Origin of the sequence: Kribbella albertanoniae (genome assembly GCF_004348455.1) — a bacterium.
GTDB lineage: Bacteria > Actinomycetota > Actinomycetes > Propionibacteriales > Kribbellaceae > Kribbella > Kribbella albertanoniae.
Window position 1 is genome coordinate 1 of sequence record NZ_SMKA01000028.1, and the last position, 49,690, is coordinate 49,690.

Genomic DNA, 49,690 nt, shown 5'->3' on the forward strand with positions numbered 1-49,690 from the left:
GGGGGAGGATGGCGGCATGTCTGTTGAGGGGCCGCAGTTGCCGGTGGGGACGCAGGTGGTGATCCGGGCGGCCGCGCCCGATGACCGGGGCGGTACGGCGCAGCGCGGGGCGACTGGGCGGGTTGCCGGAGTTACCGCGGATGGGCGGTATGTGGTTCGGCTGGTGGACGGGCGCGAGACGGTGGCCCGGCGGGACCAGTTGAGCCTGCGGACGGCGTACCAGGATGAGGCGCTCGACCTGACTCAGCCTGATGGGGACCGGCTGGTGCGGGAGCACACGATCTATGCGGTCGTGGTCGGGTCGCGGGCGTTCGGGCTCGACACCGACACGTCGGACACGGACACCCGCGGGGTGTACGTCGCGCCGACCGAGTCGTTCTGGTCGCTGGCGAAGCCGCCGACGCACGTGGACGGGCCGGAGCCGGAGTGGTTCTCGTGGGAGGTCGAGCGGTTCTGTGAGCTCGCCCTGAAGGCGAACCCGAACCTCCTCGAGGTCCTGCACTCGCCGCTCGTCGTCCAGCAGACGGCACTCGGTGAGCAGCTGGTTGAGCTGCGCGAGGCGTTCCTGTCCCAGCTCGCCTACCAGACCTACTCCGGCTATGTGTTGAGCCAGTTCAAGAAGCTGGAGGCGGACTTCCGCCGCGACGGCGCGCCGAAGTGGAAGCACGTCATGCACCTGATCCGCCTGCTGCTCTCAGCTCGTTCTCTCCTGCTCGAAGCCGAACTGGTTGTCGATGTCGGCGCCAACCGCGAGCGCCTGCTCGCCGTGAAGCGCGGCGAGCTTCCGTGGGACGAGGTGGAGAAGTGGCGCCTCGGACTCCACGCCGACCTAGACGATGCCCTGCGCCACACCGTCCTCCCCGCAATCCCGGATGTGGCAAGGGTGGACGATTGGCTGCGATCGGTCCGGAGGAGGAGCCTCGATGACGCGTGACATGCGGATGCTCGACTATGCCGAGCTGCGGAACATCATGGGTGAGCAGCCGTACCCGTTGCTCTTCGCAACAGTTTCCGGCGCCCACCTGTACGGCTTCCCGTCGCGCGACTCGGATGTCGACCTGCGCGGCGTGCACGTCCTTCCGGCTGCTGAGGTGGTCGGGTTGCGCACTGGACCGGAGACGCTGGACCGGACCTGGTTCGAGAACGAAGCCGAGGTCGATCTCGTCACCCACGACCTGGCGAAGTTCGCTCGTCTGATGTTGCGGCGGAACGGCTATGTGCTGGAGCAGGTCCTGTCGCCACTGGTTGTCCTCAGTACGCCGGAGCACGAGGAACTGGTCGCGTTGGCGGCCGGCTGCATCACCAAATGGCATGCGCACCACTACCGCGGGTTCGCGAAGACCCAATGGGAGTTCTTCGGGAAGACCGGTGAGCTGAAGCCGCTGCTGTACACCTTCCGGGTGCTGCTGACCGGGATCCACCTGATGCGGACCGGCGTCGTGCAGGCGGATCTGCGGGAGCTGCTCGACGAGGCGCCGGCCTACCTGCCGGATCTGATGGCGGCGAAGGCTGAGGCTGAGCACGGCGCCCTGGAGGGGCCGTCGGTCGAGACGCTGACCGCTGACATCGAGGCGCTGCAGGCTGCGCTCGATGAGGCAGAGGCTGTCAGCCAACTGCCGGACAGTGCCGCGGCGGAGTCCGGGCTGCACGACTTCCTGGTGCGCGTGCGGCTCTCGCGCTGATTGCAGCGTTGTAGAGACCCTGGCGGAGGCTTAGGGTACTTACTTAACTTCGTGAAGCATTGACATCGAGGCTGGCGGGGTAAATAGTTTCGTCTTGAAATCAATCAGAAAGCAGAGTGAATCAACAGTGTCGAACATTGAGGTGCTGCAGCTACGGGCTGCCGGGGTCAGTTTGGTGCTGGACTGCTCGGGGCCGGCCTTACCGTCTGTGCTGCACTGGGGCGCGGATCTGGGTGAGCTGAGCGAGCGGGCACTGTTGGAGCTGCGCCGGGGTGCGGGTGCGGTTCAGGACGGGAACGGGCTGGACGAGAATCGGCCGATCGCGATCGTGCCGGAGTATTCGGCCGGCTGGTTCGGGCTGCCGGGGCTGAGCGGGCACCGGGACGGGCAGGACTTCTCGGCGAGCTTCCGGATCACCAGCGTCGCGCAGACGGACAACACCGTGGTCGTCGATGCCGCCGACACCGAGGCCGGGCTGACGATCCGCCTGACCGTCGAGCTGACCGACTCCGGGCTGGTCCGCGCCAAGGCGGATCTCACGAACACGGGCGCGACGCCGTACACGGTTGATGGTCTCGTCCTGGCCCTGCCGGTGCCGACCGAGGCGACCGAACTGCTCGACCTGACGGGCCGGCACATCGGTGAGCGGCACCCGCAGCGGCACGCGTTCACGCAGGGCGCGCACGTCCGCGACAACCGCCGCGGGCGCACCGGCGCCGACGCGACGCTGTTGCTGCTGGCCGGGACCGAGGGCTTCGGCTTCCAGGACGGCGAGATCTGGGCCGTGCACACCGCATGGAGCGGCAACCACCGCTCGTACGCCGAGCGCGGCATGAGCGGGTACGCCGTCATCGGTGGTGGCGAACTGCTGCTGCCGGGTGAGGGTCGTCTCCAGCCGCAGGGCACCTACAGCACCCCCTGGCTCTACGGCACGTACGGCGTTGGCCTCGACCGGATCTCGACCCGCTTCCACGAGTACCTGCGGTCCCGCGAGAACCACCCGCAGACCGACCGGCCCGTCGTCCTGAACACCTGGGAGGCCGTCTACTTCGACCTCGACCTGGACAAGCTGAAGGGTCTGGCGAACGCGGCCGCCGAGGTCGGCGCCGAGCGGTTCGTGCTTGATGACGGCTGGTTCCGTGGCCGTCGTGACGACCACGCCGGACTTGGTGACTGGTACGTCGACGAGGGCATCTGGCCGAAGGGTCTGCACCCGTTGGTCGACCACGTGCGCGGACTCGGACTGCAGTTCGGCCTCTGGGTCGAACCGGAGATGGTGAACCCGGACTCCGATCTGGCCCGGGAGCACCCGGACTGGATCCTTGCCACCGGCAACCGGTTCCCGCCGACCGCGCGTCACCAGCAGGGGCTGAACCTCGGCGTACCGGCTGCGTACGACTACATCCTCGAACGGCTCGACAGCCTGCTGACCGAGTACGACATCGCGTACCTGAAGTGGGACCACAACCGCGACTTCGTTGACGGCGGCAACCAACAGACCGGTACGGCGGGGATCCACGAGCAGACGTTGGCCGTCTACCGGTTGATCGACGAACTGAAGCGCCGGCACCCCGGCCTGGAGATCGAGTCCTGCTCGTCCGGTGGCGCCCGGGTCGACCTCGGGATCCTCGAGCGTACGGACCGCGTTTGGGGCAGTGACAGCAACGACGCGCTCGAGCGGCAGACGATCCAGCGGTACACGCAGTTGCTGCTGCCGCCGGAGCTGATCGGCTGCCACGTCGGCCCGCCGAAGGCGCACACCACCGGCCGCACCCAGGCGCTGTCGTTCCGCGCGATCACCGCGCTCTTCGGGCACTTCGGTATCGAGTGGGACATCACGCTCGCCTCCGAGGAGGAGCGGACCGAACTCGCCGGATGGGTCGCACTGCACAAGGAACTCCGGCCGCTGCTGCACACTGGCCGGGTGGTTCGCGCCGACCGTGGTCCGAACGATTTCCTGCTGCATGGTGTGGTCGCCCAGGACGCCTCCCGCGCCGTGTACGCCGCCGTCCAGCTGACGCAATCCGTCACCTCGGCCGTCGGCCGGGTCCGGCTGCCGGGCCTCGACCCGCAGCGCACCTACCGCGTGAGCCGGATCGTGACACCGGGTCCGGAACCCCGCTCGCTGCCTGCCTGGACCGAGCCTGTCGAGCTGAACGGTACGGCGCTCGCCGCGGCCGGCGTGCAGCTCCCGGTGCAGTGGCCCGAGCACGCGCTCTTACTGGACGTGACCGCGATCGACTGATCCCGCAGCCGATCTACAGAAGGAGATCCCCCTGTGACTGCAGTAACGAACGCACCACCTAACGAGCGAAGTCACGGGGGACAGGCGCCGCCGCCACCGAAGCGACGGCGCCTGGGAGATCTCAAGGTCGCCATGATCTTCCTCCTGCCGGCGACCATCGGGTTCGTGGTCTTCTACATCTGGCCGACCCTGCGCGGCGCCTACCTGAGCTTCACCGAGTACTCGTTGCTTGAGGCACCGAAGTTCAACGGCCTCGACAACTACGACCGGATGATCCACGACAGCTTCTTCTGGAACGCGCTCGTCGTCACCCTCGAGTACGTCGTGATCAACATCGGCGTCCAGACCGTTCTGGCCGTGGCCATCGCGATGGTGATGTACCGGCTGACCCGGTCCATCACCGTCCGGGCCGCGATCCTGCTGCCCTACCTGGTGGCGAACGTGGTCGTCGCGCTGGTCTGGTACTGGATGCTCGACTTCCAGGTCGGCATCGTGAACCAGGGCCTGACCTGGCTCGGCATCGACCCGATCGCGTTCTTCGGCGAGTCGAACTGGGCCATCCCGACGATCGCCGGGATCAACGTCTGGCGGCACATGGGCTACACCGCGCTCCTGGTGTTCGCGGGCTTGCAGACGATCCCGGCGTACGTCTACGAGGCCGCCGAGGTGGACGGCGCGGGGGAGATGAAGACGTTCTGGCGGATCACGCTGCCGCTGTTGCGTCCCGTTCTGGTGATGGTCCTGGTGGTCACCATGATCGGCTCGTTCCAGATCTTCGACACGGTCGCCGTGACCACCCGGGGCGGCCCGATCAACTCGACCCGGGTCATCTACTACTACATCTTCGAGCGCGCGTTCACCCGCTTCGACTTCGGCTACGCGTCCGCGATGGCGATGGTGCTGTTCGTGATCCTGGCGATCGTCTCGCTGCTGCAGATCCGGCTGCTCCGCGCCAAGGAGAGTGATCTCGCGTGAGAAAGCAACTCTCTGTGGGCAGGATCCTCGCCTGGGCGTTCCTGATCATCCTGCTGCTCCTGACGCTGTTCCCCTTCTACTGGATGCTCCGTACGGCGCTCTCAAACAACACCGCGCTGGCCGGGAACCCGAGCTCGCTGCTCCCCGTGGAGACCACGCTCGGCGCCTTCAAGCGGGTGCTCGGGTTGTCGACGATCGAGGAGGCCCAGGCCCAAGGTGGATCCGGTGCCTCGGTCAACTTCTGGCTGTACCTGCGCAACTCGGTGGTGGTGGCAACGATCACCACGGTCTGCCAGGTCTTCTTCAGCGCGATGGCGGCGTACGCGTTCGCCCGGTTGCGCTGGCCCGGCCGGGACAAGGTGTTCGCCGTCTTCCTGGCCGCGCTGATGGTGCCGCCGATCTTCACCACGCTGCCGAACTTCGTGCTGATCAAGAACCTCGGCCTGCTGAACAGCTTCGCCGGCATCATCCTGCCGGGGGCGTTCATGACGCCGTTCGCGATCTTCTTCCTGCGCCAGTTCTTCCTCAGCATCAGCCGTGAACTCGAAGAGGCCGCGATGATCGACGGGGCCGGGCATCCGCGGATCTTCTTCGGGATGATCATCCCGCTGAGCGCCGCGCCGATCGCGACGCTGGCGATCCTGACCTACATCAACTCCTGGAACGACTACTTCTGGCCACTGCTGGTCGGTCAGCAGGAGAACGTCCGCGTGCTCACCGTCGCCCTCGGAGTCTTCCGCTCGCAGACGCCCCAAGGCGGCCCGGACTGGGCCGGTCTGATGGCAGCCACCCTGATCGCGGCGTTGCCGATGATCATCCTGTTCCTGGCCTTCGCCAAGCGCATCACCAACTCCATCGGCTTCTCGGGGATCAAATGATGAACGTGTCCCGCAGGACCTTGCTGAAGGCCGGGCTCGCCGCGCTCGCCGTACCGTCACTTGCTGCTTGTAACAACGGGGCCGCGGCGCGTGGTCCGGGCGAAGTCATCTACTGGCTCTGGGACGCGGCACAGCTGCCGATGTACACCGAGTGTGCAAGGGTCTTCCGCGAACAGAATCCCCAGTACAGCGTGAAGATCGAGCAGTACGGCTGGGACGACTACTGGTCGAAACTGGTCACCGGGTTCATCTCCGAGACCGCACCGGACGTGTTCACCTCGCACTCCGCGAAGTACCCGCTGTTCGCGGACAAGGGGCAGGTGCTGGCGCTCGACGAGTTCGTCACCAAGGATGCCGTTGACCTGGGCATCTATCAGAAGGGTCTGGCCGATCGCTGGATCGGTGCCGACGGCAAGCGATATGGACTGCCGAAGGACTTCGACTCGGAGGTGTACTTCTACAACAGCGCGTTCACCGAGGCGGCCGGGATCACGCCCGAGCAGCTCAACTCGATGACGTGGAACCCTTCCGACGGCGGCACGTTCGAGCAGATCGTCCGGCGCCTCACCGTCGACTCGAAGGGCCGTCGCGGCGACCAGCCGGGGTTCGACAAGAACAACATCAAGGTCTACGGACTCGGGTACGGCGATGCCGGCGGAGCGGACGGCCAGACCAGCTGGAGCTGGTACGCCGCGTCGAACGGGTGGAAGTACTCCGAGGGCGAACCGTGGGGGACGAAGTTCTTCTACGGCGACCCGAAGTTCACCGAGACCATCGGGTGGTGGCGTGGGCTCATCACCAAGGGGTACATGCCGACGTACGCGCAGGCCAAGTCCGGGGTCGACGTGACGACCTCGTTCGGTGCGGGGAAGTACGGGATGACCCCGAACGGTTCCTGGATGCTGGGCACCTACCAGACGCTGAAGGGCGTCAAGACCAAGCTGGCCCGGCTGCCGATCGGCCCGATCGGCAAGCGGCTGTCGATGATGAACGGGCTCGCGGACACGATCTGGGCCGGGACCACCCGGCGGGACGCGTCCTGGGCCTGGGTGAAGTTCCTGGGGTCGCAGACCGCGCAGGACATCGTCGCCAAGGCCGGCGTGGTGTTCCCGGCGGTGTCGGCGAGCCTGCCGGCGGCCAAGGCGAAGTTCGCGGAGAACGGCTGGGACGTGACACCGTTCCTGGAGACCGTCGAGGCGGGTGACGTCTTCCCGTTCCCGGCCAATCCGAACGCGGCCGATGTCACCGCCGTCATGACCCCGGCGATGGACGCGGTGATGTCGTTCGAGGCGGAGCCGGCGTCGCTGGCCAAGGCGAACGACGACGTGAACCAGATCCTCTCGGCCAACGCCTGAGGGCCGGCAACTAGGGGATGGCCCCGGTACGCCGTACTCCGTGGGGAGTACGGCGTACTGCGTCTTGTGGGGTGTGGTGCGCCTGCGGGGGTAGCTGAGGTGCCGCCGCCTGGGCGACGCGGGAGGGGGTGCTGTCGCGACACGATCGGTGCAGTTGAACAACTGCGAGCATCGAGGAGTGTCATGAACGACGAGGGACCGATCCGTATTGGGGACGCCGAGCGGGAAGAGGCAGTTCGGCGGTTGGGTGAGCACTACGAGGCTGGGCGGCTGAGTGCGGAGGAGCACGGCGAGCGCGTCGAGGCTGCCTTGCGTGCCAAGACCGCGGCTGAACTGGGCGACGTGTTCGTGGACCTGCCGAGTCAGCGGCAGGAGAGTGCGCAGCAGCAGAGCGCTGGGCCGGCGGGACCGCCGCGTGGGCGGGGTCGGCGGCCGGAGTGGGCTGCCAAGGGACCGTTCGGGAAGATCCCGCTGCCGGTCCTGATGGCGCTCGGCGCGATTGTGCTGCTGGCGGCCGTGGCCTGCACGGTGGCCGGCGGGCATCCGCCGGTGTTGCTGATCGCGGCGATCGTGGCCGGCGTGATCGTGTACCGGAAGCGGCGGATGGCATGAGGAACGTCTATCGAGTGGTCGCGATGCTGATCGCGCTCGCGGTCGGGTTGCAGGTGGCGTCGATCGCGCTGGCCGGGTTCACCGTGGCGAAGGATGCGACCGACGGCGCCGCGATCGGGGCCGACTACAGCAACTTCGGGCAGAGCTACCACTCCATCGCCGGGACGGCGATCGGGCTGCTGGCGCTGATCCTGCTGGTGGTTTCGTTCCTGACCGACGTGCCGCGGGGCCGGGTGCTGGCCGGGGCCATCCTCGGCCTGGTGGTGGTGCAGTTCGTGCTGGCGATAGTTTCGTTCGGCTTGCCGGCGTTGGGTGTACTGCACGGGCTCAACGGGCTGGCGATCGGTGCCATGGCCGGGACCGCAATCGGGCGAGCCGCCACGCCGCGGCAGCCTGCGACCAGTGGCTGAGGGGCCGGTGTCGGGCGCCGGGGCTGACTACAAGCCACGGCGTCGAAGGGGTCGGCTGGTCGCCCTGGGGATCGTCATGGCGGTACTCGTACCGCTGGGCTATCTCTGGGCGACCAGTCTGGTCCCCGGCACCTACAACGCAGCCGACATGGGGTACGCCGACTACGGCGGTGGAGCCGCCGGCGGCCATGAGCACCACCAACTGAGCATCGCCGATCTCACCGGCCCGAAGACCGGTACGCCGGATCTTGACCGGGGTGGTGGGGCGGGGAAGGTATTGAGAGAGGTCACGCTCGTTGCGCGCAAGGAGAAGAAGGGGCTGGCCGGGTACACGGTGAACGGGAGCTCACCGGGACCACTGATCCGAGCCGAGAGCGGTGATCTCGTTCAGGTGACACTGGTCAACGAATCGGTCCCGGACGGCGCGACTCTGCATTGGCACGGCATCGACGTACCGAACGCGGAGGACGGGGTCGCCGGGGTCACGCAGGACGCCGTACCGATCGGTGGGCGGCACGTCTATCGCTTCCGCGCGGATGATGCCGGGACCTACTGGTATCACTCGCATCAGGTGTCGAGTGATGAGGTGAAGGGTGGGTTGTTCGGCCCGATCGTGATTGCGCCGAAGACACCTGGTGAGGTGCTGGCCACGATCCACACGTACGACGGCAAGCGGACGATCAACGGGCAGACGGGTTCCCAGCGCGTCGACCTGCCGGCCGGGACGACGGCGCGGGTGCGGGTGATCAACACCGACAACGCGATTCTCCGGGTCGGGCTGACAGGAACGCCTTACAAGGTGGTTGCGGTCGACGGGCGTGAGGTGAACGGACCGAGGCCCGTGCTCAAGGCTTATGCGCTGGCCGCAGGCGGTCGGGTCGACCTCGAGGCCGTGGTGCCGGCGGGTGGGATGCGGTTCGTCGCTGGTACGGCGGCGCTGTCGCTCGGGATCGGCCCGGTGGATCCGCCGAGCGCCGAGTTGCCGGGGGAGACGGTCGACCTGTTGAGCTACGGAACGGCTCAGCCGATCGGGTTCGACTCCGCGAAGGCCGACCGGCGGTTCGAGTACCGGATCGGCAGGCGGCCCGGGTTCCTGGACGGCATGCCGGGGTTGTGGTGGACGATCAACGGGCACAAGTTTCCCGACGTACCGATGTACATGGTTGCCGAGGGCGACATTGTCCGGATGACGATCAGCAACACCAGCGGCCAAGCACATCCGATGCACCTGCACGGCCACCACGCCGTCGTACTGACCCGCAACGGCGTCGCCTCCACTGGCTCACCCTGGTGGACCGACACCCTCGAGGTCGGCAACAACGAGACCTACGAGATCGCCTTCCGCGCCGACAACCCCGGCGTCTGGATGGACCACTGCCACAACCTCCCGCACGCCTCCGAAGGCCTGATGACCCACCTCATGTACGCCGGCTACACCACCCCGTACGTAGTAGGCGGCAACGCCCACAACGAACCCGAATAGCAACCACTAGGTCCTGTCGGACGACACGGGGAACCCACAGCCCGCCCCGCCGAAGCTCCTCCCCAAACCGGTTTGGGGAGGATCCGCGACGGATTCGGGGAACATGCGGAGCGAGAGTGACTTTGAGCCTCCACCAACCATCCGGTACCCACCGCAACGGTTGAACCGTGCTCAACGTCGCACCGGCTCGTGCGGAGGACCCTGCCCTCCTGCAACGGCCAGGTTTCAGGCGACGGCGGGTCGAGTCCTGCACGGACCGCCTTTGTGGAGCCTCGTGGCCAGTAGCTGCAAGTTTGCTTCCACAGATCGCCGGTACCGCGCCCATCCGGTGCGGAACCAGCCAGCGCCACCCGGCGTCCATCCCGCATGATGATGCGATGAGCGAGGGCGACGATGGGAACCTCCACGGCTGGCAGCTCGTCATCCTGCTGGTGTTCTTCAACTTGGTCGCTGGTTTGCTCTACCTCGCCAGTTGGTTGACTCGGCCGAACTTCCTCTACGACGGCCCGATGCTCTGCGCGGCCATCGCCGGTGGTCTGTGCTACCCGGCGCGCTGGCTGGTGGAGCGTGCGGATTGGTGGAAGCGCCTGGAGATCCGGCGCGTCGAGCGGGCTGCCAATGCGCATCCGGTACGGGACCGGGTACTTCGTGGCCTGCGGATCGTGGTCGGGCTGCCGATCGCGGTGGGTTCGTTGGCGATCCTTCCGGTGGGGATCAGCTCCGCCCGCGACGACCAGCGGTTGGTTGCTGCCGGGCCGGTGCAATCGGCGGAGGTGGTGTCGGTGGCGGTGGAGGAGGACCGCTGGTCGACGTACGACGACATGATCGTGAAGGTCGCGCGACCGGGCGATGGTGTGCCGGTGGAGCTGTCCGGAGGGGATGAGCTGGATCCCCTCCCGCGGGTCGGTGATCGGGTGAATGTGGTGGTCGATCCGAGCGATCCGTCGTACGTGCTGGCCGCCGGAGTGGACTGGCGGACGCCGTGGTGGGCTTATCTGCTGGGCGTGGTCCTAACCCTGCTGATGCTCGGGTTGGGCCTGACGATCGCCTTCGGGTGAGGGCTCTTGTACGGCGGGGACCGGGCGGAGTAGTTGGCCGCGGAGCATCACTGCCAGGTAGACGACCGCGCCGGTGATGACGATTGCCATCAGCCCGAAGATCAGGTGGTAGCTGATGATCGAGACGAGCATGGCGCCGAGGGCGAGGCTGATGGCTTGGGGGCTGCCCATGACGACCTCGGCGGCGGTGGAGACGCGGCCCATCAGGCGGAGTGGGGTACGGCGCTGGATCAGGGTCATGAAGGAGACGATGATCAGGGGGATGGCGTAGCCGAGGAGCGGGACGTCGAACAGGAAGATCGGCAGGCTCTCGGTGGCTGCGATGACGGCGAGGGAGGCCGCCAGAGCCAGGGCGCCGACGGCGAACGTGCCGACCTCGCCGATCCTGCGTACCCACCAGGTCGCGGACAGACCGCCGAGCAGGGCGCCGATGCCTTGGATCGTGACGATGACGCTGACGAACTCGACCGGTTTGCCGAAGACGTCGACGATCGCGTAGATCGAGGCTTCGGTGAAGCCGAGGACGAGCAGTAGGAGGCCGAGGCCGACCAGGGTGTGCCGCAGGATGCGGTCGGACCAGAGGTGCTTGATGCCGCCGCTCAGTTCGTGCAGCCAGTTGCCTTCGGCGCGTTCGGGTTTGCGGTCCGGCAGGGTCATCGATCCGATGATGATCGCGGCGGCCAGGAACGATGCGGCGTCGACGAGAGCGACAGCCCAGCCGCCGATCCATGCGAACAAACCGGCGCCGATGATCGGGCCGATCAGCCGGAAGCCTTCCTTGACCGTCTGCAGTGACGAGTTGGCCGAGACCAGTTGCTCGTCGCTGACGATCTCCTTGAGCAGTCCGTTCAGCGCGGCCGGCAGGACGATCATCGAGATGCCGTAGAGGAACGCGACACCCCAGACGATCCAGACGTCACCCGCGTCGCGGACCAGGGTGAGCGGCAGTACGGCGATCGCCGAGGCCAGGCTGCCCCAGGCCAGGACGCGGCGCGGCGGCAGCCGATCGACGTACAGGCCGAAGAGCGGTGCGAGGAAGGTCGGCACGACCATCCAGAAGAAAGTCAGGCCGGCTTGGGCGTTGGAGCCGGTCAGGCTCTTCACCCACATGCTCAGGACGAGCAGCATCACCGAGTCGCCGAACATCGACGTCGACATCCCGGCGAACAACCGGCGGAACGCGGGCTGGGCGAACATTGCGCGCATCGGAGTACCTCACTCGGCGGAAGGAGTCGGGTCCGCCAGGCCGTACGTCGGGACGCCCCAGGCGAGGAACGCGCACAGACGGGATCCCGGCGGACGGAGCGCGGGATCCTGGTGCCGGTCGAAATGCTTCATCAGGGCGTCGCGGACAGCCTGGTTCGCAGCCTCGAGTTCCTCGGCAGTCAGCCACATCATCGACTGCGTGCTGGTGGCCGCGGCACGCCATGCGGCGGGCTCATCGGCGGCTCGGGCCTGACTCTCCCGCAACCGGTCGACCTCCCGGGCAACCAGCACCTCGGTCAGCGCCTGCCCGGCCAACTGCAGGTCAGCCCCCTGCGGACCGTCCCCCTCGTCACCCCACGTCATCCCGAGGTGGGTGACCTGCCAGGGACGCTGCCGGCCGGTACCGCCCGGGGCCTCCTCGACGAACCCGTACTCCGCGAGCTTGCGCAGGTGCCAGGAACAGTTCGCCGGTGTCTCGTCGAGCCGGTCGCCGACCTCGGTCGCCGTCATCGCCCCGTTGATCGTGAGCTGCTCCATGATCGCGATCCGCACCGGATGCGCGATCGCCCGGAGTGTCCGGGCATCACTGATCCGCCGCTGAGTCCGCTCGTCCATGCATCGAAAGTACTCTTTCGAAAGAGGTGTTGCAATACCCGGCTTTAGGACGCCTGGTCGTCGCGAACGGCCGGTCGTCGTCGGTGCATGGCGGCGATCCGGGAGCAGGCGGCGTCGATCGCGGCCCGCTGGCTGGCATAGGAACCGCACCACAGCGGGTTGTCGGGTTGGGGGAACAGTCCGTCGTCGATGTCCGCGTACCACTCGTCCGACGTACGGAAGATCCGCGCGTGCAGGTGCAGTTGCTCGTCCGACTCGTTCACCGCATCATCACTCCTGGAGTGAGAACCGTGTACCTCTCCAGGATGTGCTGCTGGTACGGCGGATGCCGCCAGCGACACGCGGTCAGCTGACCAGGACCGTGATCCGTTGCGCGCTGTTGTTGGCGAAGCCGCCGCGGTTCCACGGAGCCTCGATTGGTTGCTCACGGCCACTGCTGTCGACGGCGCGGACGGTGAGCACATGCTCGCCCGGAGTAGCTTCCCAGTCGTGGCTGAAAGACCGCCAGGCGAACGCATCGTTGCCAGCGGCATCGAGTTTCGCGGAGTGCCAGGTGACGCCGGCGTCGGTGCTCACCTCGACCCGCTCGATCGGCGCCCAGCCCGACCAGGCCTTGCCCTCGAGCGTGACGGTGCCTGCGGCAACGAACCGGTGCCGGCTCATGAAGTCGGGGAAGCCAGGCGGGACAAGGAGAGCGCGCGGTTCGATCCGGGTGATCGCGGTCCCGAGCTCACCTGCCTCCTGACGGATGCGGTAGGCAACCGCATTCTGGAAGCCGTCGAACTCGTGGTCGATCAGCTCGATCGATCGCAACCACTTCACGCTGGCCATCCCGTACCACCCCGGTACGACGAGGCGCAGCGGATACCCGTGTTGCGGCGGCAGCGGATCGCCGTTCATCTCCCAGGCGATGATCGCCCCGGAGTTGAGTGCCTCGCCGACCGACAATCCACGCTGGTAGTCCTGCTCGACCCCACGCTCGACCCCGTGATCCGCGCCGGTGAAGACGACATCGACGGCGTCCGAACGGATCCCCGCATTCTGCAGCAGGTCGGACAACAGCACGCCGGTCCATTCCGCCGTACCGACTGCTTCATTCAGCCACGGCTGGCTGATCGGCCGCGGCTGCAACGACGCCCGCCCGTTACCCGCGCACTCCAACGTCACCCGCACGGTACGACGACCCATCGCGCGCAGTTCGGTCAGCCCGAACGACATCGGCTGCTCGACACACCCGTCAACCTCCAGCCGCCACGTCGCTGCACTCGCGGCCGGGATGTCGTAATGCACCAGCACGTAATGCAGCCCGGCCGGCGTCACGTCGTACCGCAGCGCCTCCAGCGGAATCCCATGATTACGTGCCGCCAGCTGCAGCTCGTCACCCGTGATCCCCTCACCGGTATCCGCCAGCCGCCCCCGCACACTGAACTGCTCGATCGACATGGTTCCTCCCGGAGACCCACGCTAGTGCGCGCTCAGACCTCGGGGAAGCTTTCCGCCGAGAGTTGGACGATGAGCGCGGCGATGTTCCACGCGTCATCCATCCCAGAATGATGCCTTCCCTCGAGCGGCAATCCGGCCAGTTCCAGTGCGCGAGACATCCCCGGCCGCCGCTTCGTCCCACGGACCTCGGCGAAACGCGCTTTCGCATTCACATGCACCGGACCAAAGGGATAGCCGACCCCGGTCGCCTCGCACTGGCGCTCGAACTGCTTGCGGTCGTAGTCGCCCCAACTCATCCACACGCGCTCCGCCGCGCCGTACTGGCTGGTCAGCAGCTCGCAGGCTTCGGCGAAGCTGACTCCGGTGCTGACCACGTCGGCGGTCAGGCCAGTGAGCTCGGTGCAGAACGGGCTGATCTCGGAGCGTTCCGGGCGCACCAGAATCTGATGCTTCCCGACGCGCCGCCAGCTGTCCACCTCGATCGTGGCCAGCCCGATCTCGATGATCTCGTTGTCCATCCCCGGCGGCGGTTCGCCTTCCCAGCAGGTCGCCTCGACGTCGATGACGTTCAGCAGGCGCATCAGAGCCAGCCGTTGTCGAGGGCGATGCGGGCGGCTTCGGCTCGGGTTCGGGCGCCGGTTTTGCCGATGGCGGCGGAGAGGTGGTTGCGGACCGTGCCTTCGGAGAGGTGAAGTTCTTTGGCGATGTCGGCGACGGTGCCACCTTCGCGGGCTGCTCGGAGGACGTCGGATTCGCGGCCGGTGAGCGGGCTGGTGCCGGCTACCAGGGTCTCGGCGGCCAGTGAGGGGTCGACGACGCGGAGGCCTTGGTGGACCCGTCGGACGGCGTCGGCCAGTTGGGCGGCGGGGGTGTCTTTGACGACGAAGCCGGCGGCGCCGGCCTGCACTGCGCGGCGCAGGTAGCCGGGGCGGCCGAAGGTGGTGACCATCAGGATGCGAACACCCGGTACGGCGGCGCGCAGGGCGGCTGCGGCCTCGATCCCGTCGAGCCCGGGCATCTCCACGTCCAGCAGCGCGACATCCGGCGTACTGGCTTTGGCTGCGGCGACCACCTCGTCCCCGCGCCCGACCTCGGACACCACCTCGAGATCCGGCTCGAGATCCAGCAACGCAGCGAGGGCCCCACGGACGAGGGCCTGATCGTCGGCAATGAGAAGTCGAATACTCACGGACCAACCTTTGCAGCTAGGCGGAAGCCGCCGTCGGGGGACTCGCCTACCTGGAGGGCGGCGCCGGCCTGGTCGGCTCGCTCGCGGAGGCCGAGCAGGCCGTGGCCGGAGGTGGTGCCGCCGGGGCCCTTGCCGTCGTCGAGGACCTCGATCTGGCGGGCGGAGAGTTTGATCGTGCAGCGTTTGGCGCCGGAGTGCCGGATGACGTTCGTGACACCTTCGCGGACCACCCAGGCGAAGAGTTCGCGGTTCTCCTCCGGGACCTCGTCCATGGTGGTCGGGAGGTCGGCCTTGATCTCGGCCGCCTGCAACGCGGTCCGGGCCGAGACGAGCTCACCGGCCAGGCTCAGCTCGCGGTAACCGGCGACGGCGGCCCGGACATCGCCAAGGGCGGCCCGAGCGAGGCTCTCGACATCGGCGACCTCGGCCGCGGCCTTCTCCGGGTTGACCTGGATCAGCCGTCCGGCCAGCTCGGCCTTCACCGTGATCACGGTCAAAGAGTGGCCGAGGATGTCGTGCAGGTCGCGTGCGAACCGGTTCCGCTCCTCCTGCACAGCGAGCTTGGCCATGTCCTCGCGCGCCCGCTGCAGCTCCGAACCACGCTGCATCGCACGCCGCATCCCGAACACGGCCAGCGCACCTAGGAAGATCGCGAACCCGTAGCTTCCGTCATCCGTCCAACCCGGTACGACGCGCATCGCCAGCTCGACGCTGCCGAGCAGCAGGAGCACGATCGCCACACCGAGTTGCGGGCTGAGTGAGATGACCGCCGTCGCCGCGATGTAGACCACGCAGGTGAGTGCGGTCTGGCCGGCGGTCGGGATCAGTAGCAGGGTCAGGGTCAGCATGAGGCCGAGGAAGCCCAGCCGGTGCCACAGCGGTGAGGCATCGCTCCGGAACTCCTGCCAGCGCAGGACACCGAAGAAGCCGAGATAGGCGACGCCGAAGGCGACCAGGTTGAGCAGACCGAGGATGCGAACGACCCCGTGCTGGGTCTGCCAGATCTCGGTCAGCGGCTGCGCGAGGTAGAACAGCCAGATGCCGACCGCGAGCCAGCCCCACCGGCCGGGCGGCCGATCTCCGGTGGCCAGTGCGGCCGGCAGGGTGCGATTCATGAAGCTCACGGTATGCGATCAGGCCCGCGCGGTGTCGGCACGGAACCGGCGCAGCGCGATGAAGCCGAGCACCACGGTCCAGCCGAGAACCACCAGCAGCGCCTGGGTGTCGACCCCACCCGCGGTCAGGGCGCTGCGCGAGGTCAGTCCGGTCCAGTACGCCGGGGTCAGCTGCGCGATGTGTTTCATCGCCGACGGCATCTGTTCGACCGGGAACCACAGTCCACCGAACGCTGCGATCAGCATGGTCGCCAGTCCGGTGATCGGCTGCACGCTGTCCGGCTTGGCGACGTACCCGATGACCAGCCCGAGCGCGGCGAACGGCAGGGCGCCGAGCCACGAGACGAGCGCGACCGTGATCCACTGGCCGGCACTGAGGTGGACATCGCCGACGGTCATCCCGAAGACGAAGACCACCAGCAGCGGCGGTACGGCGACCAGCAGCGACAGGATCACCTTGCTGATCACGTAGGCCTGTGGCTTCAGTGGGGTGAGGCGCAGGGTCCGGTTCCAGCCGCCGTCACGTTCGGCCGCGATCACGCCGCCGCTGCTCATCGCGGCCGACATCGAGCCGAACATCGCCATACTGACCATCACATAGGCGATCGCGGAGATTCCGCCCTCGGTCGCGTCCTTGGGAATGTTCAGGCCGAAGACCGCGAACAGCACCAGCGGCATCAGGATCGCGAAGATCAGCACTCGCTTGTTCCGCAGCGTGCGGCGGATGTCGAACATCAGGTAGTTGCGGTTCATGCGAGGCTCTCCTCCCCTTGAAATGCGCTGCCGTCGCTGATTGCGAGTACGGCGTCCTCGAGGTCGGCCGATGTCACTTCGATGTCGTGGGCGGGGGTATTGCTGAGGAGATAGCGCAGGGTGTTGTCGGAGTCCGCACACTGCAGCAGTAGGACGTCGCCTCGGGTCTCGACTGTGCGGACGCCGGGCAGGGCGGCGAGTGCGGTCACGTTGGCACCGGGGACGGTGGCCCGGATCCTGCGGCCGGAAACGCTCGCCTTGATCTGGGCAGCGGTGCCGTCGGCAACGATCTTCCCGTTGCGCATCAGCACCACGCGGTCGGCGTACGAGTCGGCTTCTTCGAGGTAGTGGGTTGCGAACAGGACAGTTCGGCCGCGGGCCGTCTCGGCGTGCATCGACGCCCAGAAGTCGCGGCGGGACTCGACATCCATGCCGGTCGTGGGTTCGTCCAGCACGATCAGATCAGGCTGCGGGATGATCGCCATCGCGAACCGCACCCGCTGCTTCTGACCGCCCGACAACCCCTTCATCGTGCGGCCGGACAGGTCGGCGATCCCGGCCCGGTCGAGCGCTTCCTGCACCGGCATCGGCTTGCTGTGCAGGCCGGCCACCAGGTTCAGCAGTTCGCCGACCTTGGCGTCCTCGATGATCCCGCCACTCTGCAGCATCACCCCGACCTGCCCCTTGGCGATCGCCTCCTCCGGAGACCCGCCGTACACCTGCACGCTGCCCTGGTCCGGCCGCACGAGCCCGAGCAGCATCTCGATCGTGGTCGACTTGCCGGCCCCGTTCGGCCCCAGCAGTGCAACCACCTCGCCGGCCCGGATGCTCAGATCCACCCCAGCGACAGCTTGCACCGCCCCATACTTCTTGGTCACGCCCATGAGGCTGACCGCAGTAGTTGTCGTCATACCCGGAAGCCTGCTGCCGCGGCGCTTGTCATCCCTCGACCAGCCGTCACCACCCGTCCATGACATCCGTCAGCCGCATCCCAGGGTCGCTTCTCAGGGTCCCGATCAGGGGCAACGTCGGTAAGAACACGTAGTGGTGGGGTGCGGCGGGCCGGTGCGACCGGAGACAGGCGGGAGCGCGGGTCTACGTATATGACTACTACCTGTCCTTACCGACGCTTGATACTGCGCGAGGGCTGGAGGTCGGACGCTTGGTTCCGGATCACTAGCTCCACCTGAGGGTTTGATGCAACGGTTCGGTTCCGCGGACCCGTTTTGCCTGCACGGCGACGGATGCGGAGGCGGCAACGATGGGCGTTCGGGCGAAGGCCGTGGGGCTGGGTGTTGTGTGCGTAGTGGTGTGCGGGACTGCGGTGGTGGTGCCGAGGATGATGGCGAAACCTGAGTCTGGTAAGGAGATCGACTCGATCACGATGATCGATCTGCCGATGTCGGCACCGGCGGCGGGCGTGCCCGGGTATCCGTGTCAGGGGTTCAGTGGGATCGAGAAGAAGGTGCCGCTGCCCGCGTTGATGAACGATACGTTTGCCTGGGGCAACACTGCGCCGTACCAGGTGGGGAACGGAGCCGGCGATATCAAGTGGGACTCCGATCCCTATCAGAACCTGAGCTGGCACTTGTGGTTGCATTCCCTGCGCTGGCTGGGCAACGGCGTGCACGCGATCAAGGCCGGTGACCCGAAGGCGACCGAGCGGGTGCTCGCGATCGTGCGGGACTGGGTGCGGGACAACCCGTTCTCGTGGAAGCGCAACACGAGTGCGTCGGAGTCGACGATGCACCGGACGAACGTGCTGATCTGTGTGCGGCAGTCACTGCTGACGCAGCTGAAGGCGAAGACGCTACCGGCGCAGTACAAGTGGCTCGACGAGGCGCTGATGACGCACGCCCGGTATCTGATCGACAACTGGAGTGGCGCGCACAACCACGGGACCGATCAGAGCATCGCGTTGCTCGGCGTGGGATGTACGTACGGGCGGAAGGACCTGATGAAGCTCGCTGCGCAGCGGCTGAACAAAGGGGTGCGGACCGCGCTCGACGAGGAAGGGTCGACCAACGAGCAGGCGGTCGGGTACGCGGACTTCAACTACCGGCTGTGGGGACGCGCCGCGGATCGCCTGCGCGACTGCGGGGTGAATCCCGGCCCGGCGATCGAGACCCGTCGGCAGGCTCTGGGGGAGTGGCTGGCCACGGCGACCACCGCGACCGGGTACCTGCATCAGATCGGCAACACCGGTCAGCAGAAGCTGCCCAACGTTCCCGGTACGCCGATGGAGTACGTCGCCACCCAGGGCAAGAAGGGGAAGAAGCCGCAGCTCCGGACGGCGATCTACAAGGCGGGATACGTGTTCGGGCGGACGGGGTGGGGTGAGAAGCGGCCGTTCGCCGAGGAGTCGACGTACTCGCTCCGTTTCGGGGTTGCGCGCCGGTGGCACGGTCACGAGGACCACACCGCGATCACCTACAACTGGAAGGGACACGACATCCTGATCGATCCCGGGTACGGCGGTCATCAGGCGCAGGCTCGGCAGGAGTGGGCCAAGGGGCCGGCCGCGCACAACCAGATGACGATCCCGACCGCCACGGCCAAGAGCCCGGTGACCCGGCTGGTGGGTTCGGTGAGTACGCCGAACTCGGACTACTTCCAGTTGTCGGATCGGCCCGCTGAGGGAGTCGACCGGACGCGGGATGTCCTTGTTCTCAAGGATCCTGACCTGGTGATCACGCTGGACCGGGGTGCGTCGTCCAGTCCGCAGCGGTACGAGACGCTGTGGCATCTGGCGCCGGGGCAGAAGGTCGACGTCACGTCGCCCACGACGGCTGTTGCGGGAAAGCCGGGAGCTGCCGTCCGGACGCATCTCCTGCACATTCCGATCGGCGGCGAGGCCGGTACGACGACTGTTGAGGAAGGTCGTGAGAATCCGCCGCAGGGCTGGTTCTTCAAGGACATCTTCACGGTGTTGCCGGCACCGGTCGTCAAGTTCACGCACACGGGACAGGACGCGCGGATTCTCTCGGCCATCGTGCCGGCGGCGGCAGCGGATCAGGTCAGTTACACAACCCGGCCGGCGGGCGCCAACGTCGTACTGGATCTCGTCGTCGGCGCCCAGCGGGTCAGCATCAAGATCACCCCGGAAGGGCGGCTGACCCGCCTACCCTGAGCGAGGTCAGGCCGGGAGAGTCCAGATCTGGTTGGCGGTTGCTGCGCAGTCCCAGATCTGCAGCCGGGTGCCATCGGCCGAGCTCTGGCCGGTGGCATCGAGGCAGCGGCCGGAGTTGGGGTTGCGGAGGTTGCCGTTGCTCTGGGCCTGCCAGCTCTGGGCGCCGGTGCCGTTGCAGTCGTACAGCTGGGTGACGGTGCCGTTGGCGGTACCGGCCGCGGCGACGTCCAAGCACTTGCCGAGGGCACGGATCGTGCCGTCGGTGCTGACTGTCCAGGTCTGGCCGGCGCCGGTGCCACAACCCCACAGCTGTACGGCGGTGCCGTTCGCACTGTTGCCGCCAGCAACATCTACGCACTTGCCGGCGATGCCCTTGATCTGACCGGTCTTACCGGTCGGCGGGTTCTGGGTGCCACCGGCCGCGTCGAAGATGGCGCTGAGCAGGGAGAGGCTGCCGGTGGCGTCCTGGGACAGCTCCCAGTTCATGATGCCGCCGGCGTTCGCGACTGCCCATTGGGTCTTACGCTTGATGGTCGGGATGCCGTTGTAGCACTGCTGACCGCCGTTGTTGTAGCAGTCCACGTTCGCGTTGGCTGGGTTCGCCGCGACGATGTCCTTGTAGGCGACGTACGTCGGCCGGCTGTAGAACGGAACGCCGAGCACGGTCTTGGCCTTCGGTAGACCACGGTTCTTCCAGAAGTTCGCTGCGCCGATCGACCAGTCGTAGTTGGCGTGCGGGCTGCCGCCGTCGTACGCCATGATGTTCAGCCAGTCGACGGCGGCGAAGACGGCCGGCTGGACGCCGTTCGCCGTACCGCCTTCGGAGACGACGGCCGCGGTGAGCAGCTTGCCGTTGTTGTGCAACGTGGTGCTCAGCTGCTGCATCAGCAGCGTGAAGCGGTCGCCCGAGACACCCGGATCCGGGTACTCCCAGTCGATGTCGACGCCGTCCAGGTTGTACTGGTTGATGGCGCCCATGACGGCGTTCACGAAGGTGGTCCGGGAGCCGGAGTTCGTGGCCAGCTGCTCGAACGCGGAGTCGTTGCCGTTGTTCCAGCCACCGATGGCCAGCGACACCTTGACGCCGTTCTGATGCGCGAGGCTGACCAGCTGGTTCAGCTTCCCGGGATCGGGGATGGCCTGCAGCGAACCGTTGGAGTTCGGCAGCGCGAACGAGTAGTTGATGTGGGTGAGCTTGCTGTACTGGATCGCGGTGACGCTGCCCGACCAGGAAGGCATGTAACCGACACTCTTGAATCCGGGCGGCAAAGCCTCGGCCGCGGTGGTAGCCGCCGGCGCGGCCTCGGCCTCCGGTGCGGAGACGGTGGTGCCGATCAGCCCGGCCGTGCCGGTGACCAGGGCGAGCGCTGCGATCGCAAGGCGACTTCGGGAAAACTTCATGGGGGCGGTGTCCTTTCGGAGGGGACCCCCGGGCAGCAGCCAGCGAACGGTCGACTCAGCACCTTCCGGGGGCGGTTGTTGCGAAGGCGAAGATAAGTAAAGATCTGACCGAAGTGCCGTTAGTTTCCAGCGTCAAGACAGTCGCGTCAAGGCGTCGCGGCCTCCGAGAATGCGCATTCTCGCCGCCCCCGGAAAACCCTGCAGGGAAAGCGGTACCGGGTCAGGACAACGCTTGCCGGCTCAGCTTTTGCTGAGGGTGTCGAGGCCTTGCCAGAGGAGGTCTTTGAGGGTTCGGGCGACTTTTTGCGGGGTGGGGGGATTCGGGGTGCGGGTGCGCCAGATGGCGAGGCGTTCGGTGGCGCCGGAGATGGAGTGGGCGAGGATCTCGATCTCGGCGTCGTCCGTCGGGCGGCTCGGCGGGAGGTTCAGGCGGACCATCGCGGCGATCAGTTCGACGAAGGCATTGCGAACCTCTTCGGTGGTGGCGGCCATCGGGCCGGTGGCGAGCATGCCTTCGTCGATCAGGACCGACCAGGCCTGTGGGTGCTCGTCGAGGAACTGGAACCAGGCGACGAAACCGGCGTAGAGCGCGTTCTCGACATCGGTCGCGGCCATCACGGCGTCCGAGACGGTCTCCAGGAGCTGGGCGCGGAGGCGGGCCAGGCAGGCGAGGAACAGTCCGTCCTTGGAGCCGTAGTACTGGTAGATCAGCGGTTTCGAGACGCCGACCGCGGCGGCGATGTCGTCCATCGAGGTGCCCTGGTAGCCGCGTTCGCCGAAGATCCGCTCGGCGGCGGCGAGGATCTCGCGCTCGCGGGCGGCCCGGTCACGTCGTCGCTTCGGAGGCTGCTCAGTGGTGGACGTCACTTGCACAGCGTAACTGACTCCGAGTAACTTACTGGGAGTAAGTTCCGGCGGTGTCAGTTCAGCGGAGGAGGCCGGCATGGAGAACAAGCACCGGATCGTGGTGATCGGCACCGGGTTCGCGGGGATCGGGATGGCGGTCCGCCTCAAGCAGGCCGGGTACGACGACTTCGTCGTACTGGAGCGCGCGAACGACGTCGGTGGCACCTGGCGGGACAACACCTACCCGGGCTGCCGCTGCGACGTACCGTCCCATCTGTACTCGTTCTCCTTCGCGCCGAATCCCGAGTGGTCGTCGACGTTCTCCCCGCAGCCCGAGATCGAGCAGTACCTCCGCGACGTCACCGATCGGTACGACGTTCGCCGGCACATCCGGTTCGGTCACACCGTCGAGTCCGCGAACTGGGAGGACGGCGAGTGGCGGATCCGCACCGACCAGGGTGATTTCGTCGCCCAGTTCATGCTGTCCGGGATGGGTCCGCTGGCCGAGCCGTCCGTCCCGAAGCTGCCCGGGATCGAGGACTTCGAGGGCGAGGTCTTCCACTCCGCGCGCTGGAACCACGATCTCGATCTGGCCGGCCGCAAGGTCGCCGTCATCGGCACCGGCGCCTCGGCGATCCAGTTCGTCCCGGCGATCCAGCCGGAGGTCGAGGAGCTGCATCTGTTCCAGCGGACGCCGCCGTGGGTGATGCCGCGGCCGGACCGCAAGATCAGCGCGACGGAGAAGGCCGTCTATCGCCGGTTTCCCCTTGTGCAGAAGGCGGTTCGGGCCGCGATCTACTGGGGTCGCGAGTCGATGGTGCTCGGCTTCGCCAAGCTGCCCGCGATCATGAAGCAGGCGCAGAAGGTCGCCGAGAAGCATCTCCAGCACCAGATTCGCGACCCGAAGCTGCGCGCCAAGGTGACACCCGACTTCACCCTCGGCTGCAAGCGTGTCCTGATCTCCGACGACTACTACCCGGCCCTCGCCCGCCCGAACGTCGACGTGATCACCGACGGCGTCGCCGAGGTCACCCCGACCGGCATTGTTGACAGCGCGGGCGTGAAGCGCGAGGTCGACACGATCATCTACGGCACCGGTTTCCGCGTCACCGACCTCCCGGTGATGGACATGGTGCACGGCCGCGACGGCCTCTCCCTCCGCGACGCGTGGGCGGACGGCATGGAGGCCCACCTCGGTACGGCGGTCGCCGGCTTCCCGAACTTCTTCCTGCTGATCGGCCCGAACACCGGCCTCGGCCACAGCTCGATGGTCTTCATGATCGAGTCCCAGATCGCCTACATCCTGGATGCGCTCCGGGAGATCGATGCCAAGGGTCTGCGTGAGGTCGAGGTCCGGCCGGAGGTGCAGCGCGCGTTCGTCGACGGCGTCCGGACCTCGATGAAGAACACCATCTGGACCCGGGGCGGCTGCACGAGCTGGTACCTCGACGCCCAGGGTCGCAACACCACGCTCTGGCCGTCCTTCACCTTCCGGTTCCGGCAGCTCACCCGGCGCTTCGATGCGGACGAATACCAGACCCTCGCTATGTGACATCGTGCGTGTTACATTCGATCGGTCAGATACCTGATCGGAGGGCCGCCGTGCTGGACCTGCTGGTACCACTGCACGGGATCGGCGGTCGCGGAGACCTCCCGGTCCCGCTCTGGCTGGCGATCTACTCGGCCGGCGCCGCGGTGGCCGTCTCGTTCTTCGCGCTCGCGGCCTTCTGGTCACGCCCGCGCTTCGAGACCACCGGCGGTACGGCGCTCGCCTGGCTGACCCGTCTGGTCGATGCTCGGCCGGTGCGCTGGTTGCTGAAGCTGGCCGGTCTCCTGGCGCTCGGTCTGCTGATCGGTGCGGCCTGGTTCGGCAGCGACTCTCCCGCGGAGAGCCCGGCGCCGACCTGGCTGTACGTGTGGATCTGGGTCGGCATCATCCCGCTGTCCCTGCTCCTCGGTCCGATCTGGCGGCTCGCCAATCCGCTGCGCACGATCGCGGGCCTGGTACGGCGGACGTCGTACCGGCGTCTTCCGGAACGGATCGCGTACTGGCCGGCGGTCGCCGGGCTGGCTGGTTTCCTCTGGCTGGAACTCGTCTACCCGGGCGCCTCCGAACCGCTCGTGGTCGCAGCTTTCGTCACGGTCTACGCGGTGCTGAATGTTGCCGCAGGCATCGTTTACGGACCGGCGTGGTTCGGGATCGGCGACACCTTCGAGGTGTACGCCGAGGTCCTGGCTCGGTTGAGTCCGCTCGGTCGCGGGGCCGACGGCCGGCTGGTGATCCGCAACCCGCTGGCCGGGCTGGCCGCGATGCCGCAGCGGTCCGGGATCGTCGCGCTGCTATGCCTGCTGCTCGGGTCGACCGCGTTCGACGGGATCTCGCGCTGGTCGGCCTGGACCAGCCGGACCGCCGAGCTGAACCATGTCGTTGTTTACACGGGAGGCCTGACCGTCGCGGTGGCGATCGTGACCGCGCTCTTCGTCCTCGCCGCCCGGACCACCGGTACGGCGGACATCCGGCCAGGGGCGGTTGGCGGAGCCGGACTGCCGGGTGCGTTCGTGCACTCGCTGGTCCCGATCGCGATCGGGTATGCGGTCGCGCACTACTTCTCGTTCGCGATGTTCCAGGGGCAGGAAGGTGTGCTGCTCGCGACCGATCCGTTCGGCCGCGGCTGGGACCTGCTCGGTACCAGCGGGATGCGGATCGACTACGCGTTTCTCGGTACCGGGGTGATCGCCGGCGTACAGATCGGCGCGATCGTGCTCGGACACGTACTCGGGGTGGTGTCCGCGCACGATCGCGCGGCCGGTCTGTTCCGGCGGCGGCAACTGCGGCAGGCGCAGTACCCGATGCTCGCAGCGATGGTCGCTTTCACGGCCGGCGGGATTGCGCTGGTGACGGCCTCATGATCGCACTGCACATGGGCGGCATCCCGGAGACCGCGATGGTGCTCGGACCGATCCTGCTGATCATCGCCTTCATCCGAATCGCCCGCCGCCACGAGGCCGAGAACCCGGACTCCGACGACTGGGATGCCGACTTGGGCGATCTCCCACCTGACGTCAGCGGGCCTCGATCCGCAGACCGGCCTGAACGACACTTCGGGTCAACGGCCGCTGCAGAAAGTCGTGCGGGAACCCGAGCTCGATCGCACTGACCGCTTCCAGTTCGGCGATGTCCTGCTCGCCGAGGTCCACCTCGAGCGCGGTCAGGTTCTGCTCGAGCTGAGTCAGCGTGCGGGCGCCGATGATGGGTGAGGTGACCGCCGGGTTGAGCAGGGTCCAGGCCAGCGCGACCTGGGCCGGCGTCCAGCCGTTGCGCTCGGCAACCTTCTTGACCACGTCCGCGATCCCCAGCGTGCGCTCGGTCAGCGAGTTGTTGCCGGCCGCCACGTTCTTCCGGGTTCCCTCGGCACTTGCCTCGCCACCGCCGTGATTCAGATCGGCCGCGGTGTACTTGCCGGTCAGCACCCCGCTGGCCAACGGCGACCACGGGAGTACGCCGAGGCCGAGTTCGCGCGCCATCGGGATCAGTTCCCGTTCGATGGTCCGCTCGGCCAGGCTGTACTCGACCTGCAGTGCGACGAGGGGACTCCAGCCGCGCAGATCCGCGATCGCCTGCATCCGCGAGATCTGCCAGGCCGGTGCGTCCGAGATGCCGACGTACAGGACCTTGCCCTGGCTGACCAGGTCGTCCATCGCGCGCAGGATCTCCTCGACCGGCGTGGTGAAGTCCCAGGCGTGCAGGTAGAGCAGGTCGATGTAGTCGGTCTGCAGGTTGCGCAGACTGCGCTCGACCGAGCGGACCATGCTCTTGCGGTGGTTGCCGCCGGCGTTCGGGTCGGTCGGGTTGGTGATCATCGTGTACTTGGTGGCGAGCACGAGATCGTCGCGGCGGCCCTGCGTGAGCTGGCCGAGCAACTGCTCGGAGGTGCCGTTGGTGTACATGTTCGCGGTGTCGACGAAGTTGCCGCCGCGGTCGACGTACGTGTCCAGGATGCGCTGCGCCTCGGCCTTGCCGGTGCCCCAGCCCCAGTCCTCGCCGAACGTCATCGTGCCCAGCGACAGCGGGGAAACGCGCAGCCCGGAGCGGCCGAGCAGCCGGTAGGTGTCAAGTGTGGTGCTCACTGAAGTCCTCTTTCGGTGGGGGTGTTCACCACTTTTGCCCGGTCCGTCACTGGGGGTAAGGGAGAGGTCATCCTGGGACTGGCCTTCCCACCTTCGTATGGTTGACGGCATGACCGTCGACGTGGCTCAGGAACTGGCCGTCTTCCTCCGCGGCTGCCGCGAGCGGCTCGCGCCTGCCGAGGTCGGGCTGGTCAGAACGGGCCGCGCCCGCCGTACGCCGGGACTGCGGCGGGAGGAGGTCGCCGAGCTCGCCGGGGTCAGCGTGGACTACGTGATCCGGCTCGAGCAGGGCTGCGGCCGTCGGGCGAGGTCCTCGAGGCGCTGGCGCGGGCGTTACGGTTGACCGACGACGAGCACGCGTACGTCTTCGACCTCACCCGCCAATGGACCCCTGTACGGCGTCAGCCGCAGCCCGAGTCGAGTTCGCTGGCCGCGTTGGTGCAGGCGCTGTCGCCGCTACCGGCGATGCTGATCAACCACCGCTTCGACATCAGGGCGTGGAATCCAGAGCTCGAACTGCTGATGCTGAACTTCGCCGGTGTCTCGCCGGAGCGGCGCAACGCGATGGTGTTGTGCACCCTCGAGCCGGCCTTCTTCGATTACTACACGGACCGGGAACGGATCATCCGCGAGGGCATCGCGGACCTGCGCGCCGCCTGGGCGGCCCACGCCGACGACGAAGACCTGGCCGAGCTGGTCCGGACGTTGTGCGACGAGAGCAGCGAGTTCGCCGAACTGTGGGCGCGGCGCGACGTCAAGGTCAAGAGCACCGGCCGCAAGCGCCTCAATCACCCGGACGTCGGCCGGCTCACGGTCGAGTACGACGTACTGACGCCGCTCGGTGATACCGCCCAGCGGCTGATCGTCTACCGGGCCATCGACGCGGCCTCGCAACGGGCGTTGGACCGAATCGCCGCAATGGTTGCCCAAGGCGACCATGCGCTGGCCGGCTGATTGCCCGAAGGTGCCGACCCGCGCCGTACACCCCAACCGGTGAGGTGGTGCAGCCGTCTGTCTCCCCGACAGCATCAACACCCTTGGGGGAGTAGACCAATGCGAAAGATCATCAGCGGTGTCGCGGCAACGATCGTGGCCGGTGGACTGGCCCTCGGCGGCGCAGCCCTGCACAGCAACGCCGAAACCACGCAGCAGACCACCACTCAGCAAGTCGCGGCGGTGAAGTTCGTGAAGCGCGACTTCGACTGCTTCGCGCATGTGGGGTGCCTTGCCAGCTCGCAGTTGCCGAGCACCTGGAAGCAGATCAACCTCGCGAAGTACCGCACGCGCTTCGCCGACAAGGCGAACCAGACTGCCACCTTCACCACGAACCTCGGTGCGAAGGTGTCGACCGCGCAGGCGATGAAGAACAAGCAGAAGGCGCTGAAGGGCACCCGCGGTCTGCACATCGTCAGCACCGCGACCACCAAGATGAAGTCGACCTCGGGGCAAGGGCCGCTGACCGTCAGCACGATCGTGTACACGTACAAGAGCGGCAAGACGACTCGGTGGGTCGCGACCCGCTACATCGGCACCTGGGGGTACACCGATGCCGGGATCGAGTTGACGGTGGCCGGTGCGCCGAAGAACTCGAAGTTCCTCGGCACGGTCCTGCTCAAGGCGACCTCCGCGGTCGAGACCCGGGGCTGATGGTCACGGAGTCCTCGCTTCGGTAATCCGCGGCCAACCAATCCGGCGGTTGCTGCGTCTGTCTCCGCGCCGGGTCCACAACGGGCCCGGCGCGGAGCTGGAGGGAACCACCGTGCAGAAGAAGAGTCTCGCCGTACTGGCCGGGGCGGGGGCCGTCGTGGGGTCGGCCGGTCTGTTGCTCGCGACGATGCTGCCGAGCTCGGCCGACACCACCCGTCAGCAGACGACCACGAAGGTCGAGGCGACGAGCGCGGTCACCTACACCTTGCGAAACTTCGAGTGCGGGAAGCGGGTGTGCCACGCGTCCGCCGTACTGCCGACGACGTGGAAGCATGTCGTTCACGGCAATGGCAAGGACGCGTTCCAGGACCCGACCGCGAACCGGATGATCAGGTTCAACGTGTTGCTCAGCGGCACCCAGAGCACGGTGGTCGCCGGCCAGCAGAAGGTTGCGGCGCTCAAGGGCACGCCGGGGCTGAAGATCCAGAACGTCTACACGACGACGATGCAGTCGACCCGCAACCAGGGCAAGCTCACCCTCACCACCGTCGTCTACACCTACAAGAGCGGCACGACCACTCGCTGGGTCGGCACCCGCTACCTCGCCCAGCAGGGCGGCGCGCAGGCCGACTACGAGATCACCGTCGGCGGCGTACCGACCGACTACAAACTCCTGGGAACCGCCCTCCTCAAAGCCACCCAGTCCCTCGCCCTAGCCGGCTGACCACGTTGCTGTGTGGAATATGAGGGGATCTCCGTTCGATGTGCTGGTTCTCCCCCCAAAATCTGAGTAGAGAAGGGTCCACTTGAACGGATAGCCCCTCAAATGTGCCGTAGGGCCTGGCCGGATCTGAGTGCACCCGCCTCCCACAGACGTTGTGGCGGGAAGGGAAGACCGCACTGGCCAGGTTCAACTAGCCGGCCTTGGGGCTAGCCGGTGGAGGGGAGTTCCTTGGGGTCTACGCCTAGTTCTTCGTAGGCGACCAGTTCTATTTCGCGGCCCATGGCTTCGCGGAAGGCGGCGACGAGGGCTTGGCCGGCCAGCGGGATGATGCCTTCGAGGGTGCGCTGGATCTCGGGCCAGCCTTCGGGGGGTAGGCCGGCGTCGGCGAACTGGCGCCAGACGGTGCTGCGGAAGAGTTCGACGTACACCTTGGCGACGGCGTCGGCGTGCTGGAAGAGCTTGGGCAGCATCACGAAGATGGCGTCCAGCGGGACGCCGAGTTTGATCACCTCGAGGCCGGTGCGGAGCAGGTCCGGGTTCGGGATCCGGAGGCGGTCGCCCTCTTCGCGTTCGGCGATGCCGAGCTCGATCAGTTTGTCGATGGTGGCCGGGTTGTGCGGAATGCCGGCGCGGTCGGCGAGCTGCTGCTCGGTGATGACCTCGGGCTCGGTCGGGGTCCAGGGGTTGACCAGGGTCTCGAAGACGCCGAGCGCCATCGCGCCGTCGGGCAGGTCGCTGAGCATCCGCTCGACGGCGGCCAGGGTGTAACCCTTGTCGAGCAGTTCGCGGACCAGCGTGAGTCGCGCCACGTGGTCCTGGCCGTAGTAACCCGTGCGGCCGACCAGCCGGGGCGGCGGGATCAATCCCCGCCCGGCGTACGCCCGGACATTGCGCACCGTCATGCCCACCTTGGCGGCGAGCTGGTCGACCGTGAGCTCCTCGTCTGCTTCCACCCTTGACAGTCTTCCAGATCGCACGTTACATAGGATATGTAACATCTGCCATGGCGCATACTTAATGTCCCGAAGGAGCTCCAGGATGGCGATCCCCCTGGCCACCACCGGTACGGCGACGTTCGATCAGATCGCGATCGTGACCGGCGTGGTGGGACTGCTGTACGTCGCCATGGCGGTCTTCCTGTGGCGGGAGCGGACCGGTCGCGTCACGCTCGTCGGCAGGCTCGCGGACACCATCGGGAGGCTGGACGGAGTCCCCCGGTGGGCCGCGCTGTCGCCGTACCTGCATGTCGTGTCGCTGCTCGCCTGCGCCTTCGGCGTCTGGTGGGACATCGCCGTGCACATCGACAAGGGTCGCGACACCGGCCCGTTCGGTACGCCGGCGCACTATCCGATCTTCTTCGGCATCCTCGGCGTGATCGTGACCGGCGTACTGCCGATCGCGCTCGCCGGGAAGCCGCTGCCGGCCCGGACGATCAAGCTCACCAAGAGCTGGCGGATCCCGTGCAGTGCCGCGCTGATCCTGGTCTGCGGCACGTTCGCGCTGGTCGGCTTCCCGCTCGACGACACCTGGCACCGGCTGTTCGGTGAGGACGTCACGCTGTGGGGCCCGACGCACCTGCTGATGATCGGCGGCGTGGTCTTCTCGATCTTCGCCCGGCTGCTGGCGGTCGCCGAGGTCGAGCAGTTGATGGGGATGAACAAGCGCCGCCTCTTCCAAGAGGTCGCGTCCGTCGGTGCGCTGCTGATCGCGTGGGACCTGTTCAGCACCGAGTTCAACTACGGCGTGCCGCAGTTCCCGCTGATCCTGCACCCGCTGCTGATCGCCTTCGGCGCGGCGATGGCCTTCACCATCCTGCGCGCCCGCCGCGGTCCCGGCATCACCTTCGGTGCGCTCGCGATCTTCCTGATCGTCCGCGGCATCATCGCCTGGGCGGTCGATCAGCCGCTCGGCGAGATCCTCGGCCACTTCCCCCTGCTGATCGTCGAGGCGATCCTGGTCGAGGCCGTGGCCCTTGCCCTCGGCAACAAGAATCGCTTCCGCCTCGGCCTGGTCGCCGGTGCCCTGATCGGGACCGTCGGCGTGGTGGCCGAGTATGCGTGGAGCCAGGTCTGGATGCCGATCGCCTGGCCGTCGTCGCTCCTCCCGTCGGCCCTCGGGTACGGCGTGGTCGTCGGGGCCGGTGCTGGTCTGGTCGGCGCCTGGCTGGCCACCCGGTACGCCGAAGTTGCGGGCGCGGAGCGGACAACCAACACGCGGCCGGAGGCTGTTCGCCGTACCCATCAGCTCGGCGCGGTCGGGCTGGTGGCGGTCGTCGCAATCATCTTCTTCTGTGTACCGCGGTCGGCCGAGCCGGGCGTGACCGGGACGGTGTCGCTGGAGCGGGTCGCCACTGGGGCCGAGCCGACCGCGTACGTCACGGTCACGCTCGACCCGGCCACCGCGGCCGACGACGCGCGCTGGTTCGAGGCGCTCGCCTGGCAGGGCGGTGGGATGGTCCTGCATCCGATGAAGAAGGTTGCTGAGGGCACCTATCGCTCCGAGGACGCGCTGCCGATGTACGGCAAGTGGAAGACGATGATCCGGCTGCACACCGGTCAGCGGGAGATGACCGCGATGTGGGTCTACGCACCCGAGGACGCGGCGATCGAGAAGCCCGCGATCGAGGTTTCGAACGGGCAGACCGTTGCCTTCGTCAACGAGCAGGAGACGTTGCGTCGCGAAGAGCGCACCGACGTGCCACGATGGATGTGGAACGGCGGCTACGCCTTGCTGGGTGTGGTCGGTCTACTGGAGATCGCCGGTATCGCCTGGCTGGTCGGGCGCGGCGCCCGTGGCGGGCGGTTGCGCGCGGCACACCTGGCCGCCGCCGGCGAACGGGAACGGGAGACTGCGTGACCATTCAGGCTGAGCGCTCGGGGGTTACCACCACCGACGGCATTCATCTGAACGTCGAGAGCACCGGGCCGGCCGACGCGCCGGTCACGGTGCTGCTGGTGCACGGGTGGACGTGTTCGACCCGCGCCTGGCACCACCAGGTCGAGGGGCTGCCGCGCATTCTCGGGGCGAACGCCGTACGGGTGGTGACCTACGATCACCGCGGTCATGGGCAGTCGGATGCGGCACCGCCGGGGTCGTTGCGGATCGAGCAGTTGGCCGATGACTTGGTGACCGTGCTCGACGAGGTCGTCGGTGACGGGCCGGTCGTGTACGCCGGGCACTCGATGGGCGGGATGACGTTGATGGAGCTGGCCGACAAGCGGCCGGATCTGTTCGGCTCCCGGATCAAGGCTGCGGCGCTGGTCAGTACGTCGTCCGGTCAGGCGGCCCGGGGTGCTTTCGGCATCCCGGTGTGTTTCGAGCCGGCCGCCGTACGGATCGCGCCGAGAGTTGCGCAGGTGGTCGGGACGCGAGTGGACCGCCGTGCCGAGCGACTGTCGGCTGCGGCCGCTGCTGCTGCGGATAACGCCGTGGTCGCCGCTGAAGGGGTTGCCTCTGCCGTCGCTGACGCTGCTGGACGTGCGGCGACGACTGCTGCCGGCGCTGTCGAAGGTGTGGCGCTGAAGGCGGGTGGGGCTGCGGGACGAGTTGTCGGCGGGCGCGAGATGGCCCGTGCCGCCCGGGCCAACGTGGCCGCGCTGATGCAGCGGCCGGCGCTGCGGCAGGTCGTGTTCGGGAAGAAGGTCGACCCGGCCGAGATCGCGATCTTCCAGGAAGGACTCGCGCTGCTGCCGGGAGCGACGTACAGCGGATTCTTCGAGGCGATCCTGGAGCACGACCGCGTGCACGCGCTGAAGGTGCTGGACCAGATCCCGGTCGAGGTCATGCACGGTACGCGGGACCGCCTGCTGCCGCCGCGGCACGCGAACCGGATCGCCGCCGAGCTCCCAAGCGCCCGCGTCTGGATGTACCCCGGCGCCGGCCACATGCTCCCCCAAGAACGCCCCCGCGACGTAACCCACCGCCTCGCCTCCCTAGCCCGCAAAATCGCCAGCTGAATCGGGCTGCCGGCGGCCTACCACCTGCCCCGCACCGGTGGTGACCGATCTCCTCCCACCCCGTCTGCTCCGGCCCATCTCATGGGTTACCCCAGCAGCTTGTGGGTTCCCCACCCTCATGCGGGTACAACACCCACAACCTGATGGGGGAACCCACCAAATCCCGCGCGAGTCAGGCAGTCGGGGCCGGAGACCTGTGGTGCGAGGTCTCCGGCCACAACAACCTGTCTCCGGCCACAACTGATGGCCGGGGCGCGGTGATTGCGGACACGGGATGGGCTGAGGGGTCAGTCTCATTTCGGTCCGTGGTGAGGGTGTTGCGCCTAGGCTCGGCGGCATGCAGCTGCTCTCGGATGTTGTTGTGGTGGATCTGACTCGGGCGCTGGCCGGGCCGCATGCGGGGATGATGCTCGGGGATCTCGGGGCCCGGGTGATCAAGGTGGAGACGCCGGCCGGTGGGGACGACAGCCGGGGATGGGGGCCGCCGTTCGTCGAGGGGGAGTCGACGTACTTCCTGTCGGCGAACCGGAACAAGGAGTCGGTGACTGCGGACCTCAAGTCGGACGAGGGCAAGGAGTTTCTGACCAAGCTCGTGCAGAAGGCCGACATCCTGCTGGAGAACTTCCGGCCGGGGGTGCTGGACCGGCTCGGGTTCTCGGTCGAGCGGTTGCATGAGCTGAACCCGGGGCTGATCGTGGTGTCGATCACCGGGTTCGGTCATGACGGGCCGGAGGGCGGCCGGGCTGGGTACGACCAGATCGCGCAGGGCGAAGGCGGTCTGATGAGCGTCACCGGCGACGCCGAGCCGACGAAGGTCGGTGTGCCGATCGCCGATCTGCTGGCCGGCATGTACGGCGCTTATGGCGCGCTGGCCGCGTTGCACGAGCGCTCGGTGACCGGGAAGGGCCGGGTGGTTCGGACGAGCCTGCTGGCCGCGATGGTCGGGGTGCACGCGTTCCACGGGACGAAATGGACGGTCGCCGGGCAGGTGCCCGGGCGGGTCGGCAATCACCATGCGCAGATCGCGCCGTACGGGATGTTCCGTACGGCGGACGACAGCGTGCAGGTGGCGGTCGGGAGTGAAGGGCAGTGGCGGACGTTCGCGCCGATCGTCGGGCTGGATCCGGCCGACGCGCGGTTCGCGACGAATGCGGAGCGGGTCGGGAACCGGGATGAGCTGATCGCGGTGATCGAGGCGGCGTTCTCGGCGGCACCGGCCGACAAGTGGCTGGAAACGCTGGCTGAGCAGGGGATTCCGGCCGGCAAGGTGCGTGACATCCAGCAGGTCTACGAGTGGGACCAGACGCTGTCGCAGGGGCTGCTGATCGACGTCGACCACCCGACCCTCGGCAACATCCAGCTCCCTGGCCCGCCGCTGCGCTTCGACGACCAGCCGTACGCGGGCGCCCGCGAAACCAACCTCGCCCCGCCGCGTCTCGGCGAGCACGACGAGTCCGTGCGGAAGTGGTTGGCCGAGTAGGCCCGGACCTGCACGCCATCACAACTGGCACGCCGCGTTGCGCGTAGGCGGGACGGGCGCGGCCAGCGTCAATTGTGATGGCGTCTGTGTCCGCCCTATTCGAGCAGGATCGAAAAGCTCCCGCGCCACCGGTCCCTCCGGCGAAGCTGGGTCACGGTTCGGGCGTGCCGGTCGGTGAGGGGTTGACGGGCTGCGAGGCTGCGGCATAGCGTCCGGGAAATCGATTACTGACCGGGCGGAGGCCGCGTATGAGGCAGGACGCTGCCCTGGTCCGGATGGAACGGATCGGGAAGCGGTACGGCGGCGTGCAGGCGTGCCGGGCGGTGGATTTCACCCTCGGCGCGGGGGAGGTGCATGCGCTGCTCGGGGAGAACGGCGCGGGCAAGTCCACGCTGATGAAGATCCTGTCCGGTGATGTCACCGACTTCGACGGGCAGATCGAGATCGACGGGACGCCGGTGTCGTTCGGTGGGCCGACCGATGCGCAGGCGGCCGGGATCGCGATGATCCACCAGGAGCTCGACCTCGTCCCCGGGCTCTCGGTGGCCGACAACATCTTCCTCGGCCGCGAACTGCGTACCCCGCTGCGGACCGTCGACCGCCGCCGGATGGACCGCGAGGCGCGCGCTCTGCTCGAACGCAGCGGCGTCCGGATCGACCCGCGCCGCCCAGTCGGCGACCTGCGGGTCGGTGAGCAGCAGCTCGTCACCATCGCCAAGGCGATCTCGCTCGACGCCCGGGTGCTGATCATGGACGAGCCGACCTCGGCGCTGACCACCACCGAGGTCGAGCGCCTCTTCGAGGTGATCCGCGAACTCCGCCGGGCCGGCGTCGGCATCGTCTACATCTCGCACCGGATGGAGGAGATCGCCCAGGTCGCCGACCGCGCGACCGTCCTCCGCAACGGCGAGATCGTCACCAGCTTCGACCCGCGCAAACTCAGTACGGCGGAGGTCGTCGAGGCGATGGTCGGACGCCCGGTGCAAACCATGTTCACCACTCCCGACACAGACACCGGCGACGAACTGCTCCGCGTCGACGACCTCAAACTGACCGCCCGCCGCCCGCGACCGGGCCGTCGCGACCCGGACGGCATCTCGCTGACCGTCCGCGCCGGCGAGATCGTCGGCCTGGCCGGCCTGCTCGGTGCAGGGCGGACCGAACTGCTCGAAACCTTGTACGGCGTCGCCCCGACCGGCACGCGGTCCGGCCGAATTCTCCTGCAGGGCAAGGAGATTCGCCCCCGAAGCCCCCGGCAGGCGCTTGCCCAGGGCATCGGTCTCGTCCCCGAAGATCGGCGCGCGTCGGGACTCGTGCTGTTCCACTCGATCCTCGCGAACACCGTGCTGTCGAGCCTCCCGGCGTACGGGCGGCTCGGGGTGATCGCGCGCCGTCTCGAGCGCGGGGCCTCGGTGAAGATGGCGGATCGGTTGCGGCTCAAGTTCGGCCGGCTGCAGGACGAGGTCGGGACGTTGTCCGGTGGTAACCAGCAGAAGGTCGTCTTCGGCCGGATGCTGCTGACCGAACCAAAACTGCTCCTGCTCGACGAACCCACCCGCGGTGTCGACGTCGGCGCGAAGGCGGAGATCTACCGCCTGCTGGGCGAACTGGCGGGCCAGGGCCTCGGCGTACTGCTCGCCTCGTCCGAGCTCCCGGAGCTCATCGGCGTCTGCGACCGCGTCGTCGTACTGCGGGACGGGCGGGACGTGGCGTCGTTCAGTACGGCGGATTCGGGCGAAGGCGATCTGTTGGCAGCCGCGATGGGAGAAGCAGCAGTGATCGGAGATGTCCTGTGACTGAAAAGCCGTCGGTGGTTGCGACGCTGTTCCGGTTCCAGAGTGTGTTCGGGCTGCTGGCGGTGTTCGTCGCGGCGATCATCTTCTCGCCCCGCAAGAACGGCGCGATCCTGTTCGTCAGCGCGGACAACCTCGCGAACGTGGTCCGGGCGGTGTCCGAGATCGGGATCATCGCGGTCGGCATGACGTTCGTGATCCTGATCGGCGGGATCGACCTCTCGGTCGGCGCGGTGCTCGGCCTCGCGGCGGTCGGGTCCGCCGTACTGATGGTTGAGAACGACTGGGGTTTCCTGCCGTCCGTCCTGCTGGTGCTGGTGACCGGCACGATCTTCGGAGCGCTGCAGGGCGTCGCGACCGCGATGATCGGGATCCAGTCCTTCATCGTCACTCTCGCCGGTCTGCAGATAGCGCGCGGTCTGGCAAGGATCTGGTCCGGTGGTCAGGGCGTCGCGATCTCGTACGGCGACGGTCCGAAGGAAGCACCGACGTCGTTCGCACTGCTCGGTGAGCGGACGTTCGGCGGACTGGTTCCGATCCCGGTGCTGATCTTCGCGGTGGTCGCGATCGCGGCCGTCGTCTTCCTGCGGGTCAGCGCGTTCTCCCGGCACCTGTACGCCGTTGGTGGCAACGAGAAGGCCGCCCGGCTCTCCGGCGTACCCGTGGTCCGGGTCAAGATCGCGGTCTTCGCGATCTGCGGTCTGCTGGCATCGCTGGCCGGCATCGTGCACGCGGTCCAGCTCAACCAGGGCAGCCCGAACGACGGCATCGGGTACGAGCTGGACGCGATCGCCGCGGTGGTGATCGGCGGTACCAGTCTGGCCGGTGGCCGGGGCTCGGTCGCCGGGACCGTGGCCGGTGCGCTGCTGCTCGGCGTACTGAACAACATCCTTGCCCTGAACAACATCGACTCGAACATCCAGCTGTTGATCAAGGGCCTCGTGATCGTTGCCGCCGCAGCGCTGCAACGACTCCGGCCCGCCTCGTGAGGAAGGTTCCCCCATGCGTTCTGTGCAGATTCCCCTAGTTGCGGCCGCCGCCGCCCTGGTGCTGGTGGGCTGTGGCACCACGAGCGACCGGACCGGTGGCAGCCCGTCGGACGGTGCATCGAAGTCCTGTCAAGGGGCCGATGGCAAGTACACGATCGGGATGAGTCAGGCGAACGTCGCCGAGCCGTACCGGCAGCGGATGGACGACGACATCCGGGCGGCAGCCAAGGAGGTGCCGCAGTTCGACGTGAAGTTCGCCGACGCGGCCCAGGACAACGCCAAGCAGGTCGCGGACGTCGACAACTACATCACCCAGCAGATCGACCTGCTGATCATCAGCCCGAACGAGGCGAAGCCGCTGACCGCGGTGGTGCAGAAGGCGTTCGACAAGGGCATTCCGGTGATCGTGCTGGACCGCAAGGTCGAGGGTGATGCGTACACCGGCTTCATCGGTGGCGACAACGTGCAGATCGGGTCCGAGGCCGGTAAGTACGTTGCCGAGAAGCTTCTCCCGAACGGCGGCAGCATCGTGGAGCTGAAGGGACTCGCCGGCGCCACTCCGCAGGCCGAGCGGCACCAGGGCTTCATCGATGCGATCAAGGTGAACCCGAAGATCAAGATCATCGCGGATGCGAGCGGTGACTGGTTGCGGGAGAAGGGGCAGGCGCAGATGGACGCGCTGCTCAAGGCGAACCCGAAGATCGACGTGGTCTACGCGCACAACGACCCGATGGCCGAGGGTGCGTACCTGGCGGCGAAGGCGGTCGGCCGGGAGAAGGAGATGAAGTTCATCGGCATCGACGCGCTGCCGATCCCGTCCGGCGGGATCAAGGCCGTCGAGCAGGGCCGCCTCAGCGCAACCTTCACCTACCCGACCAACGGCAAGGAAGCGATCGCCGCCGCCAAGAAGCTCCTCGTCGACTGCGGCACGATCGACAAATCCCAGATCCTCCCCACCCGCCTGATCGACAAGGAGAACGCCGCCAAGATCTACGCCGAGGAAAACCCCACCGGCTGACCCATCCCTAACGTCCGAACGATCGGAGGGGCGCCCTCCGGTTCTTCGGACGTTACGAACGACGGCCGCGCAACGTCCGAACGATCGGAGGGGCGCCCTCCGGTTCTTCGGACGTTAGCGGTGGGAGCTGGCGCGGTCGATGAGGCGGGCGCCGAGGGTGGTGACGGTGGGCGGGCGGGTGTTGTCGGCGATTCGGGCCAGCAACAGCCGCGCCGCCTCGGTGCCGATCTCGTACGCCGGTTGCGCGACCACGGTCAACGGGGGATCCAGCAGCTCGGCCCAGGGGGCGTCATCGAAGGCGACCACGCCGACGTCGCGACCGGGTCGTCGTCCTAGCTCCTGGAGTGCTTGCAGAACGCCGACGGCCATCGCGTTGTTGGCGACGAGCAGGGCGTCCGGTGGCTCGGGCTGGGACAGCAGGTCGACCGCGGCGCGGTGTGCGCCAACCGCCTTGTACTCGGACCGCCGTACCAACCTAGTGCTGGTACGGCGTTTCGCCGTGCGCAGCGCATCGCGATAACCGGCCAGACGATCGTCGGCCGTGCGAACACCGGCCGGCCCGGTCACACACCCGATCCGCTCGTAGCCCTGGGCAATCAAATGCGCGGTCGCCTGAGCAGCGGCGAGACGGGTATCCACCAGTACGACGTCACTGTCGTGCTCCGGCAATGGACGGTCCACCGCGACATACGCCGTACCGCGGGCTGCGAGTTTCGCGACGCCGGCCGCCGGACCGCTGGGGGAGAGGATGACGCCGGCGACCCGCTCCTGAAGCGCGATGTCGATGTACCGGTTCTCCTTCTCGGCGCTCTCGTCGGAGTTGCAGAGCACGACCGAGTAGCCGACCTCGTGCGCGATGTCCTCGACCCCGCGGGCGATCGCGGTGAAGAACGGGTTCTCCACATCGGAGATGATCAGGGCGACCACGGCCGCCTCCTGACGGCGCAGGTTCCGGGCCGGGCCGTTGGGCTGGTAGCCGAGCTCGGTCGCGGCCTGGCGGACCCGCGCGGCCAGTTCCGGGTCGACGGTCGCCTTCCCGTTCAGCGCGCGCGACACGGTCGCCGTCGAAACCCCTGCCCGCGCCGCGACGTCGCTGATAGTCGGCATGGCGGCACCCTAGCCGCTCGGGTAATGGATTTCCCAGAGGTCTGCCATGCACTTTACTTACGGAACTCCAGCGCCTTACCAGTGACATGAGAGGATCACCCGCGTGACTGCCTTGCCGAGTGTTTCGTACTCCATCACCGTTCGCCTCGAGGTGCCTGCGGGCGGTTCGACGGTGAGCAAGCTGACGACCGCGGTCGAGCAGGCCGGCGGCCTGGTGACCGCGCTCGACGTGACCGCGTCCGGCCACGAGCGGCTCCGGATCGACGTGACGTGTGCCGCCGCCGACACCGAGCACGCGGGCCGGCTGGTCGAGGCCATGCGCGCCGTACCGGGTGTCGAGATCGGCCGCGTCTCGGACCGGACCTTCCTGATGCACCTCGGCGGGAAGATCTCGATGGAGGCCAAGCACCCGATCCGCAACCGTGACGACCTCTCGATGATCTACACGCCGGGTGTGGCGCGGGTCTGCCTGGCGATCGCCGCGAACCCCGACGACGCGCGCCGGCTGACCATCAAGCGGAACACGGTCGCGGTCGTCACCGACGGGTCGGCCGTCCTCGGGCTCGGCAACATCGGCCCGAAGGCCGCGCTGCCGGTGATGGAGGGCAAGGCCGCGCTGTTCAAGCGGTTCGCCGACATCGACGCCTGGCCGCTCTGCCTGGACACCCAGGACACCGACGAGATCATCGCGGTCGTCAAGGCGATCGCGCCGGGCTTCGCCGGGATCAACCTCGAGGACATCTCCGCGCCGCGCTGCTTCGAGATCGAGGCCCGGCTGCGCGAGGAGCTCGACATCCCGGTCTTCCACGACGACCAGCACGGTACGGCGGTCGTCGTCCTCGGCGCGCTCTACAACGCGCTGCGGGTGGTCGACAAGGACATCAGCGACGTGAAGATCGTGCTGTCCGGAGCCGGCGCGGCCGGTACGGCGATCCTGAAGCTGCTGATCGCGGCCGGGGTCAAGGACACCTGTGTCGCCGACATCGGCGGCGTCATCCACGCCGAGCGTGACGGCCTGTCGCCCGAGCTGCGCTGGATCGCGGAGAACACGAACGCGGCGCAGTACAGCGGTGACCTGAAGGGCGCGCTCGCCGGGGCGGACGTGTTCATCGGGGTCTCGGCACCGAACATCCTGACCGGCGCCGACATCGCCACGATGGCGGAGAAGTCGATCGTGTTCGCGCTGGCGAACCCGACCCCCGAGGTCGACCCGACCGAGGCCGGCGAGCACGCGGCCGTGGTCGCGACCGGCCGTAGCGACTACCCGAACCAGATCAACAACGTGCTGGTCTTCCCGGGCGTCTTCCGCGGTCTGCTCGACGCGCAGTCGTCGAAGGTGTCGATCGAGATGGAGCTGGCCGCCGCGAAGGCGCTGGCCGGGGTCGTCACCGACGACGAGCTGAACGCGACGTACATCGTGCCGAGCGTTTTCCACCCCGAGGTCCACAAGCGCGTAGCGCACGCCGTACGGGAGGCCGCCGGAGGCAAGGCGCCGGCCGCGGAGCACTTCCCGGACGACTCACCGGTTCTGTGACGTCAACGGTGGCCGGGGCGACGGGTACGTCGTTCTCGGTGTGGGCGTGGCGGGTCGCGTTCGTCGCGGCCTGCGCGCTGCAGCTGTACGGCGTCTATGCGCCGGGGGAGCCGGGTCCCGGGATCCCGATCCCGGGGATCGACAAGGTCGCCCATTTCGCATTGTTCGCGGCGGTCGGGTTCACCGGGCTGAAGGTCGGCGTACCGGCCCGCTGGCTGCTCGCCGTACTTGTGGTGAACGCGGTCGGGAGCGAGTTCATCCAGCACTACCTGCTGCCGCATCGCGACGGTGACCTGTACGACGCCCTCGCCGATCTGCTTGGTGTGGCGGCCGGCGCGTGGGGGGGTTTCCGGGCGGTCCGTACTGGTACGACCGGCCTGACATGATGGGGGCATGACGGCCACGACCCTCACCGGCTCACTGCTGGTGGCGACCCCGTTGCTCGACGAGCCGCCGTTTCGCCGATCGGTGATCCTGCTGCTCGATCACGACGACGACGGCGCGCTCGGGGTGGTCTTGAACCGATCCGCCGATCTCACCGTCGACCGGGTCCTCCCGGACTGGTCCGACACCGTGAACGAACCCGGTGTGCTCTTCATCGGCGGCCCGGTCGGCACCGACAGCGCGCTGGCCGTTGCCGAGGTCATCGAGTCCGCGGACCCGCCCGGCTGGCGTGAGTGCTTCGGGCGGATCGGGTTGGTCGATCTCGACGTACCGCCGGAGCTACTGGCCGGGGCGATCCAGCGGATGCGAATCTTCGCTGGGTACGCCGGCTGGGCGTCAGGACAGCTCGAAGGCGAGATCACCGAAGGCGCCTGGTACGTCGTCGCGTCGGAACCCGACGACGTCTTCAGCCTCGACCCGGACACCCTCTGGCGCCGCGTCCTGCGCCGCCAGACCGACCAGCTGGCCTACGTGGCCACCTACCCGGACGACCCCACCCACAACTGACCGCGGCTACTCGTCGCCCTTGCCGTCGCCGTCACCGGGGTTCAGCGACTCCCAGATCTCCTTGCACTCCGGGCAGACCGGAAACTTCTGCGGGTCGCGGCTGGGCACCCACACCTTGCCGCACAAGGCGACCACCGGCGTGCCCATCACCATCGCCTCGGTCAGCTTGTCCTTCGGCACATAGTGCGAGAACCGCTCGTGGTCCCCACCCTCCAGAGGCTGGGTCCGCTCATCGACAACGGTGTCCGCACCCGGACTCAACTGCGTGCTCATCCCCCGAGTGTAATCCGCCCCACCAGCGAACGGCACTTATCCACAGGCAGGGAACTCGTCGGCGCATCCCGGGGCAGATCACTGCATGTTCTTGGTGTGACCAACCCAAGGAGGCACTATGAGTCTCATGACCACCATGCCCAGCCCGTTCCCGGCGGCCGGCCATCCGGCAACACCGCTGACCAGGGCCGATCTCGACCTGATGCCCGATGACGGCCGCCGGTACGAGCTCATCGACGGGAACCTCCTTGTGAGCCCCGCGCCGGTGCCGCAGCATCAGCGGGCGGTTGGGGCGATCTATCGGCTGCTGTATGCGGCCTGCCCGGAGGATCTGGAGGCGTTCTTCGCTCCGGTGGATGTTGCCCTCGGGCCGGACACTGTCCTGCAACCGGATCTGCTGGTCGCCCGGCGAGACGACTTCAGCGAGCGGGATCTGCCGGTCGCGCCGTTGCTGGCGGTCGAGGTGCTGTCGCCGAGCACTCGGCGGTTCGACCTGATGGTGAAGTGGTCGACGTACCAGGATGCGGGCTGTGCGGCGTACTGGGTGGTGGATCCCGACACGCCGAGTCTCATTGCCTGGGAACTGCGGGACGGGGCATATGTGCAGGTCGCGAAGGTCACCGGCGACGAATCGGCGACGCTGACGAGCCCGTTCGAGGTGACTGTCGTCCCGGCGAATCTGTTCTGTCGGTGATCTCGGGTAACGTTCCTGTACGGCGTACTTGTCGTCGATTCGGGGGAGTTCCGCCTGTGGAAATGCACGTGCCTGGTGGATCGGGCGTGCTTCCTCCGGCCTATCCGGACCGTGCTGCTTGGGGTACCGCGAGCAAGCTGCGGGCCTGGCAGGCGGAGGCGCTCACGCAATATCTGGAATCCAATCCGAGGGACTTCCTGGCGGTCGCGACGCCGGGAGCCGGTAAGACGACGTTCGCGCTGACTGTCGCGGCCGAGCTTCTGCATCGGCGGGTGATCGACCGGATCACGGTGGTGACGCCGACCGAGCACCTGAAGGTGCAGTGGGCCGATGCGGCGGACAAGGCCGGGATCGCGATCGATCCTGCCTTCGCCGGGCGGCGCGGGAAGACGAACCAGGATTTCACCGGAGTCGCGGTGACGTATGCCGGGGTCGCGGTGAATCCGCTGGCGTTCCGGGTCCGGACCGAGCGGTTCAAGACGCTGGTGATCCTGGACGAGGTGCACCACGGTGGCGACGCGCTCAGCTGGGGTGAGGGAGTGCGGGAGGCGTTCGAGCCGGCCACCCGCCGGTTGTGCCTGACCGGTACACCGTTCCGTTCCGACGACAACCCGATCCCGTTCGTCACGTACGAGCACGGGGCCGACGGGCACGCGCGGAGCAAGGCCGACTACACGTACGGCTACGGTCACGCGCTGCGCGACCACGTCGTACGGCCGGTGATCTTCATGTCGTACTCGGGTGAGATGCGGTGGCGGACGAAGGCCGGTGACGAGGTCGCGGCGCGGTTGGGTGAGCCGCTGACCAAGGATCTGACCGCGCAGGCGCTGCGGACCGCGCTCGACCCCACCGGCGAGTGGATGGGCGCCGTACTGGCAGCTGCGGACAAGCGGCTGACCGAGGTACGGCGGCATATGCCGGATGCCGGTGGTCTGGTCATCTCCGGCGATCAGAACTCGGCCCGTGCCTACGCCAAGACGCTGCGCGAGATCACCGGGCAAGCGCCGACCGTCGTACTGTCCGACGAGAAGGCCGCGAGCAAGAAGATCTCGAAGTTCTCCGAGGACGAGTCGCGGTGGATGGTCGCGGTCCGAATGGTGTCCGAAGGCGTCGACGTACCGCGGCTGGCGGTCGGGGTCTATGCGACGCCGACCTCGACGCCGCTGTTCTTCGCGCAGGCGGTCGGGCGGTTCGTGCGAGCGCGCAAGCGGGGTGAGACGGCGTCGGTGTTCGTGCCGTCGGTGACCCGGCTGCTCAGCTTCGCGGCCGAGATGGAGGTCGAGCGCGACCACGTCCTCGGGCGCAAGAACAACAACGAGGACGGCGACATCTTCGCCCTCGAGGACGACCTGCTGAAGAAGGCGAACGAGGCCGAGGGTGCCAGCGACGAGCTGGACGCGAAATTCGAGGCGCTCGGGTCGGATGCGAGCTTCGACCGGGTCGTCTTCGACGGTGGTGACTACGGGACGGGTGGGGATCAGGCCTCCGACGAGGAGCTGGACTTCCTCGGGCTGCCGGGTCTGCTCGAGCCCGACCAGGTGCGCGACCTGCTGCGCAAGCGGCAGGCGAAGTCGATCGCCGCGCAGAAGCGGTCGCAGCGCGGTTCCGGCGACGAGCGCGAGGATCCGACGCCGACCGAGCTCGCCACCCACGAGCAGATCTCTCTGCTGCGCCGCGAGCTCAACGGCCTGGTCGCCGCCTGGCACCACCGCACCGGCCAGCCGCACGGCGTCATCCACAACGATCTGCGCCGCAAACTGGGCGGTCCGGCTGCCGCCCAGGCCTCCTCCACGCAGCTGAAGGAGCGCATCGAACTCATCCGCGACTGGGCCACCCAGCGCCGAGCCTGACCCACCAGGACGCCCCCACCCGAGTCATCGGGTGGGGGCGTTTCTGCGTGCGCGAGCTGTTGACCTTCCGCACGACGTGCTGCAACATGCGACTACCGTCGTGCAAGAAATTGGCAAGGCATTGAAAATTTCCGATCACACGGTGCTGTCCGTCTATCCGCCCTCTGACGGAGGAGCCCTTATGCAAGGGAAGAGAAGTCCTGTCCGCCGGATCCTGACCGGGGTCCTGGTGGCGGTGGTGGTCGCAGTGGGTCTGGTGCCCGCTGCGACCGCGGCCGTGACCGCGAACCTCGCCAAGACCTTGTCATCCAGCAGTTCGGTCGGGGGATACCCCAGCACCAACGCCGCTGACGGCAACCAGAACACGTACTGGGAGAGCGCCAACAACGCGTTCCCGCAGTGGATCCAGGCCGACCTGGGTGCCACCACGGACGTCAACCAGATCACCCTGAAACTCCCCGGCGGCTGGGGTGCCCGCACCCAGACCCTGTCGATCCAGGGCAGCACGAACGGAACGACGTACGGCACGATCGTCACCGGTACGGCGTACAACTTCACCGGCGCCAACGTGGTCACCATCGACTTCGCTACCACCGCGGCGCGCTACGTCCGGCTGAACTTCACCGCGAACACGGGCTGGCCGGCCGCCCAACTGTCGGAGTTCGACCTGGCCGGACCTGGTGGCGGGCCCGTCGATCCCCCGACCGGTACGGATCTCGCGGCGAACAAGCCGATCGAGGCGTCCAGCGCAGTCTTCAACTTCGTCGCCACGAACGCGAACGACGGCAACATCGGCACCTACTGGGAGTCGAACGGCTTCCCGTCGACCCTGACCGCCAAGCTCGGCGCCAACGCCGACCTCAGCTCCGTGGTCGTCAAGCTCAACCCGGACTCGGCCTGGGGCCCGCGCACGCAGAGCATCGAGGTCCTCGGCCGCGAGCAGTCGGCGACCGCGTTCGCCTCGATCAAGGCGCGCGCCGACTACCAGTTCAGTCCGAGCAGCGGTGCCAACACGATCACGATCCCGGTCACCGGCCGGTATGCCGACGTACGGCTGCAGGTTTTCTCCAACACCGGCGCCCCCGGCGGTCAGGTCGCGGAACTCCAGGTCTTCGGCGCTGCCGCCCCGAACCCGGACCTGACCGTCACCGCGGTCGACTGGTCCCCGGCCAGCCCGTCCGAGACCACGCCGATCACGCTCTCGGCCACGGTCAAGAACTCCGGTACGGCGGCCGCCCCCGCCAGCAGCCTGAACTTCCTGATCGGCGGCTCAGTCGCCGGTACCGCGTCCGTCGGCGCACTCGCCGCCGGAGCCTCGGCCACGGTCACGGCCAACGTCGGAACCAAGCCACAAGGCAGCTACACCGTCGCGGCGGTCGCCGATGCCGGTAACGCGGTCACCGAGCAGAGCGAAACCAACAACACGCTCCAGGCCACCAGCCAGCTCCAGGTCGCCCAGGCCCCCGGCCCGGACCTCCTGATCACCGGCATCACCTCAACCCCGTCGAACCCGGCACCGGGCACGGCGGTCTCCTTCACGGTTGCCGTGAACAACCGCGGTACGACGGCCGCCGGGGCCAGCACGACCCGCGTGGTCGTCGGCTCGACCACCCTCACCGGCGCAACCGGCACGATCGCCGCCGGAGCGACCGCGAACGTCGCGATCTCGGGCACCTGGACCGCGGTGAACGGCGGCGCCAACCTGGTCGCCACGGCCGACTCTGGGAGCACGGTCGCTGAGACCAACGAGAACAACAACACGTTCACCAAGGCGATCGTGGTCGGCCGCGGCGCCGCCGTACCGTTCACGTCGTACGAGGCGGAGGCAGCGGCGTACACGGGTGCCCTCCTGACCACGGACCCGCTACGCACCTTCGGTCACACCAACTTCGCCACCGAGTCGTCCGGCCGCTCGTCGGTCCGGCTCAACTCGACCGGTCAGTATGTCGAGTTCACGTCGACCGTGCAGACCAACTCGATCGTGGTCCGCAACTCGATCCCGGACTCGGCCAACGGGCAGGGCATCGACGCCACGATCAGCCTGTACGTGAACGGCACGTTCAAGCAGAAGCTGAACCTGTCCTCGCACTTCAGCTGGCTCTACGGCAACAGTGACGGCCCCGAGGCGCTGACCAACACCCCGGGCGGCGACGCACGCCGGCTCTTCGACGAATCACATGCCCTGCTCGGTACGTCGTACCCGGCCGGAACGAAGTTCAAGCTGCAGCGCGACTCCGGCGACACGGCGTCGTACTACATCGTCGACTCGATCGACCTCGAGCAGGTCGCGCCGGCTCTGGGTCAGCCCGCCGGTTGCACGTCGATCACCCAGTACGGCGCGGTCCCCGGCGACGGGATCGATGACGCGGACGCGATCCAGCGTGCGGTCACCGACGACCAGAACGGTGTCATCAGCTGCGTCTGGATCCCGGAAGGGCAGTGGCGGCAGGAGAAGAAGATCCTCACCGACGACCCGCTGAACCGGGGTCAGTTCAACCAGGTCGGGATCAGCAACACCACCATCCGCGGTGCGGGCATGTGGTACTCGCAGCTCTACTCGACCATCGAGCCGCAGAACGCGGGCGGCATCAACCACCCGCACGAAGGCAACTTCGGCTTCGACATCGACAAGAACGTGCAACTGTCGGACATCGCGATCTTCGGCTCCGGCCGGATCCGCGGCGGCGACGGCAACGCCGAAGGCGGCGTCGCGCTGAACGGCCGGTTCGGGACCGGCACGAAGATCACCAACGTCTGGATCGAGCACGCGAACGTCGGCGCCTGGGTCGGCCGCGACTTCGACAACATCCCCGAGCTGTGGGGGCCGGGTGACGGGCTCGAGTTCTCCGGGATGCGGATCCGCAACACCTACGCCGACGGCATCAACTTCGCCAACGGCACCCGCAACTCCAAGGTGTTCAACTCGTCGTTCCGGACCACCGGTGACGATGCGCTGGCGGTGTGGGCGAGCAAGTACGTCAAGGATCAGTCGATCGACATCGGGCACGACAACTCGTTCACCAACAACACCGTCGCGCTGCCGTGGCGCGCCAATGGCATCGCGATCTACGGCGGGTACGGCAACAAGATCGAGAACAACCTGATCTACGACACGATGAACTACCCCGGCATCATGCTCGCCACCGATCACGACCCGCTGCCGTTCTCGGGGACCACGCTGATCGCCAACAACGCGCTCTACCGCTGCGGCGGTGCCTTCTGGAACGAGGACCAGGAGTTCGGCGCGATCACGCTGTTCCCGTCGAATCTGCCGATCCCGGGTGTCACGATCCGCGACACCGAGATCCACGATTCGACGTACGACGGGATCCAGTTCAAGACCGGCGGCGGTGAGATGCCGAACGTGCAGCTCACCAACCTCCGGATCGACAAGTCGAACAACGGTTCCGGCATCCTCGCGATGGGCGGTGCCCGCGGCAGCGCCACCCTGACCAACGTCGTCGTCACGAACTCCCGTGACGGTGACATCTTCAAGGAGCCCGGTTCCACCTTCACCTTCACCGGGCAGTAGTTCGGCCTGGGCCTCGCACTCCGCTGCCCCGGAGTGCGAGGCCTTTGGGGTCGTCCGACAAACTTGAGCCCGTGAAGCGGCTCGTGCGAGTACTGCGGCGAATCTTCGTCGTAATGGTGGTCATCTGGCTCGTGATCACCGGAGCGTCCCTGACCTACAACTTCGCCACCCGGGAACGCGCCGAACCACCACCCGGTCTGAAGTTCGTCCAGACCGCGGACCTACAGACCCGGTACGACTCCTGGGGTACGACGGGGACTCCGATCGTGCTCGTCCACGGGGCGGCCGAGTCGGTGGAATCGTGGTCCGAGCTGGTGCCCGTGCTGGCGCGCACCCATCGCGTGTACGCGTACGACATCACCGGCTACGGCTACAGCGAACGCAAAGCGCCGTACACGATCGAGCACCTCGCCGCCCAACTGCTCGGCTTCATCGACGCGATGAAACTCACCAAGCCGGTCCTGGTCGGACACTCCCTGGGCGCCGGCGTCGTGGCCGAGGCAGCCCTCGAACAGCCCGCCAAAGTCGGCGGCATCATGTTCCTCGACGGCGACGGCCTCCCCATCCCCGGCGGCGGCCCACCGCAAGCAGTCGTCAACACCCTCATCGTCGACCCCTACCGAACCAGCGCCCTCCGCCTGGTCCTGGGCTCCGACAGTCTCATCCGCAACATCTACAACGACGCCTGCGCTGCACAGTGCGCCCCGCTCACCCACGACGAGATCCAGGTCTGGACCCGCCCCTTCCGCCAAGCCGGCGCCGAAAAAGCCCTGTGGCAAATGGTCGGCCGCGACTTCCCCTCAGTCCAGCCCGACCGCCTGGCCCTCCTGAAGCACTCCCCAGTAGCCAAAGCAGTCCTCTTCGGTGCCCTCGACAACCAAGGCGGCTCCGCGGAACAAACAGCCACCCGAGTAGGCGCACCCCCACCCACAATCCTCCCCAACCAAGGCCACCTAACCCTCATCTCAGCCCCGGTCGAAGTAGCCGCCGCCATCAACGAACTAGCAACCCGCAGCTAACCCCCGCAGGTAGTCGAGCCCTTGCGACGATCGCTGCAGCGTTCAGGTGAGGGACTGGGTGCCTATGACGTCGAGGAGGCGGAGGGCCTGGTCTGAGGGGGAGCCGGGGTCGGCGGTGTAGAGGACTACTCGTTGGTCTCGGTCGGGGACTACGAGGACTTCGCAGATGACGTCGATGCGGCCGACCTCGGGGTGCAGGATGGTTTGGCAGAGGGTTTGCTGGCGGGCTACCTCGTGCTGGGACCAGAGGGCAGCGAACTCGGGGCTGCCGGCAAGGAGGTCGGCGACCAGACCTCCCAGGGCGGGGTCGTCAGGGTAGGTGGCGGAGGCGGCGCGCAGGTCGGAGGCGGCTTCGCGGGCGAACTCGCGGGTGGCTTCGGGGCTGAAGCGCGACTGGTCGCCGTACAGGAAGCGTTGACGCAGGAGGTTGCGTTCTCGCGGCGGGAGGGCGGAGAAGTCGGTGAGGAGCGCGGCGGCTTGGCGGTTCCAGGCCAGTACGTCGTACTTCGCGTCGAGGACGATCGCGGGAATGTCCAGGCGGGCGACCATGCGGAGGATGCCGTCGCGGACGTCGGAGGGTGGGCCCGGGGGTGGGCCGG

The 49,690-nt window shown here is 67.5% G+C and carries 46 protein-coding genes; 30 read left to right on the top strand and 16 right to left on the bottom strand.

All coding sequences use genetic code 11. The annotated features are described in order from the left end of the window. Positions 1-16 precede the first annotated feature (16 nt). The 10 genes from E1261_RS09665 (at position 17) to E1261_RS09710 (ending at position 10,698) form a co-directional block, all read left to right on the top strand. On the top strand, positions 17-934 hold the full coding sequence (locus E1261_RS09665) for a nucleotidyltransferase domain-containing protein (RefSeq protein ID WP_132404968.1): 918 nt from the start codon (positions 17-19) through the stop codon (positions 932-934). Continuing rightward, positions 924-1,682: a nucleotidyltransferase domain-containing protein gene (locus E1261_RS09670; protein ID WP_238176095.1), complete on the top strand. Its 759-nt coding sequence runs from the start codon at positions 924-926 to the stop codon at positions 1,680-1,682. The genes E1261_RS09665 and E1261_RS09670 overlap by 11 nt, the downstream gene beginning before the upstream one ends. A gap of 127 nt (positions 1,683-1,809) precedes the next feature. Continuing rightward, on the top strand, positions 1,810-3,927 hold the full coding sequence (locus E1261_RS09675; RefSeq protein ID WP_132404970.1) for an alpha-galactosidase: 2,118 nt from the start codon (positions 1,810-1,812) through the stop codon (positions 3,925-3,927). Positions 3,928-3,960: 33 nt separating this feature from the next. After that, positions 3,961-4,902, top strand: a complete 942-nt coding sequence (locus tag E1261_RS09680; RefSeq protein WP_238176096.1) for a carbohydrate ABC transporter permease — start codon at positions 3,961-3,963, stop codon at positions 4,900-4,902. Then, positions 4,899-5,780 carry a carbohydrate ABC transporter permease gene (locus E1261_RS09685; RefSeq protein ID WP_132404972.1) on the top strand — a complete coding sequence of 294 codons (882 nt, stop codon included), beginning with the start codon at positions 4,899-4,901 and terminating at the stop codon, positions 5,778-5,780. The genes E1261_RS09680 and E1261_RS09685 overlap by 4 nt, the downstream gene beginning before the upstream one ends. After that, complete coding sequence (locus tag E1261_RS09690) at positions 5,780-7,135, top strand: ABC transporter substrate-binding protein (RefSeq protein WP_132404974.1); 1,356 nt, start codon at positions 5,780-5,782, stop codon at positions 7,133-7,135. The genes E1261_RS09685 and E1261_RS09690 overlap by 1 nt, the downstream gene beginning before the upstream one ends. Before the next feature lie 183 nt (positions 7,136-7,318). Then, on the top strand, positions 7,319-7,747 hold the full coding sequence (locus tag E1261_RS09695; RefSeq protein ID WP_132404976.1) for a DUF1707 SHOCT-like domain-containing protein: 429 nt from the start codon (positions 7,319-7,321) through the stop codon (positions 7,745-7,747). After that, positions 7,744-8,157 (top strand): hypothetical protein, encoded by a 414-nt coding sequence (locus tag E1261_RS09700; RefSeq protein ID WP_132404978.1) that lies wholly within the window; start codon positions 7,744-7,746, stop codon positions 8,155-8,157. The genes E1261_RS09695 and E1261_RS09700 overlap by 4 nt, the downstream gene beginning before the upstream one ends. Continuing rightward, positions 8,150-9,640: a multicopper oxidase family protein gene (locus E1261_RS09705; protein ID WP_238176097.1), complete on the top strand. Its 1,491-nt coding sequence runs from the start codon at positions 8,150-8,152 to the stop codon at positions 9,638-9,640. The genes E1261_RS09700 and E1261_RS09705 overlap by 8 nt, the downstream gene beginning before the upstream one ends. A gap of 377 nt (positions 9,641-10,017) precedes the next feature. Next, on the top strand, positions 10,018-10,698 hold the full coding sequence (locus E1261_RS09710) for a DUF3592 domain-containing protein (protein ID WP_132404980.1): 681 nt from the start codon (positions 10,018-10,020) through the stop codon (positions 10,696-10,698). Here E1261_RS09710 and E1261_RS09715 read toward each other — a convergent pair. The 9 genes from E1261_RS09715 to E1261_RS09755 form a co-directional block, all read right to left on the bottom strand. Continuing rightward, a complete protein-coding gene (locus tag E1261_RS09715) occupies positions 10,651-11,904 on the bottom strand; it encodes an MFS transporter (protein WP_132404982.1) in 1,254 nt (417 codons plus the stop codon). The two genes, E1261_RS09710 and E1261_RS09715, sit on opposite strands and share 48 nt — an antisense overlap. Positions 11,905-11,913: 9 nt before the next feature. Next, positions 11,914-12,519, bottom strand: coding sequence for a winged helix-turn-helix domain-containing protein (locus E1261_RS09720; protein WP_132404984.1), 606 nt, complete (start codon positions 12,517-12,519; stop codon positions 11,914-11,916). A 44-nt stretch (positions 12,520-12,563) separates the two neighbouring features. Further along, positions 12,564-12,782, bottom strand: a complete 219-nt coding sequence (locus tag E1261_RS09725) for a hypothetical protein (RefSeq protein WP_132404986.1) — start codon at positions 12,780-12,782, stop codon at positions 12,564-12,566. An 82-nt stretch (positions 12,783-12,864) separates the two neighbouring features. Continuing rightward, positions 12,865-13,962 carry a sulfite oxidase gene (locus E1261_RS09730; protein ID WP_132404988.1) on the bottom strand — a complete coding sequence of 366 codons (1,098 nt, stop codon included), beginning with the start codon at positions 13,960-13,962 and terminating at the stop codon, positions 12,865-12,867. 32 nt (positions 13,963-13,994) lie between these two features. Continuing rightward, positions 13,995-14,543, bottom strand: a complete 549-nt coding sequence (locus tag E1261_RS09735; RefSeq protein ID WP_132404990.1) for a 3'-5' exonuclease — start codon at positions 14,541-14,543, stop codon at positions 13,995-13,997. Beyond that, positions 14,543-15,151 (bottom strand): response regulator transcription factor, encoded by a 609-nt coding sequence (locus E1261_RS09740; protein WP_132404992.1) that lies wholly within the window; start codon positions 15,149-15,151, stop codon positions 14,543-14,545. The genes E1261_RS09735 and E1261_RS09740 overlap by 1 nt, the downstream gene beginning before the upstream one ends. Continuing rightward, positions 15,148-16,266: a sensor histidine kinase gene (locus tag E1261_RS09745; protein WP_132404994.1), complete on the bottom strand. Its 1,119-nt coding sequence runs from the start codon at positions 16,264-16,266 to the stop codon at positions 15,148-15,150. Before E1261_RS09745 ends, E1261_RS09740 begins: the two co-directional genes overlap by 4 nt. A gap of 18 nt (positions 16,267-16,284) precedes the next feature. Further along, a complete protein-coding gene (locus tag E1261_RS09750; RefSeq protein ID WP_132404996.1) occupies positions 16,285-17,019 on the bottom strand; it encodes an ABC transporter permease in 735 nt (244 codons plus the stop codon). Continuing rightward, positions 17,016-17,930: an ABC transporter ATP-binding protein gene (locus E1261_RS09755; protein ID WP_132404998.1), complete on the bottom strand. Its 915-nt coding sequence runs from the start codon at positions 17,928-17,930 to the stop codon at positions 17,016-17,018. The genes E1261_RS09750 and E1261_RS09755 overlap by 4 nt, the downstream gene beginning before the upstream one ends. A 428-nt stretch (positions 17,931-18,358) precedes the next feature. On the opposite strand from E1261_RS09755, the gene E1261_RS09760 reads away from it, so the two are divergent. Further along, positions 18,359-20,149 carry a heparinase II/III domain-containing protein gene (locus E1261_RS09760; protein WP_165952438.1) on the top strand — a complete coding sequence of 597 codons (1,791 nt, stop codon included), beginning with the start codon at positions 18,359-18,361 and terminating at the stop codon, positions 20,147-20,149. A 6-nt stretch (positions 20,150-20,155) separates the two neighbouring features. Here E1261_RS09760 and E1261_RS09765 read toward each other — a convergent pair whose 3' ends face one another. Together E1261_RS09765 and E1261_RS09770 are read right to left on the bottom strand one after the other, a co-directional pair. Then, positions 20,156-21,550: a glycosyl hydrolase family 18 protein gene (locus tag E1261_RS09765; protein WP_132405002.1), complete on the bottom strand. Its 1,395-nt coding sequence runs from the start codon at positions 21,548-21,550 to the stop codon at positions 20,156-20,158. A gap of 240 nt (positions 21,551-21,790) precedes the next feature. Further along, a complete protein-coding gene (locus E1261_RS09770; protein WP_238176098.1) occupies positions 21,791-22,417 on the bottom strand; it encodes a TetR/AcrR family transcriptional regulator in 627 nt (208 codons plus the stop codon). Between the two features lie 76 nt (positions 22,418-22,493). On the opposite strand from E1261_RS09770, the gene E1261_RS09775 reads away from it, so the two are divergent. Further along, a complete protein-coding gene (locus E1261_RS09775; protein ID WP_132405006.1) occupies positions 22,494-23,948 on the top strand; it encodes a flavin-containing monooxygenase in 1,455 nt (484 codons plus the stop codon). Positions 23,949-23,998: 50 nt separating this feature from the next. Next, on the top strand, positions 23,999-25,306 hold the full coding sequence (locus tag E1261_RS09780; RefSeq protein WP_238176099.1) for a hypothetical protein: 1,308 nt from the start codon (positions 23,999-24,001) through the stop codon (positions 25,304-25,306). Between the two features lie 153 nt (positions 25,307-25,459). Here the strand turns inward: E1261_RS09780 and E1261_RS09785 are convergent, their stop codons facing one another. Continuing rightward, positions 25,460-26,524 carry an aldo/keto reductase gene (locus E1261_RS09785; protein WP_202874538.1) on the bottom strand — a complete coding sequence of 355 codons (1,065 nt, stop codon included), beginning with the start codon at positions 26,522-26,524 and terminating at the stop codon, positions 25,460-25,462. A 109-nt stretch (positions 26,525-26,633) separates the two neighbouring features. On the opposite strand from E1261_RS09785, the gene E1261_RS45890 reads away from it, so the two are divergent. From E1261_RS45890 to E1261_RS09800, 4 genes are all read left to right on the top strand, one after another. Continuing rightward, on the top strand, positions 26,634-26,867 hold the full coding sequence (locus tag E1261_RS45890; RefSeq protein WP_202874540.1) for a helix-turn-helix domain-containing protein: 234 nt from the start codon (positions 26,634-26,636) through the stop codon (positions 26,865-26,867). Then, on the top strand, positions 26,864-27,478 hold the full coding sequence (locus E1261_RS09790; protein ID WP_202874542.1) for an MmyB family transcriptional regulator: 615 nt from the start codon (positions 26,864-26,866) through the stop codon (positions 27,476-27,478). Before E1261_RS45890 ends, E1261_RS09790 begins: the two co-directional genes overlap by 4 nt. Before the next feature lie 99 nt (positions 27,479-27,577). After that, positions 27,578-28,171 (top strand): hypothetical protein, encoded by a 594-nt coding sequence (locus tag E1261_RS09795; protein WP_132405010.1) that lies wholly within the window; start codon positions 27,578-27,580, stop codon positions 28,169-28,171. 112 nt (positions 28,172-28,283) lie between these two features. Next, positions 28,284-28,895 carry a hypothetical protein gene (locus tag E1261_RS09800; protein WP_132405012.1) on the top strand — a complete coding sequence of 204 codons (612 nt, stop codon included), beginning with the start codon at positions 28,284-28,286 and terminating at the stop codon, positions 28,893-28,895. Positions 28,896-29,101: 206 nt separating this feature from the next. On the opposite strand, the gene E1261_RS09805 is transcribed toward E1261_RS09800, so the two are convergent. Continuing rightward, positions 29,102-29,848, bottom strand: coding sequence for a MerR family transcriptional regulator (locus tag E1261_RS09805; protein ID WP_238176100.1), 747 nt, complete (start codon positions 29,846-29,848; stop codon positions 29,102-29,104). A gap of 85 nt (positions 29,849-29,933) precedes the next feature. Here E1261_RS09805 and E1261_RS09810 point away from each other — a divergent pair, with 85 nt between their 5' ends. From E1261_RS09810 to E1261_RS09835, 6 genes are all read left to right on the top strand, one after another. Continuing rightward, positions 29,934-31,751, top strand: coding sequence for a hypothetical protein (locus E1261_RS09810; protein ID WP_132405016.1), 1,818 nt, complete (start codon positions 29,934-29,936; stop codon positions 31,749-31,751). After that, complete coding sequence (locus E1261_RS09815) at positions 31,748-32,851, top strand: alpha/beta fold hydrolase (RefSeq protein WP_238176101.1); 1,104 nt, start codon at positions 31,748-31,750, stop codon at positions 32,849-32,851. The genes E1261_RS09810 and E1261_RS09815 overlap by 4 nt, the downstream gene beginning before the upstream one ends. Before the next feature lie 337 nt (positions 32,852-33,188). Further along, positions 33,189-34,331, top strand: coding sequence for a CaiB/BaiF CoA transferase family protein (locus E1261_RS09820; protein WP_132405018.1), 1,143 nt, complete (start codon positions 33,189-33,191; stop codon positions 34,329-34,331). A gap of 248 nt (positions 34,332-34,579) precedes the next feature. Further along, positions 34,580-36,127 carry a sugar ABC transporter ATP-binding protein gene (locus tag E1261_RS09825; protein WP_132405020.1) on the top strand — a complete coding sequence of 516 codons (1,548 nt, stop codon included), beginning with the start codon at positions 34,580-34,582 and terminating at the stop codon, positions 36,125-36,127. Continuing rightward, on the top strand, positions 36,124-37,113 hold the full coding sequence (locus E1261_RS09830; RefSeq protein ID WP_132405022.1) for an ABC transporter permease: 990 nt from the start codon (positions 36,124-36,126) through the stop codon (positions 37,111-37,113). The genes E1261_RS09825 and E1261_RS09830 overlap by 4 nt, the downstream gene beginning before the upstream one ends. Before the next feature lie 13 nt (positions 37,114-37,126). Next, a complete protein-coding gene (locus E1261_RS09835) occupies positions 37,127-38,131 on the top strand; it encodes a substrate-binding domain-containing protein (RefSeq protein ID WP_132405024.1) in 1,005 nt (334 codons plus the stop codon). Positions 38,132-38,245: 114 nt separating this feature from the next. Here the strand turns inward: E1261_RS09835 and E1261_RS09840 are convergent, their stop codons facing one another. After that, entirely contained in the window at positions 38,246-39,238 is a 993-nt protein-coding gene (locus E1261_RS09840; protein ID WP_132405026.1) for a LacI family DNA-binding transcriptional regulator, read from the bottom strand. A 103-nt stretch (positions 39,239-39,341) separates the two neighbouring features. Between E1261_RS09840 and E1261_RS09845 the strand changes: the two genes are divergently transcribed. The 3 genes from E1261_RS09845 to E1261_RS09855 are packed head-to-tail and all read left to right on the top strand — an operon-like array spanning position 39,342 to position 41,723. Then, positions 39,342-40,772: an NAD-dependent malic enzyme gene (locus E1261_RS09845; RefSeq protein ID WP_132405028.1), complete on the top strand. Its 1,431-nt coding sequence runs from the start codon at positions 39,342-39,344 to the stop codon at positions 40,770-40,772. After that, positions 40,769-41,158, top strand: coding sequence for a VanZ family protein (locus tag E1261_RS09850; RefSeq protein ID WP_238176102.1), 390 nt, complete (start codon positions 40,769-40,771; stop codon positions 41,156-41,158). Before E1261_RS09845 ends, E1261_RS09850 begins: the two co-directional genes overlap by 4 nt. 7 nt (positions 41,159-41,165) lie before the next feature. Continuing rightward, positions 41,166-41,723: a YqgE/AlgH family protein gene (locus E1261_RS09855; RefSeq protein ID WP_132405030.1), complete on the top strand. Its 558-nt coding sequence runs from the start codon at positions 41,166-41,168 to the stop codon at positions 41,721-41,723. A gap of 6 nt (positions 41,724-41,729) precedes the next feature. On the opposite strand, the gene E1261_RS09860 is transcribed toward E1261_RS09855, so the two are convergent. Further along, a complete protein-coding gene (locus tag E1261_RS09860; RefSeq protein ID WP_132405032.1) occupies positions 41,730-41,996 on the bottom strand; it encodes a DUF3039 domain-containing protein in 267 nt (88 codons plus the stop codon). Positions 41,997-42,114: 118 nt separating this feature from the next. Between E1261_RS09860 and E1261_RS09865 the strand changes: the two genes are divergently transcribed. The 4 genes from E1261_RS09865 to E1261_RS09880 all read left to right on the top strand — a co-directional run bounded on the left by E1261_RS09865 (position 42,115) and on the right by E1261_RS09880 (position 49,091). Then, positions 42,115-42,690, top strand: coding sequence for a Uma2 family endonuclease (locus E1261_RS09865; RefSeq protein ID WP_132405034.1), 576 nt, complete (start codon positions 42,115-42,117; stop codon positions 42,688-42,690). 62 nt (positions 42,691-42,752) lie between these two features. Next, positions 42,753-44,540, top strand: coding sequence for a DEAD/DEAH box helicase (locus E1261_RS09870; protein ID WP_132405054.1), 1,788 nt, complete (start codon positions 42,753-42,755; stop codon positions 44,538-44,540). Positions 44,541-44,721: 181 nt separating this feature from the next. Continuing rightward, complete coding sequence (locus E1261_RS09875; RefSeq protein ID WP_132405036.1) at positions 44,722-48,072, top strand: CARDB domain-containing protein; 3,351 nt, start codon at positions 44,722-44,724, stop codon at positions 48,070-48,072. A 71-nt stretch (positions 48,073-48,143) separates the two neighbouring features. Continuing rightward, positions 48,144-49,091, top strand: a complete 948-nt coding sequence (locus tag E1261_RS09880; RefSeq protein WP_132405038.1) for an alpha/beta hydrolase — start codon at positions 48,144-48,146, stop codon at positions 49,089-49,091. Positions 49,092-49,133: 42 nt separating this feature from the next. On the opposite strand, the gene E1261_RS09885 is transcribed toward E1261_RS09880, so the two are convergent. Next, the coding region (locus E1261_RS09885) for an MmyB family transcriptional regulator (RefSeq protein WP_132405040.1) at positions 49,134-49,690 on the bottom strand (557 nt) is incomplete at its 5' end.

Excerpts from the sequence above, each read along its gene's own strand:
- E1261_RS09665 (WP_132404968.1), top strand. The coding sequence starts at position 17 with ATGTCTGTTGAGGGGCCGCAGTTGCCGGTGGGGACGCAGGTGGTGATC.
- E1261_RS09670 (WP_238176095.1), top strand. The coding sequence starts at position 924 with ATGACGCGTGACATGCGGATGCTCGACTATGCCGAGCTGCGGAACATC.
- E1261_RS09690 (WP_132404974.1), top strand. The coding sequence starts at position 5,780 with ATGAACGTGTCCCGCAGGACCTTGCTGAAGGCCGGGCTCGCCGCGCTC.
- E1261_RS09695 (WP_132404976.1), top strand. The coding sequence starts at position 7,319 with ATGAACGACGAGGGACCGATCCGTATTGGGGACGCCGAGCGGGAAGAG.
- E1261_RS09700 (WP_132404978.1), top strand. The coding sequence starts at position 7,744 with ATGAGGAACGTCTATCGAGTGGTCGCGATGCTGATCGCGCTCGCGGTC.
- E1261_RS09710 (WP_132404980.1), top strand. The coding sequence starts at position 10,018 with ATGAGCGAGGGCGACGATGGGAACCTCCACGGCTGGCAGCTCGTCATC.
- E1261_RS09715 (WP_132404982.1), bottom strand. The coding sequence starts at position 11,904 with ATGCGCGCAATGTTCGCCCAGCCCGCGTTCCGCCGGTTGTTCGCCGGG.
- E1261_RS09720 (WP_132404984.1), bottom strand. The coding sequence starts at position 12,519 with ATGGACGAGCGGACTCAGCGGCGGATCAGTGATGCCCGGACACTCCGG.
- E1261_RS09730 (WP_132404988.1), bottom strand. The coding sequence starts at position 13,962 with ATGTCGATCGAGCAGTTCAGTGTGCGGGGGCGGCTGGCGGATACCGGT.
- E1261_RS09735 (WP_132404990.1), bottom strand. The coding sequence starts at position 14,543 with ATGCGCCTGCTGAACGTCATCGACGTCGAGGCGACCTGCTGGGAAGGC.
- E1261_RS09745 (WP_132404994.1), bottom strand. The coding sequence starts at position 16,266 with ATGAATCGCACCCTGCCGGCCGCACTGGCCACCGGAGATCGGCCGCCC.
- E1261_RS09750 (WP_132404996.1), bottom strand. The coding sequence starts at position 17,019 with ATGAACCGCAACTACCTGATGTTCGACATCCGCCGCACGCTGCGGAAC.
- E1261_RS09755 (WP_132404998.1), bottom strand. The coding sequence starts at position 17,930 with ATGACGACAACTACTGCGGTCAGCCTCATGGGCGTGACCAAGAAGTAT.
- E1261_RS09760 (WP_165952438.1), top strand. The coding sequence starts at position 18,359 with ATGATGGCGAAACCTGAGTCTGGTAAGGAGATCGACTCGATCACGATG.
- E1261_RS09765 (WP_132405002.1), bottom strand. The coding sequence starts at position 21,550 with ATGAAGTTTTCCCGAAGTCGCCTTGCGATCGCAGCGCTCGCCCTGGTC.
- E1261_RS09775 (WP_132405006.1), top strand. The coding sequence starts at position 22,494 with ATGGAGAACAAGCACCGGATCGTGGTGATCGGCACCGGGTTCGCGGGG.
- E1261_RS45890 (WP_202874540.1), top strand. The coding sequence starts at position 26,634 with ATGACCGTCGACGTGGCTCAGGAACTGGCCGTCTTCCTCCGCGGCTGC.
- E1261_RS09795 (WP_132405010.1), top strand. The coding sequence starts at position 27,578 with ATGCGAAAGATCATCAGCGGTGTCGCGGCAACGATCGTGGCCGGTGGA.
- E1261_RS09810 (WP_132405016.1), top strand. The coding sequence starts at position 29,934 with ATGGCGATCCCCCTGGCCACCACCGGTACGGCGACGTTCGATCAGATC.
- E1261_RS09820 (WP_132405018.1), top strand. The coding sequence starts at position 33,189 with ATGCAGCTGCTCTCGGATGTTGTTGTGGTGGATCTGACTCGGGCGCTG.
- E1261_RS09825 (WP_132405020.1), top strand. The coding sequence starts at position 34,580 with ATGAGGCAGGACGCTGCCCTGGTCCGGATGGAACGGATCGGGAAGCGG.
- E1261_RS09835 (WP_132405024.1), top strand. The coding sequence starts at position 37,127 with ATGCGTTCTGTGCAGATTCCCCTAGTTGCGGCCGCCGCCGCCCTGGTG.
- E1261_RS09840 (WP_132405026.1), bottom strand. The coding sequence starts at position 39,238 with ATGCCGACTATCAGCGACGTCGCGGCGCGGGCAGGGGTTTCGACGGCG.
- E1261_RS09855 (WP_132405030.1), top strand. The coding sequence starts at position 41,166 with ATGACGGCCACGACCCTCACCGGCTCACTGCTGGTGGCGACCCCGTTG.
- E1261_RS09860 (WP_132405032.1), bottom strand. The coding sequence starts at position 41,996 with ATGAGCACGCAGTTGAGTCCGGGTGCGGACACCGTTGTCGATGAGCGG.
- E1261_RS09865 (WP_132405034.1), top strand. The coding sequence starts at position 42,115 with ATGAGTCTCATGACCACCATGCCCAGCCCGTTCCCGGCGGCCGGCCAT.
- E1261_RS09870 (WP_132405054.1), top strand. The coding sequence starts at position 42,753 with ATGCACGTGCCTGGTGGATCGGGCGTGCTTCCTCCGGCCTATCCGGAC.
- E1261_RS09875 (WP_132405036.1), top strand. The coding sequence starts at position 44,722 with ATGCAAGGGAAGAGAAGTCCTGTCCGCCGGATCCTGACCGGGGTCCTG.